Raw genomic sequence first — 56,197 nt, forward strand, 5'->3', positions numbered from 1 at the left:
CACAGTTACGGGACTAGTCATGGAAACGGATGCAAAGAGCCAAGAATCATTTTCTATATGCTCCAATTCGTAGTACGGATGCGATATTTGATTCTCTTGAGTTACGAGACTGGACGCCTTTCCATGGTTGCAATCCGAGCATGAAGGAATTAAATTTATTGGAAGCACGGAAAATGCTGGGTAACGTGCCTTGGAGAGAAAGTGATCCAAGGTAGAAACATGACCAAACCCACAATATGGGCACTTACCCAGCGGGGCAGATAGCATTATTTCATCATAGTAATTTCGCGCTGGCTTTCCCGCCTTGGCAAAGGATAAAGAGTAAAGATTGGTCATGTCACGCTTGGTGACCTGATCAAAAACCAAATCATCTTCATTCCCCCACCTACTATGTGGAAGCTTGTACAACTCATGAATCCGAGCATGTATGTCATACGCAATTGACAGTCTGTTTATACTGTCAGTGGCAGATGTCAGCCTCAAGATCGAATTTTGATCGACCAATCCACCAATGCAGCTCGAATAAACATCGGATAGATTAATGTTTGGCTTTGAAAGACGCTTCATAAACATTAAAATCAATTATCCTTGGATGCAATGAGCGCCAAAAGAATCGCTTTGGCCTCACCGCCTAGCTGATTTTTATACTGACTCATAATTCCATTATACGAGCCGCCCGCGTCAACCGCTTCCCGTAACATCTCATGGAAACCCGATTTTGAGACCTCAAGTCCAAAAACCTCCCTTGTAAGAATCCCTACATTCTCCCCAAATGTTTCTCTCTCCGGCCGATCTGAACGCCCTTCAGCCCTCATTCGAGTCAGCTTCCATACACACGACTTAGGCACCTCCTGAAGAACCACAGGAGAATGCGTCGCGACAATTGCCACTCCATTTCTATGATGAAGCAAATCTGAGAGCGCGCGTGTGAATGCAGACAAAAGAGGTGGATGTAAATGGCTTTCAGGCTCATCCAATAGAACAAGTGTTTTCTCTTCAACTTTCTCCACCAACTTTGTCATAGTTAACAACACAATGGCATGACCTGAGCTCATCGAGCCTGCCAATGCCCCTGCATTTTTTAGTGCCAATTTTTCATCAAGATCGAGGAGATCCGTCAGGTTCATCTCTGCAAAATTTGCATCTGACTCCAAACGCTTTACTGCCGCCCTCCACCGCTCCCTCTTTGCTTGCTGACTTAAGCACACTCGAAAGCTATTTATAAAATCATTAACCAACTCCGCATCACTTTTAGGCGGCAAAGTCTTGGCATCACCACCCCCATATCTTGAATTTTTCATTCCAATGTAAAAATACGACGGCCCAGATTTTTTGTCAGAACGATCAGGAGGGGGCAAGAATGGATCAAAGGCACTAAAGGAAACCGAAACCAAACCACTAAAATAATTCTTCGAAAGAGGACCAACATCCTCAAAGACACTATATTCATGAAAACCAAAGGCGGGCTGGACCCTTCTTTTGACTCCAGAAAAAGCATCCACCATATTGTTGAGCAACGTGGTTTTGCCAACACCATTGCGACCAATCAAAACATGAATATTTGTGAACGGCTTGCTTCCAGGAATGACCTTAAAGTCCAACTCCACTGCAGCATTATTACCATCACCAGCTTGCTTGTACACAAAATGGAAATCGGTTAATTCAACAAGTCCTGCAAGCACGCGTTTGAATTGACCATGAATAACAGACTGACTTACAGATCTAGTCAAAGAGTCGTCAAAAACCTTCTCTCCGTCGAGATCGTCCAGTAGGGCGTCAAGCGCCACAACATCTCTAAGCCCTCCCAAGATGGCATCCCGCTCAAATGAATCCAAACCATTGACGGCAGCTTTGTAATACTCGACATCCTGCCCCAGCGAAAACCATTCAGCAGAAAGCGCGTCAAATTTTGGCGGCAATAAATCTTTGGTCCAGCCTTTTAGCTGGCCTCTTTTTCCGATTTTGACCGTGCCAAGATCAACTCTCTCACCTTCTTTATTAAAATAAATTAATGAAAAAGATGTTTTAAAGGAGTAGTCGTCCCAATCACCTGGAGACAGCTGAACCAACCCTCTCGTTGGGGTATAGCCTTCTTTAAGCCCGAGAACTTTAAACGAAATACGCACGGACATTCCTTGAATAGTTTAAGGATGCATCAGACATTGCTATTGCAGATTGAAAGCAACGTCAACAAGAGGCAGCATAGCATTACATTAGACTTTTCGCTATTTTTCATTAAGTAATCTTTCAGTGCCTACCCACAGGGACTTCGTTTGAATCTAGCTCACGTACGTAGCAATCTCCATGCTTTATGGTGTGTTCAAGATTGACAGGCGCGGCATCACGAGTGTCATCACGCGCTAGGCCATGCGAGGACAGGTATCTAATCAAGCTGACCCAGTGAACGAACCTTCACGCACCCCATCCCCATGCATCCGGCGTGCAGACACCGGCAAGCCGCGCTGCTCCAAGTGGGCCAGCCCCAGCAAGTGCAACCCCTTCGCATGCCCTGCTCAAAGCCGAGGTGCACGTTCAAGTATTTGTCAGCGTGGGGGTATCCAAGCTGCGGGAGGCCCAGTTCAAACACCGCCACAGTCGGGCGTTCTACCGGCGCGCCAATTCCCTGCACATTCGCGAGACGCTCATCCAATGTGCATAACCATGCCTTCGTAGTGTTCTGCGGGCAGCCCAGGCGGGGCATCTAGACAAATATGCGCACCGCTATGGACCACAAGCGCAGGGGCAAGGAGCGCGACGTCAACGTGCGCTTCGCCGCCATGGTCAGCCACGTCCTGTTCGAGGCTGAGTTCTGCAACCCGACCTCCGGCTGGGAGAAGGGCCAGGTCGAGAAGAACGTGCGCGACGCCCGCCACCGGCTCTGGCAATCGGTGCCCACCTTCCCCGACCTGGCGGGCCTCAATGCGTGGTTGCAGGAGCGCTGTAAGGCCCTGTGGCACGAGATCGAGCACGGTGCGCTCCAGGCACTGTTGGGCCCAGGAACGGGCTTCCTTGATGCCTGTGTCCCGGCCCTTCGACGGGTTCGTGGAGCACACCAAGCGGGTCTCGCCCACCTGCCTGATCCACTTCGAGCGCAACCGCTACAGCGTGCCAGCATCGTTCGCCAACCGGCCCGTGAGCCTGCGGGTCTACGCCGACCGCCTGGTGGCCGCCGCCTAGGGGGCGTCGTCTGCGAGCACCAGCGCCTGATCGAGCGCAACCATCATGGCTCGGGGCAGACTGTCTACGACTGGCATCACTACCTGGCAGTGCTGCAGCGCGAGCCTGGGGCCCTGCGCAACGGTGCCCGCTTCCTGGAGCCGCCGGTGGCCTTCAAGCGCCTGCAGGCAGCGTTGCTCAAGCAGCCGGGCGACGACCGAGAGATGGTGGAGGTCTTGGCACTGGTGCTGCACTACGACGAGCAGGCGGTGCTCTCTGCGGTGGGGCTGGCCCAGGAAGCCGTGGCCCCCCAGCAAGACCCACATCCTGAACATCCTGCACCCGCTCATCGACAACAAGCCCACGCCGGCACCCGTCAGCGCACCCCAGGCGCCCAAGCTGTCTGTGGGACCCCAGGCCGACGTGCTGCGCTACGACCGACTAAGGTAGATCCGCCACGCATCATGGCCCGAATTGGGCACTATGACCCCTTCACAATAGCTCGCGTCCCACTGGTGGAGAATCAAGCCATTCGCGCACTTCCGCAGACAGTGGGCGCGACGGATCAGATGCAGCCAGCAGCTCTTCCAGGGTGTACCGGGGCTTGGGGTTCGGTTCCACGATCAAGCGCCCTTGGTCCACATAGATACCAACCATGTCGCCGACTTCCCAGCCCAACTGCACCAGCATCGAGCCGGGGATAGCCAGCATGACCACACCGTCCACGTTACTCAAACTAGTCTTATCCATAGATCGCCCTCGCTGGGAGTTGACTGAAGCTTCTGGTCGATGGCCATGCGAATAGCCGCAATGTGCGTCGCACGACTTCATCAAGGCAGACGGCCTCGACGGGTGCAGCATGACTCTCGGTCCTGGGACGAAGCCTCAGGGTAGGACACGGTTGGGAGTTCAGCCGCCAGCTCCGGGTGGTTTCCCAGGACCGAAAGCAGCTGAACCAACGGAACTGGCACAGGCCGCGCAGCACTTTCGTAGCCATAGAAAGCGCGGCGTGGCTGACCGAACAGCTCAGCCGCTTGCTCTCGGCTCAGACCTAGCTTCTCGCGCGCTGATGTGATGAAGGCTGGATCGACGACAGCGGAGTTGACCTCCTTCCGGAGTTGGAGAATCGCATTACTGTACTGCCTAGCCTCATCCGCCTTCATGGCACTTTCGCCGCAATCCGGGCAGTACCGAGCCATCAGTGCGGGGATGACCACCTCGCGGTCGCCATAGACATATCGATAGTCACGCACCTCATCGACTGCGCGATCGCCTCCACATGAACCACATTTCATTGGACTTACCTTTTGAACGTCTTTTTTTCAGATGGATTCAGCGGCCAAGAGCCCAACAGGATTAACTGCTGGCCCTATAAGGACTCTTTCCTGGCACCAGGAAAAAAACGGCAGCAAGGGCCACATGGTCAAGCACCGTTCAATAAGGGGTAGAAGGTCCAATGCAGCATCAAACCACTACATGGACCTCGTCAACTCCCGGGCTCCAGAAATCGCCAAAACCATTAGTTTGAGGCAAGTGGCTTTTTATTCGATCAGCATCGGCTAGCAGCATACTTGTTGCTTATAGAGAAAGCCTGCATTTCCCACAGAAACTACGCCCACAGCTGTCTCCTGCTTGGTAACTCAGAATAACACAGTAGATCCCCTTGATCATTCCAACGACGGCACTTGATCGATATTTGATCAGATCCGCATCAACGTAGCAACTGATAGACAAGTCTTGCGTAATTAATGATTTACTTATTCTTTTCCATCCTCACAAGAAAATAATAAGTCAGAGTTTACTTATATAAGACTCCATGTGCATCTGCTTTGTATAAGCATTGGAATGCGGGCTGGGCTACCCAGAAGGGGAGCTGAGCACCAGGCAACGCCCTTCGCACAACTAGCGAACGACGCCCCTCTCACCCCTCCACATCCCGGCGCGGAGGGGAGGATGAAGTCACACGTTATAAGGCGGCAAGGTCGGCGGACAAAAAAGCCTCAGTCAGCAATGACTTACGTTGCAACCGCTCCTGGTTCACTGCACAAATTTTTTTCCACATCTTTCGGCTGGAACCTGCGCTGCAGGTTCATCAATGCTGACCCGATCTTGGCGTGCACGGCTCGGTCGCACACCAACTTGTAGTGATCGCTGGGCAGCTGGATGCGTTCTCGGGCCCGTACAAGCTTCAGGAAGGCATCAATCGGCTCCATTCGAGGCCTAGACCCCACAGCGAACTTCGCGACCCCTGCCATGTTCCAGGCCCATTCCATGCGCCGCAGCCTGCGCGCGTACTCCGTACTGTCCAGGCCGCGAAGAAGGCGAACCTCCGGGTGACCAATGATCCTAAAGTGCCCTGCAAACTTGCGGCGAAAGGGATAGCCCAACAAATCGCTCAGATGATTGATGCCAAAACAGTAGCATCCCCACCTGCGCAAGGTGACCTCCGTTCGAATCTTCTGCTCGGGCAAACTCAGAATAACATCTTGGTCGAGCGTCTTGTGGTACAGCTTGGCCTGCATGAAGTCATGGCGACGCCCATATATGATTTCTTCTCCCAAGCGCGCGCGCCGGCGCTCCAGGGGTTGAACGGGCATTCCCCGACCTTGTACAGCACCGCGGGAGCCGTAGTCCCAGAGCGCGTGGTGCTCGGGGCGAAAACGGGACGAAAGAGCATGGTACGTCTGCTCAAGAACAGTCTGCCTACCTTCCCCAGCCAATCCGAGCCCTGGTGCAAAGTCCACCGCCACCTCAAGTGACATTACGAGTTGCTCTCCCAGCAGCGAGGACAGCTTTACTACGTCGTGGGCGGTAGGGTCGTGCACTGTGAGAAAGGATCCCCTGATCCCGTTTGAGAGCCTGTTGGACCGGAACGGCTGACCGTCCAACCGGGGCAGAGTGAGCCGGCGGGTGGGCAGGCTCACGGTGAAGTAGTCGATACTCGCAGTGACCTGCAGGAGGCTAATGGGGACTGGTGGAGGGGGTGTTCGTTCTGATGACATCGTGGCGGTCACACACAGCAACCAGCGATATGCGGGGGGGGCCCGCGTGAGGGGTCAAAATCTGCTGCACTGCCTCAGCAGCGCAGCAGAGGGCGTCACGTAGCTCGGTTAGCCGGCCACGCAGGGAATAAGATCGTTCCAGCCGATGGAGCTTTGCAGACTGCCAGCTTGCCGGTGAGGTAACACAAAGCTGACGACAAGGCTCTTCAACGCTTGCAGCCCCCTATCCGCCGTGAACGCAGTGGCACCATCTTCAACATCGGCAACAACAGACCACAAAGGCTTAAAGCCGTCTGCAAAGACACTCGCTAACCGCAAATCAAAAAGGTCACTGAGGCAGTAGATCCATTTGCTGTGGAGCGAGAAGGCGCCGATCTCGAGGAAGCCGCCTGTCACTTGGTCCAGTTCGTCATAGACAACCCTCAAGAGTTCCGCCTTGTCGAGGGGAACGCATGAGGATACCCATCCCTTGGGGTTCGTCCCGTGAAGGCTCTCCCTGACGCACCATCCACTATTAAGCTTACGGAAGTTTCCCTGCCGCGCGACCGCGATGTGAAGTTTTGAAAGCACCGCATGAGGCAGCTTCTCGCGTAAGGTCTGCAGGTCTGCAAGCGTTGGCTGGACCAACTGGACCTTCAACCCGCCCGCGCCTTTGGGAAAAACTGCCTTGCACTCAAACTGGCGGAAAGGGCTCCTACTGACCCGGCTCATGTGCCTGTGCGGCAACTCAATCTCGATGAGATCGATGCGGGCGGAAAAATGGGAGCTTGGCGACGAGATGGATCCAATGTTCATGAAGTAATGAAAAGACGTGGCACACGCGGCCACTGAAAATTCATTATTGGAAGTTGAGATCTCGGCTCATCGGTCAATGTGTATTAATTTGTATCAGCACTGTGCATGCCTTGTGAATACTCCCTCGCGGTACGACACCGTGCTACGATGCCCACAACAGTAGTGCGAAGTAGGCGCCTCCTGTTCTTTTTAAATCAATGGTTTGCGTCGGTATGCAAACTATGGGGCGGGTTCCCTTCACCCGCTCCAGTTCTCCCGGGCGTTCGCCCACCCCTCCCCGATTCCATCGCCCCGTAGCGCGCCACTAGCGTGCCGCGCTCAAGCGTGCCTGCGCCTGGGTCCGCAGGGCGGGCGCAGGGTGCGCGCTGCTGCCGCCCAGCTGGAACTGCGCCACGGCCCCGACCATCTGCTCGGCCTGGCTGCGCAGGCTGCTGGCGGCGGCCGCCATTTCCTCCACCAGGGCGGCGTTCTGCTGCGTGGCCTGGTCGAGCTGGGTGACGGCCTCGCCCACCTGGCCGACGCCGGCGGTCTGCTCGCGGCTGGCGGCGCTGATCTCGGCGACCATGGCGGCCACGCGCCCGATGGCGTCAACCACCTCCTGCATGGTGCTGCCCGCCTGGTCGGCCAGCACCGAGCCCTGCTGCACCATGGCGCTGCTGGCCCCGATCAGTTCCTTGATGGCCTTGGCCTCGGCGGCCGTGCGCTGCGCCAGGTTGCGCACCTCGGCCGCCACCACGGCAAAGCCACGGCCCTGCTCGCCGGCGCGCGCCGCCTCGACGGCAGCATTCAAGGCCAGGATGTTGGTCTGGAAGGCGATGCCGTCGATCACGCCGATGATGTCGGCGATCTTCTGGCTGCTGGTGTTGATGCCGTGCATGGTGCTGACCACCTGGGACACGACCTTGCCGCCGTCGGTAGCCACCTGGCTGGCGCGCACGGCCAGCTGGTTGGCCTGGGCGGCGCCGTCGGCGTTGTGGCGGATGGTGGCCCCCAGTTCCTCCATGCTGGCCGAGGTCTGCTCCAGCGAACTGGCCTGGTTTTCGGTGCGGGCCGACAGATCCTGGTTGCCCTGGGCGATCTCGGAGCTGGCGGCCGATACGCTCTCGGCACTGTTGCGCACCGTGCCCAGGCTTTCCAGCAGGCGCAGGCGAAAGCCTTCCATCGCCTGCGCCAGCGTGCCGATCTCGTCGCGCGACTGGATGCTGACGCCATGCGTCAGGTCGCCCTGTGCCAGGTAGCCCAGGGCCGTGCTCAGCTGCTGTACCGGAGCGCCCACCAGGCGCCGGGTGGCCGCCACCAGCACCACGGCCAGCAACGCCAGCGCCACCAGTACACCCAGCCACAGCCAGGTCAACGCAATGCGCGCCTCGCCCATGAGCTCGGCCACGGGCGCCTCGGCCACCACGGCCCAGTTCCAGGGCTTGTAGCGCTCCACGGCGACAAAACGGCGCTCGGACGCCTTGGCCGAGGGCCGCGGCGACCAGGTGCCCTCGAAGTCGCCAGCCTGCTCCGCCGCCGTGAGGGATGCGAGCCAGGCCTTGCCCTCCTCCACCTTCTCGTCCACCACCACCGGCGGCGTTCCCGAGCCGCCCAGGCCGGAGATGCGCCCCCGCGCCGGGCCCGAGGAGACATCGACGGCATAGACGGCGCCTGTGTCGAACAGCTTGCGGCTGGCCATCAGTTCGCCCAGGCTGTTCAGGATGGGCGCGATGTCGGAGCCGATGAACAGGATGCCGATGGTGCGGTTGCCCTCGCGGATGGGCTCGTAGACGGTCATGTAGTCGCGGCCGAACAGGTTGGCGCGGCCGATGTAGGGCTTGCCCTCGGCCATGAGCGCATAGGCGGGGTGCTTGCGGTCCAGCAGGGTCTTGAAGGCGCGCTCGCCGTCCTGCTTCTTGAGCGAGGTGGTCACGCGGATGAAATCATCGCCCGTGCGCGCAAAGAGGGTGGCCACGGCGCCCTGGGCATCCTTGGAGAAGCGGTCCACCAGGTCGAAATTGCCGTTGAGCGGGTTGCCGTCCAGGCTCAGCACCGCCTCGGGCTTGCCGTCGGCACCGGGCTGCTCCGCCAGGCTGAAGGCTCCGGCAAAGCGCGATTTCAGCAGGCCGAAATCGCGCCGCGCCAGCTGCTGGGCCGATTCGTCCATGGTCTTGACCAGGGTGGCGACCTGCGATGCATACTGCCGGGCCTCGCCCCGGGATGCATCGCCAAAGCTCTTCCACACCATGCTGCTGACCAGGGCCATGGTGGACAGCAGCACCACCAGCAGGCTGGCCAGGGCCACGAACGACAGTTTGAAAGCGATGGAGCGGCTGGCAAAGTTTTTCATGGAACACACTCCCTGGGGTTGATTGAGCACGCCTATCCAATCTTGACCTGGGTCAATGTAAGCCTTTGAACGCCGCCCCGCCAGGGGGCCGCGCCAGGTGAGCCTGTAGACTGGCCGCTAACGGAGCACGCCATGGAACCCCGCACCCTTCTCGCCCACTACGACAGCGGCACCCTGTGGCCCGCCCAGGCGGCCGCCGGCATCGGTGGCGACGTGGCCGTGGCCTACCAGCAGGCCCTGGCCGTGCGCAGCCTGCGCCAGGCGCGAGGCGAGGAGCCGCGCGGTTACAAAATCGGCTTCACCAACCGCAACATCTGGGCGCACTACCAGGTGTTCGGCCCGATCTGGGGCACGGTATGGTCGACTACGCTGGGCTTTTGCGAGGGTGAAGGCCGCGTGTCGCTGGACCATTGCGCCCAACCGCGGCTGGAGCCCGAGGCGGTGTTTGGTCTCAAGGCCACGCCCGCACTGGATGCGTCCCTGGACGACCTGTTCGATGCCATCGACTGGGTGGCTCCGGGGTTCGAGATCGTGCAGTCGCACCAGCCCGGCTGGAAATTCACCGCTGCCCAGACCGTCGCTGACAGCGCCCTGCATGCGCGGCTGCTGGTGGGCGTGCAGCGGCCGGTGCGGAAGTTCGCCGCTTCGGCGGCCGAACTCGACCAGCGCCTGGCCGCAGCGCACGTGGCCCTGCACTGCGATGGCGAAGCCAGGGAACAGGGCCAGGGCGCCAATGTCCTGGGTGGCCCCTTGCATGCACTGCACCATTTCCTGAAGGAACTGCGCGCCTGCCCCGGTGCGCCGGACCTGCTGCCCGGTGACGTGGTGACCACCGGCACCTGGACCGATGCCTGGCCGGTGCAGCCCGGCCAGCGCTGGAGCGCGGACTTCGACGCGCCGCTGTCGCGGTTGTCGGTCACCTTTACCTGAGCAGCTCAGCGCCTGGCGTACTGCTGCGCGCCGAACAGCACCTCGCGCGCCTGGGCGTCGTGTGCCGGCTTGCGCAGGTCGGCCAGCACGGCAATGCCGCGCTGCACGGCGGGGCGGCGGCCCACGGTGGCAAACCAGCGTTCAAGGTGCGGGTGGTCCGCCAGGGTGATGCCCTGCTTCTCCCAGTTGCGCAGCCAGGGCCAGACCGCCATGTCGGCAATCGAATAGTCCTCGCCTCCCAGCCAGGGGCTGGTCGCCAGGCGCCGCTCGATCACACCGTAGAGCCTTTTGGCCTCGTTGGTGTAGCGTTCGATGGCGTAGGGGATCTTCTCGGGCGCGTAGAGCCTGAAATGGTGGTTCTGCCCCAGCATGGGGCCTACGCCGCCCATCTGGAACATGAGCCACTGCAGCACCTCGTAGCGGCCCCGGTCGCCGGGCGGCAGAAAGCGCCCGGTCTTGCCCGCCAGGTACAGCAGGATGGCCCCCGATTCGAACAGGGTGATCGGCTGGCCATCGGGGCCTTCCGGGTCGCGGATCGCCGGGATCTTGTTGTTGGGGCTGATCGCCAGGAACTCTGGCCGGAACTGCTCGCCCGCGCCGATGTTCACCGGGTGGGCCCGGTACGGCAGACCGCACTCCTCCAGCAGGATATGGACCTTGTGGCCGTTGGGCGTGGCCCAGGAATACACGTCGATCATCGCTCACTCCACCTTCACGTTGGCGTTCTTCACGCGCTCGAGCTGCGCCTTGCCGGCTTCGGCCGCCCAGGCATGGAACGCGGCCGGCGTGGCGAAGGGCGCGGCCTCGTTGCCGGTGGACAGCAGCTTTTCCTGCACCTGCGGGTCGGCCAATACCTTGTTGGAAGCGGCGACCAGCCGGGCATGCACCTCGGGCGGCAACCTGGCCGGGCCAAACAGGCCGAACCAGAACGAGAATTCGAAGCCGGGCAGGCCCTGCGCGTCCAGCGTGGGCACGCCGGGCGCCACGGCCGAAGGCTGCTGCGTGGTCACGCCCAGCATCTTCACCACGCCCTGTCGGCCCAGGGGCAGCACCGATGCCGCGGTGCCGAAGGACAGGTCCACCTCGCCCGTGGCCACGGCCTGCAGCGCCGGTGCGCCGCCCTTGAACGGGATGTGCACCATGGCGGCATCGATGGCCTTCTCGAACGTGAGCGCCGCCAGGTGCGGCGACCCGCCGATGCCCGACGACGCATAGTTGAGCGTGCCTGGTCGCGCCCTGGCCGTGGCGATCAGGTCCCGCAGCTGTGCGATGCCACTCTTGGGGCTGACCGCCAGCACCAGGGGCGAGACGGTGAGGCGGTTGATGGGCGTGAAATCGGCCGGCGTGTAGCGCACGCCGTACAGGTGCTGGTCGATGCCGTAGAGCGTGCCGGTGGCCAGGCCGATGGTGTAGCCATCGGCCGGCGCACGCGACAGCAGGGTGGACGCCAGCGTGCTGCCGGCGCCGGGCTTGTTGTCCACGACGATGCCCTGCCCCAGCTCCTTGCCCATGGCTTCGGCCACGATGCGTGCGATGCCATCGCCCGCGCCCGAGGGCGAGTAGCCCACGATGAGGCGGATGGGCTTGGCGGGATAGCCGCTGGCCTGGGCAGCCGCAGCCAGGCCCAGCAGCAGGGCCCCTGCGATGCAATGCAACTTCATGGCGTTGGTCTCCTGTGCCATCACTCACCGGCCCGTGAACCGGGGCGCACGCTTTTGCGCCCAGGCCGCCTGTCCCTCGCGCAGGTCGGCCGACTGGTAGGCGCGCAAGGTATCGGCATTGAACGCATCCACATCCAGCGTACCCCGGGCCATGCGGTTCAGGTGGCGCTTCATACCCACCAGCGCCAGCGGTGCCATGCTGGCGCAGTCGCGCGCGAGGTCGACCACCTCCTGCTCCAGTTGCGCTGCATCCACCAACTGAGTCAGGTAGCCAATGCGCAGCATCTGCGCCGCACCGATCTTGCGCGCGGTCAGGAACAGCAGCTTGGCATTGTCCAGCCCGAGCCGGCTCACATAGCGTTCCATGCCCGAGCGGTAGTAGTGCAGGCCCAGGCGCGCGGCGGGCATGAACATGTCGATGCCCTCGGCCCCCACACGGAAGTCACAGGCCAGCGCCAGATCGGTCGCACCGCCGTAAACGCCGCCATGCAGCACGGCGATGGTCACGGGCCGTGCCATCTCCAGCGCATCGACCATGCCGGCAAAGTCGATCTTGCGCGGTGCGCCGATGCTGCCAATGTCGTAGCCGCTGCAGAAGTACTTGCCGGTGCTGCGCAGCAGCAGCACCAGAATGTCCGGGCGCTGGTTGACCTCTTCGATCAACGCAGCCAGGTGCTCCAGGTCGTCGGCCGTGAGCCGGTTGGCCTGCTCCGGCCGGCGCAGGGTGATGGTGGCCACGGGACCGTCGGTGGTGAGTTCGGGAAGTTCATTCATGGGTGCGTTCATCGGCCATGGAATTGGGGAGTGCGTTTTTCCAGAAAGGCACGGCGGCCTTCCCGGTAGTCGTCGCTGTCAAAGCAGCGCAGCACCAGGGCGGCCACGGCGTCGGCGTCAGGCGTTCCATCGGAGTAGTGCTCGAAAGCCCGCAGCGCCTGCTTGGCCGCATGGACGGTGAGCGGGGCATTGGCGGCGATCTGCGCGGCATAGGCGGCCACATGCTCCCCGAGCTGCGCACCATCGACCACGCCATTGACCAGGCCCACGCGCAGCGCCTCCTCGGCCTCCAGGAAGCGGGCGCTGAACAGAATGTCCTTGGCGACCGACGGCCCCACCAGGCGGGCCAACGCGGCCACGCCCCGGTAGTCGTAGCCCAGGCCCAGCCGCGCGGCAGGGATGGCAAAGCGTGAGGATGCCGATGCAAAGCGCACATCGGCCGCCAGCGCAATGGCCAGCCCGCCGCCCACGCAATAGCCGTCGATCATGGCGATCAGCGGCTTGCCCAGCGCGGCCAGGCCGGCATGGCCGCGCGCGGCGATGTCGTCGTAGGTCTTCTTCTGCGCCGCATCTGCTCGGTGCTGCTCGAATTCGGAGATGTCGGCCCCCGAGACGAAGGCCTTGCCGCCCGCTCCATGCATGACCACGGCGCGCACGGCCGGGTCACGCTCGAAAGCCTCGGCGGCGATGCCCAGGCCCTGCCACATGTCCAACGACATGGCATTGCGCCGCTCCGGCTGGTTGAAGGTGATCCAGCCCACGCCATCACGCACCTCGGCCAGGATGCGCGGGGTTCCCAGGTCCAGTGTGCTCATGCCACTGCCCCCTCGCCGCGCATGGCAACGATCGATGCATCGGAATAGCCCAGCTCGCGCAGCACCTCGTTGGTGTGCTCGCCCGCATCGGGGGCTGCACGCACAAAGGACTCGGGGTGGCTGCAGCCCGACAGGTTGATGGGCGAGCGCAGCAGCGCCAGCGCCCCCAGTTCGGCGTGCGGTGCCGGGCGCGTCATGCGCAGGTGTTTGGCCTGCGCATCCTCGAAAGCCTGGCCGATGTCGTACACCGGGCCGCAGGGCACGCCGGCCTGGTTCAAGCGCTCCACGAGTTCGGCCACATCGAACTGGCGCGTGATGGCGCTGATCGCTTCCTCCAGCTCGCGCCGGTGCGCCAGGCGCGAAGCCTGGTCCTTGTAGCGCTCGTCCTCGGCCAGGTGGGGGGCCTGCAGAAACTCGCACAGCTTGCCCCACATGGCGGCGCCCGGCCCGCAGATGTTGACCTGGCCATCGCGCGCCTCGAAGGTGCCCATGGGCACCAGCGTGGGGTGCGAGTTGCCCTCCTGCTGCGGCACCTTGCCATCCACCGTGTAGCGCACGCCCTGGAAGTCGAGCTTGTTGAGCATGGCCTCCAGCAGCGAGGTGTGCACCCACTGGCCTTGGCCCGTGCGCTCGCGGTGCAGCAGCGCCAACAGGATGCCCTGGCCCAGGAACATGCCGGCGGTGGTGTCCGAGATGGCGATGCCCGTGCGATAGGGGCCGCGCCCCGGCTCGCCGGTGACGGAGCTGAGCCCGCTCATGCCCTGCACGATCTGGTCGAGCCCCGGCCGCTCGGCATACGGACCGGTCTGGCCGAAGCCCGAGATGCTGGCCAGGATGATGCGCGGGTTCACCGCGCGCAGTGCCTCGTAGGTCAGGCCCAGGCGCTCCTTGACGGAGGAGCGGAAGTTCTCCACCACCACGTCGCTGCGCTCGACCAGCTGGCGCAGCACGCGCATGCCCTCGGCGGTCTTGAGGTTCACGCTCAGGCTGCGCTTGTTGCGGTGCAGGTTCTGCTCGTCGGAGCCGCGGCGCGGCCCCAGCGTGGGCTTGCGGTCGGGCGGGTCGATGCGCACCACATCGGCGCCCCAGTCGGCCAGCAGGCGCACGGCCACGGGGCCGGCGCGGGCGATGGTGAGGTCGAGCACGCGGTAGCCCGCCAGCGGCAGGGCGGAGGCGGCACTGGCGGGGGTTTGCATGGGGAGTTCGTTCATGGAAGACATCACTGCACCGCCGCCACCGCTGCGGGATCGACATAGATCACCGATTGCTGCCCCACCTCCAGCACCATGGACGGCACCGCATGGACCTTGAGCGTGCCGCCGCCCGCGCTGGGCTGTACCAGGTAGTGCCAGTATTCGCCCAGGTAGGTGCGGCCCACCACCGACACAGCACCCAGCGGCACAGCCCCGTCGGGCCCTGCACCCAGGTACAGCGACTGAGGCCGGATGGAGGCCTGCAGGCTGGAGCGGTCACCTTGCGCACCCGCCAGTGGAATGCCGTCGGGCAGGCCGTCGAGCCGCATCCGCCCGCCCTGCACGGCGCCCTGCACCAGGTTGGTCTTGCCGATGAAGCCTGCGACGAATGGCGTCTGCGGCCGGTTGTAGAGGTTCCAGGGCGTGTCGATCTGCTCCAGCCGGCCCTGGTGCAGCACGGCGATGCGGTCGGAGATGGCCATGGCCTCGGTCTGGTCGTGCGTGACGTAGACCGTGGTGAAGCGGAATTCGTCGTGCAGGCGGCGGATTTCCGCGGCCATCTCTTCGCGCAGGTTGGCGTCGAGGTTGGACAGCGGCTCGTCGAGCAGCAGCACCTCGGGCCGCACGATCATGGCGCGGGCCAGGGCCACGCGCTGCTGCTGGCCGCCCGAGAGCTCGGCCGGGTAGCGCTGCGCATAGGGGCCGAGCTTGACCACGTCGAGCATCTCCTGCACGCGCCGAGCGGTTTCGGCAGCCGGCGTCTTGCGCACCTGCAGGCCGAAACCCACGTTCTCGGCCACGGTCATGTTGGGCCAGATGGCATAGCTCTGGAAAATCATGGACATGCCGCGGTGCTCGGGCGGCACCGAGCGCGCGGGCGTGGAGACCTCGCGCCCGTCCACCAGGATGGCGCCGGCACTGGGCTCGATGAAGCCCGCGATCATGCGCAAGGTGGTGGTCTTGCCGCAGCCCGAGGGGCCCAGCAGCGTGACGAGTTCGCCGCGCTGCAGCTGCAGCGACACGCCGTCCACCACGGACGCACCGCCGTAGTTCTTGCGCAGGTCTTTGAGTTCGAGTTTGGACATGGTTTTTGACTCCTGAAATCAGCCCCGGCGCAGCATGAAGTCGCGCCCTGCGAGCTTCATGCCGATGGCCACGACCACGGTGACGATGACTACCAGCACCACCCCCATGGCGGCCAGCGTTTCGTAGTTGCCCTGCTCGCTCAGGTCCAGCGTGAGCACCGAGACCACGCGCGAGCCCGGACCGGTGAGGAACACGGCCGTGGACAGCTCCTTGGTGCAGATCACGAAGACCAGGATGAAGGCCCCCACCAGCGTCTTCTTGAGCAGCGGTGCCACCACCCGCGTGAGCACGGTGATGCGGCCACCCCCCAGGATGCGCACGGCCTCCTCCAGTTCGGGATTGAGGGCGCGCACACCCGCCGAGCTGGCAGCCACCGAGATGGGCAGAAAGCGCGTGGTGAAGGCGATCACGATCAGCACGCCCATGCCGTACAGCGAGAACGGCGGGCCGGCATACGCCGCATACAGGCCGATGGCCAGGATGAGCCCCGGCACTGCCACAGGCGCCAGCGCCAGGAACTGCACCAGCACCGGGAAGGGCGTGATGCGCCGCTGCGTGGCGTAGGCGATGCAGATGCCCATGCCCACGCAGACCAGCGCCGTGGCGCCCGAATACAGCACGGTGTTGAGGATGGCCGAGCGCACCGTGAGCTGCTCGAAGAAGATGCCGTAGAAATTGGCTAGCGTGAGGTTGTCCAGTGCCAGCCCCTTGCCCCAGGCCTTGGAGAACGAGGCCAGGATGAGGATGGCCAGCGGCATGACCACGCTGAGCAGGGCCACCAGGCCTGAGTACCCAAGCAGCAGCCATTTCCAAGCGCCGATGTCGAAGGGCCGGCGCTCCCCGCCCTTGCCCGACACCGAGACATAGCCGCGCCGCGCCAGCAGCCGGCGCTGCAGCATGAGCATGACGATGGTGAGCAGCAGGATGGGCATGGAGAAGGCCGCCGCCTGCTCCACCTGCAGCGGGTACTGGAAGAACGAGACGATCTGCGTGGTGGCCAGGTTGATGCGCGCCGGTATGGCGATCAGCGCCGGCGTGCCGTACAGGGCGATGGCCTCCAGGAAGATCAGGATGGCCGCGCCGATGATGGAGGGCAGCACCAGCGGCAAGGTCACGCGCGCCATGGTCTGGAACTTGCCGGCACCGTGGATGCTGGCGGCATCTTCCAGCTCGGTGGACACCAGGTCGAGCGCCGACTTGGTGAACACATAGATCAGCGGGTAGGTATAGAGCGCAATGACGAAGGCCAGGCCCCAGAAGCTGAAGATGTTGAATGGCCCCTTCTGCACCCCGGTGAGTTCCACCACCAGGCGGTTGAGCCAGCCGGCATTGGGGCCTGCCAGCAGGATCCAGGCGATGGCACCGAGGAAGTTGGGCATGACGAAGGCCGCCAGCACACTCAGGTGGGTGAAGCCGCGGCCCGGCATGTTGGTTCGCGAGACGGCCAGCGCCAGCGGCACACCCAGCGCCAGGGCGATGGCCGTGACTGCCGCGCCCAGGTACAGCGAATTGAGCAGCGCCTGCAGGTTGCGGCTGCGGCCCAGGGCCTGCGCATAGCTCTGCAGCGACCAGGCGCCATCGGCGGTGTGGAAGCTGTCCCACACCAGGCGCATGATGGGGTTGGCCACCAGCAGGACCAGCACGGCGATGAGCACGCCGAACAGCCAGATGGCCGGGTCGCCGAAGCGGCGCGCCACCATGCGGTCCGCAGGGGGATGGAGGGCCATGGCGTCAGACACCGAAGGCCTCCCGCCAGGCGTCGATCACCTTGGGGATCTGCGCCACCATCTGCGGTGGCGTGGGCGCCAGCAGCGGGCTGGCATCGCCCAGGCCGAGCACGCCGGGGGCCGGCTTGGCATGGGCGCGCAGGGGCACGCTGAATTCCTCGACCGAGATGCGCTCGGTGTCCTCGCTGCCCAGCAGCCATTCCATGAACAGTTTGGATGCGTTGGGCCGGCGCGTGTTGGCCATGATGCCCGAGGGCGAGAGGATCAGCACCGGCCCCTCCTTGGGTGCCAGCGTGGCCACCGGGTTGCCCTTGGCGGCCGAGCGTGCCGCCAGGCTCATGGGCCCCGCCGACACGGAGGCCTCGCCGGAGATCACCGTTGTCACCGCGTCGATGGTGGAGCGGCTCACATGCGCCTTGTTGGCGGCCAGCTTCTGGAAGAAGCCATCGCCGTGCAGCTTGCGCATCTCGATGCACCAGGCACCGGCCGCGCCGCTGTAGGCCGGGTGCGCCACCAGGGCGGCGCCGTTCCACTTGGCATCGAGCAGGTCGCTCCAGCTCTTGGGCGCTGCTGCCGCCTGCACCTTCTGGGTGTTGTAGATCAAGCCCATCATGAAGCAGCTCGACGCGTGGAAGTAGGCGTCCGGGTCCATGTTCTGCACGCGCTTGTCCTGGCGGGCCACGGCGGCCGGCAAAAACTTCAGGAGCAGGTTGCGGCCCTTGAGGTCCACGTAGTGCGCGAGGTCCGTGGAGGTGAACACGTCGCAGTTGGGCGTGCCGGCCTTGAGGTCCTGGTTCAGACGCTGGTAGGCCACCTGCGCCGTGGTGCGCACCACGTTGACCCTCACGCCGGGGTAGCGGGCCGTGAACGTGCGGCCCATCTTCTCGGCCACCTCGGAGGTCTGGGGCACGGTGTACCAGGTGAGCTCGCCCTCCTTGCGGGCGGCGTCGTGCAGGGCGCCCAGGCTTGCGGCCTGGGCTCGGACTATCGAGGGAAAGGCCAGGGCGCTGGCCGCCATCACACCGAACTCTCGTCTGCGCAAAAACATGGTTGTCTCCTGATCGTTGGGACCGATCGGTGTCGGCCTTTTTTAAGTATGCACATAGCATTTATAAAAATACACTAATGGTTTGTATGTATTTTTTAAGACCTGATCACGCACTCTAATGGCGCTGCCATGACAAAAAGCCCCTCCATCCATTTCCACCGCCACGGCGAGGCCGACGTGCTCGAAGCCGTGGACATCGACGTTCCCGCGCCCGCAGCGGGCGAAGTGCAGATACGCCAGACGGCCATCGGCCTGAACTTCGCGGACATCTACCAACGCCGCGGTGGCCACGGTCCGCATGCGGCCACGCCCTTCCCTGTCACCCCGGGTGCGCAGGGCGCCGGCGTGGTGGAGGCCGTGGGACCGGGCGTCACGGCCTTCGCGCCGGGCCAGTCGGTGGCCTATCTGCACCCGGGCGCCTACCAAGTCACGCGCAACGTGCCGGCCCACCGCGTGGTGGCGCTGCCCGGCTGGATCGGCGAGGACATTGCCGGCGCCAACCTGCTGCGCGGTCTTACGGCCGAATACCTGCTGCGGCGGCTTTACGTGGTGAAGCCCGGTGACGCGGTGCTGGTGCACGCAGCCGCGGGCGGCATGGGCTTGATCCTGTCGCAATGGGCGCGCGCGCTGGGTGCCCCGGTGATCGGCACCGTGGGCTCGGCCGTCAAGGCGGAGGTGGCGCTGGCGCACGGCTGCCACCATGTGATCGACTACCGCCGCGAAGACTTCGTGGCCCGCACGCTGGAGATCACCGATGGCGTGGGGGTGGGCGTGGTGTACGACGCGGTGGGCAAGGACGTGTTTTTGCCCTCGCTGCAGTGCCTGCGCCCGCGCGGGCTGGCCGTTAACTACGGCACGGCGTCGGGCGATGTGGAGGCGTTCGACCTGCAGGTCCTGCACGCCAGGTCGCTCAGCGTGTGCCGCCCTACCCTGCGCAGCTTCGTGGCCGACCCGGCGGAGTTGCGCGCGTCGGCCCAGGCCTTCTTCGAGGCCGTGCGCGATGGCCATGTGAAGCTGGGCATCGGCCAGCGCTACCCGCTGGCGGAGGTGCAGCGCGCGCACCGCGACCTGGAGAGCCGCGCCACCACCGGCGCGCCCGTCCTCATCCCCTGAAGCACCGGAAATTTCCCATGAGACTCTTCCATGCCTGGCTTTCCAGCGCCTCGCGCCGCGTGCGCCTGTGCCTTGCCGAGAAGAACATCGCCTACGAGAGCGTGGCCGTGGACCTGAGCAAACAGGAGCAGCACGCGCCGGAGTTCCTGGCCATGAACCCCAACGGTGTGGTGCCGGCGCTGGAGATCGCGCCCGGCTGCTTCCTGCACGAAAGCTCGACCATCTGCGAATACCTGGACGACACCGTGCCCGAGCCCCCGCTGCGGCCCGTGGACCCGTACGCGCTGGCGCAGATGCGCAACTTCGTGCGCTGGACCGACGAGAAATCGCTGCCCCACCTGCTCATCCTCAACTGGAGCCTGATGCTGCAATCCACCGCCCAGCAATGGAGCGACCAGGAGTTGCAGGACAAGCTGGCACGCATCCCCACAGCCGAGCGGCGCGAGGCCTGGGTGCGCATTGCCCGCAAGCCCTATACCGAAGAGGAGAAGGCCGAGGCTCTGCGCAAGCTGCTGCTTCTGGTGGAGCGAATGGAAGACATGCTCGGCGCTGCGCAGGCCCCGTCCACCTGGTTGATCGGCGGCGCCTACTCGCTCGCGGACATCGCGGCAGCGCCCTTCATCGCGCGCATCGCCGAAATCGCGCCCGCAGCGCTGGCAGAGACTGCCCACCCGCGCGTGCACCGCTGGTGGCAGGCCATGCAGCAGCGCCCGGCGTTCGCCGCAGCGCGCCTGCAGTTGTTCGGCGAGGTGCTCCAGGAGCGCCAGCGCGGTATCGCCACCCCGAGCTGAGCCCGAGAGCGATGCGAGCGCCCGCGCATTATCATTCGGCCACTACGAACATGGCCACCACTAGCACGACCCCAACCCGCGTCAACCTGAGCGACAAGATCCGCGAAGCCCTGGAAGAAGAGATCATCTCCGGCAAGCTGTATGCCGGCTGCAGCATCGACGAGCAGGAGCTGATGGAGCGCTTCGACGTCTCGCGCACCCCGGCGCGCGAGGCCATCCAGCAACTGGCCACGGCCGGGCTGGTGGAGATGGTGCCGCGCCACGGTGCCGTGGTCGCCACGCTCTCGCTCACCGAGTACGTGGCCATGCTGGAGATGCTGACCGAGCTCGAAGGCCTGGCCGCACGCCTGTCGGCACGGCGCATGCCCGCCGCCCTGCGGCGGGACCTGCAGGCCTCCTTCCAGGCCTGCAAAGCCGCCGCTGCCAAGGACGACTCGGTGGCCTACGAAGAGGCCAACCGCTGGTTCCACCAAACCATCTACGACGGCAGCCTCAACGAGGTGCTGTCCCGCCAGTTGCGCCAGATGCGGCTGCGCATGCGGCACCCGCAGCGCTCGCTGTTCGACCGGCCCAACCGCGTGCGCAACTCGCTGGCCGAGCACCAGGACATCATGAAGGCCATTCTCGACGGCGATGAGGACGCGGCCGACCGCCACATGTGCCGGCATATCTCGAGCGGCGGCAATGTCTATGTGGACGCCGTGGCCCGGGGCGGCCTGCCCAGAAGCTGATCAGGCCAGTGGCTGCAGTTGCAGCCGGCTCTCGAACTGCCGGGGCTCGCCCGTGAGTGGATCGGTGAACGCCAGCGAGCGCGCCAGCAGCTGCAGCGGGCGCGAGTAGTCGCCCTCGGGCGGGTCGTTGACCACCGGGTAGAAGGCATCGTTGCGCAGCGGCAGGCCCAGCGCGGCCATGTGCACGCGCAGCTGGTGGCGCTTGCCGCTGACGGGCGAGAGCCGGTAGCGCGCCCATTCGCCGTGCACCTCCAGCACCTCCATGTGGGTATGGCTGTTGGGCGTGCCCGGCACCTCGTGCATGCGAAAGAACTGCGGGCTTTCTTCCATGCGGCTCGCATGCTCGCGCGGAAAGGCCAGGTCCGCGCGCCAGGGCGCTACGGCCTCGTAGTGCTTGGTGATGCTGCGGTCGCGGAACAGGCCCTGGTAAGCGCCGCGCGTGCGCTGCTGCACCGAGAACAGCACCAGCCCGGCGGTGTCGCGGTCGATGCGGTGCAGGGGCGACAGCTCGGGCAGGTTGAGGCGCCGCTTGAGGCGCACCAGCAGCGTGTGCTGCAGGTAGCGGCCCGAGGGGGTAACGGGCATGAAGTGCGGCTTGTCGGCCACCAAAAGATGCGCGTCCTGGTGGAGCACGGTTTCGGTGAACGGGATCTCGGGCTCGTCGGCCAGGTGGCGGTAGTAGTACAGGCGCAGCCCGGGCTCGAAAAGCCGGTCCGGCGCTACCGGCGCACCGCGCTCATCCAGCACATCGCCGGCCTGCATGCGGGCCAGCCAGCCGGCGCGGTCCACGGCGGGCAGGCGTTCGGCCAGAAAGTCGAGCATGCTGCCCTGCCCGTGGGTGGGCAGTACCACGCAACTCGGCCCCACGCCGTCGCGCATGGGCGGGGCGAAGGGGTGGTGGGCGTTGTGCATGGGGGGCGATTCTAGAGGCCCCCTGGGCTACAGCCGCCAGCCCTCCCAGGCCGTCCAGGCCGAGGCCAGCAACAGCAGCAGCCCGACGGCCCGCGCCGTCCACACGCTGGCCTGCGGGTTGCCCTGCAGGCTGCGCTGCGCCCGGACGGCGCCCAGCGCCACCAGGCCATAGACCCCCGCCTGGGTGGCCGCGATGATGAGCCCCATCACCACGGCCTGGGCCAAGATGGGACCATGCTCGGGCCGCAGGAACTGCGGGAACACGGCCAGCATGAAGACATAGGCCTTGGGGTTCATGAGGCAGGTGAGCACGGCCTTGCCGAAGGTGGCAGCCAGGGGGCGCTGGTGCGTATGCACCACAGCGCCATCGAAGGCCGAGCGGCTGCGCAGCAGCGCCACGCCCATCCAGGCCACATAGACCGCGCCCGCCAGCAGCAGCGCGTTGAAGGCGGCGGGAAACAGCTTGAGCACCACGCCCACGCCCAGTGCCCCCATGGCCGTATGGCAAGCCCCGCCGGCGACGATGCCGGCCACCGCCCCCAGGCCGGCGCGGCGCCCGCCCACGAGCGCGCTGGCCATGACGAAGGCCATGTCCAGGCCCGGCAGGGCCACCACGCCCAGCAGCAGCACGAAGAACAGCCACAGGTGCGCCGTGTGCTGCAGCGCCAGGGAGTCCATTGCCCATTCCATCATTCACCCTTTCATCCGGCCCCGGATGCGGGGCCGCCTGGAGGCAATGTAGGGATGAATCAGGACACAATCGGCCCTGATTCGGGTGCATGATGGCGCCATGACCTCCCCCACCACCCGCGTGCTCAGCGTGCTGGAACTGCTGCAGGCGCGCGGCGCCATGAGCGGCACCGAGCTGGCCCAGCGGCTGGAGGTGGATGGCCGCACGCTGCGCCGCTACATCCGCAAGCTCGAAGACCTGGGCATTCCGGTGGTGGCCGAGCGCGGGCGCTATGGCGCGTACCGGCTGATGCCGGGCTTCAAGCTGCCGCCCATGGTGTTCACCGACGACGAGGCCCTGGCCCTGTCGGTGGGCCTGCTGGCCGCGCGCCGCCTGGGTCTGGCCGAGGCGGCGCCGGCCGTGGAAAGCGCCCGCGCCAAGCTCGAACGCGTGATGCCCGAGCCCCTGCAGCGCCGCACCCGCGCCCTGGGCGACACGGTGCAGCTGGACCTGGCTCACCCCGATGCGCCGGCGGACAACCGGGCCCTGTTCACGCTGAGCGCGGCCGCCCATGCGCGCCAGCGCGTGCAGTTGGCCTACCGCACGCCGCAGGGCGATGCCAGCGAGCGCGCCTTCGACACCTATGGCCTGGCCTGGCGCGGCGGGCGCTGGTATGCCGTGGGGCATTGCCACCTGCGCGGCGGGCTGCGCTCGTTCCGGCTCGACCGGGTGCTGGGCGTACAGCCCCTGCCCGCATCGTTCGGCGTGCCCGAGGATTTCGATGCCGTGCGCCACCTGGCGCTGGGCGTGGCCTCGCTGCCGCGCGCCTTCAGCGTGCAGGTGCTGCTGCACACCGACCTGGCCACGGCGCGCGAGGAGTTGTTCGATGCCATCGGCATGTTTGCCCCGCAGCAAGGCGGCGGCGTGCTGCTGCACAGCCAGGTGGACGACCTTGGCTGGTATGCGCGGCAGCTGGCGCGGCTGTCCTTCGATTTCGAGGTGCTGCACCCGCCCGCGCTGCGCGATGCACTCGTCGAATGTGCCCAGGCCCTGCTGCGCAAGGCAGGGCCGGCCAGGGCCGCGCCAGGGCTGTAGGACAAGGGCGGCAGTTGGGTGCACGCAGGCCCTGCCGGGCAGGTTGCGGGCTAGCATGGCTGCAACCGCACGCAACAGCCCTCCGATGGGCGGCATGTGCACCGATCTTCGCGCTTCTGGATGACACCTGCCCCCATGCCCGCCACGCCCTCAACCGAACTGCCCAGCCCGCCGCCGCCATCGGCGGGTCCCCACCGTGCCCGGCGCAGGCCCCTGAGCCGCGCGGTGAAGTGGCTGTTGATCGTGCTGGGCCTGGTGGTCAGCCTGGTCATCCTGATCGGTGTGTTGCTGGCAATGATGGACCTGAACCGCTACAAGCCCTGGGTCAACGAGAAGGTCAGCGAGGCCACGGGCCGACGCTTCGCAATCGAGGGCGACCTGTCTGCCGCCTGGCGCTGGCCCCAGCCGCTGGAAGAAGGCTGGCGCCGCTGGGTGCCCGGGGTGACGGTGAAGGCCGACCGCTTGGTGATGGACAACCCCGCCGGGTTCGAGCCCCCGTTCAGCGGCGATGGCGAAAAGGAGGGCAAGGGCAGCAAAAAGCCCCAAGCGGCCACGGCCGCGCGGGCCGCGGCCAGTGCGGCATCAGTGGGGTCGGCCTCCACGCCACCAACCACCGCCACCCTGCCGGGCACGGCCACCATGGCCAGCATCGGCAGTGCCAGCGCCACCATCAGCCTGCTGCCGCTGCTCTCGCGCCATCTGGCCATCGACACCGTGGCCCTGACCGACCCCGAGGTGGCCCTGGCCCGCACCAAGGACGGGGCCAACAACTGGACCTTCAAGCCACGGGACGAAGACAAGCCCAAGAGCCCCTGGACATTCGACGTGGACCGGCTGGTGGTCAACCAGGGCCTGCTGGCCTACGCCGATGCAATGAAGGACGTGGACATGCAGGCCCAGGTCAACACCACGGAACCTATCGCCCCTTCGAAGCGCTCCAACGCCAAGGCGGCCAAGCCGGTCGTCCTGCCCGCCTCGGCGGCCGGATCCTCTGCCGAAGCCGCGGCTTCGCGCGATGCGACAGCCAGCAAGCGGGGCGACCGCAGCACTCCCGTGCCCTATGGCCTGAAGTTCAAGCTGCAAGGCCGCATCGCCAAGGCCAAGGTCGAGGGCAGCGGCCTGGCAGGCCAGGTGATCAGCCTGCGCGACAAGGTGGTCAACTACCCGATCAAGATCGATGCCACGGCGGGCAGCGCGGCCCTGTCGGCCGAGGGCATTCTGGCCAACCCGGCCTCGCTGTCGGGCATGGACTTCGACGTGATGCTCAAGGCCGACAGCATGGGCGACCTGTACGAGGCGACCGGCCTGGTGCTGCCCAATACGCCGCCCTTCGAGACGCGCGGCCACCTGACCGGCAGCCTGGAACCCGAGCGCGCGGTGTGGCGCTACAGCGACTTCCATGGCAAGGTGGGCCAGAGCGACCTGCATGGCGACCTGAAATACACCTCGGGCAAGCCGCGCTCCAGGCTCACGGGCAGCATGACCTCGAACCAGCTGCGCCTGGCCGACCTGGGGCCCTCGCTGGGCACCAACAAGAGCGACAACACCCACCGCGGCAAAAGCGATGGCAAGGGCGACGGCAAGGACAAGGGCAAGGTGCTGCCGGACGCTCCATTTGCGGCCCAGCGCTGGAATGCCATGGACATGGACATTTTGTTCAAGGGCAAGAACATCATCCGCCCCGAGAGCCTGCCGCTCGAAGACCTGAGCATGCGCGCCGTGATGGACAACGCGCAGCTCCGGCTGGCGCCGCTGACCTTCGGCGTGGCCGAGGGCAAGATCGAATCTGAAGTGGCCATCGACGGACGCGCACCGCCGCTCAAGGCGCGCATCCATGGCAAGGTGGAAGGCCTCAAGCTCTCGGCCCTGTTCCCCAAGGTGGAACTCATGAAGAAGAGCTTTGGCCGCATGGACGGCGCAGTGGCGCTGCAGAGCCAAGGCAACAGCGTGGCGGGCCTCTTGGGCAAGGGCACGGGCGAGGCGCGGCTGTACGTGCGCGAAGGCACGCTGAGCAAGCAGATGCTGGACCTGGCGGCCCTCAACGTGGGCAGCATCATTGTGGGCAAACTCTTTGGCGACACCAAGGAGGTGAACCTGCGCTGTGCTGTGGCCGACTTCACCGTGGTCGACGGCCTGGCGCAAAGCCGCGTGGTGAAGATGAGCACCGACGATGCGGTGATCGAGGCCACGGGCACCATCGACCTGGGCACCGAAGCCATGAACATGCGCATCAAACCCGAGTCGCTGGAGTGGAAGTTCTTCTCGCTGCGCACGCCACTGTATGTGAGGGGTACCTTCGGCAACCCCGATGTGGGCGTGGAGCCCGGCCCCCTGCTGCTGCGCGCGGGCGCTGCAGTGGTGGCCGCCGTGGCCGCCCCTGCCGCGCTGGCCCTGGTGCCCGTGACGGTGCCTGCCGCCGATGACGACACCTACTGTAAGCCGCTGCTGGACCTGGGCAAGGCGCCGGTGAAGCCCGGCGCCGCAGGTGCGGCGGGCACAGCGACCGAGCCTGCACGGCGCGCGGCCAGCAAGCCGGCCGCCGCGCGCTGAAAGGAAGGGGGGCAAGGGTGCGGGAATAATCGCACCCGTCGCCACTCTGAGTGCGCCCCCCGCGGCGCTTCTCTCCTGTCCATGAAGTTTCTCAAGTACCTGGGCCTCGCTGCCCTGGTGGTGCTGGCCCTTGGCCTGGCCATGCCGGAACGCATCCGCATCCCCGTGGCCGGGGCGAGCACGCGCGACTGGAATGCCCGCTCCTTCTGGTTCGAGCCCTGGGGCACGTCGGGCGTGCACAAGGGTATCGACATCTTCGGCAAGCTGGGCACGCCGGTGCTCAGCACCACCGACGGCATCGTGCTCTTCACGGGCGAGATCGCCAAAGGCGGCAAGGTAGTGCTGGTGCTCGGGCCGCGCTGGCGCATCCACTACTTTGCGCACCTGGACCGCATCACCACCCACGCGCTGGCGCCGGTGGCCTCGGGCAGCGCCATCGGCACGGTGGGCGCCAGCGGCAATGCGCAGGGCAAGCCGCCGCACCTGCACTATTCCATCGTGCGGCTGCTGCCCGCGCCATGGAAGATCGACGGGGCGACCCAAGGGGTCAAAAAGGCCTTCTTCATCGACCCCAGCGCCTACCTGCAAGAGCAGTGAAACTGCGACCTGCGCTCAGTGGAAGTCCCGGCTTCCGTCCAATGCCCCCGCCATGCGCCCGAGCAACGGCGTCAGGTCCTTGAAGCGCTGGGCCACCAGGTGGCGCACCACAAAGGCTTCCCCAGGACCAGCGGCTGCCCCCTTTTCCTCATCCTCGCCATGCCGGCTGCACTGCCATAAACCCTGCACGGCCAACAGGCGCGAGCGCAGAATGGCGTCGCGCCACTGCTCCACCATGGCCGGCCAGACGATGACATTGACGGGGCCGGTCTCGTCCTCCAGCGTGACGAACATGGTGCCCTTGGCAGAGCCGGGCCGCTGGCGCACGGTGACGATGCCGCAGGCACGCACCAGCCGGCCATCGGGCACGTTGCGCAACTGCAGCGCGGTGAGCAGGCGCCAGCGCTCAAGCCGGCCGCGCAGCAGTGCCAGCGGGTGGCGGCGCAGGGTGAGGCCGGTGGCCGCATAGTCGAACAGGATTTCCTCTCCCTCGGGCGCTTCGGGCAGTTGCAGAGGCGGCTCGTTCACCGGCACGTCGCGCAGCAGGATGGGGGCTGCATGCTGGGCAGACGCATCCCACATCTGCTGGCGGCGGTGGCCCGACAGGCGGGCCAGCGCATCGGCGGCGGCCAGTGCCTGCATGTCTTGCTGGTTCAGGCGCGCGCGCAGGGCCAGGTCTTCGGTGCTGGCAAACGGGCCTGCCTGCGCACGGGCCGCCACCAGACGCTCGGCCGCGCCCTGCTCCAGGCTGCCGACCAGGCGCAGGCCCAGGCGCACTGCGGGCTGGGGCATGGGCGGCACGGGCAGACCCTTGTCGGGCCGCAGCATCTCGGGCTTGCCTTCGAGCGTGCAGTCCACGTCGCTGCGGGTGACGTCGATAGGCAGCACGCGCACACCGTGGCGGCGGGCGTCCTGCACCAATTGGGAGGCGGTGTAAAAACCCATGGGGAGCGAATTGAGCAGCGCTGTGAGAAAGCAGGCCGGCTCGTGGCATTTGAGCCAGCTGCTGCTGTAGGCCAGCAGGGCAAAGCTGTAGGCATGGCTTTCGGGGAAACCGTATTCGCCGAAGCCCAGCATCTGCTGAAAAACACGCTCGGCGAATCCACGGTCATATTTGTTTTTCACCATGCCTTCGACCAGGCGCTCTTCAAAATGGTGCACGCCACCCGTGCGTTTCCAGGCTGCCATGGAGCGGCGCAGGGCATCGGCTTCCGCTGCAGAGAATTTGGCGGCGATCATTGCGATCTGCATCACCTGTTCCTGGAAGATCGGAATACCCAAGGTGCGCTTGAGCGCCTCTTCCAGTTCCTTCTTTTCAAGTACCAAAGGTTCGCCTTTGCGTTGCCGCTCGCGCGCCTGCAGATAAGGGTGCACCATGCCGCCCTGGATAGGCCCAGGCCGCACAATGGCGACCTCCACCACCAGGTCATAGAACTTGCGCGGCCTCAAGCGCGGCAGCATGCTCATCTGGGCACGGCTTTCGATCTGGAACACGCCTACGGTGTCGGCGGCGCAGATCATGTCGTAGGTGGCAGGGTCCTTGTCCGGAATCTGGGCAAGGGCCCAACGTTCTCCGCGCAACCCTGCACGCAGATCCAGGCACCGGCGCAAGGCGCTCAGCATGCCCAGGGCCAGAACGTCCACCTTCATCAGGTGCATTTCATCCAGGTCGTCCTTGTCCCACTGGATGATGGAGCGGTCCACCATGGCCGCGTTTTCCACCGGCACGATGCGCGTGAGCAGCCCCTGGGTAAGCACAAAGCCGCCCACATGCTGGCTCAGGTGGCGTGGAAAGCCCTTGAGCTGGGCCGACAGTTGCAGCCACAGTTCTGCCGTGTGCAGGCTGAGGGTCTCGCCCATGTCGTGCGCCATCTCTTGCAGGCGATGCGCCGCGAACTCCTCATCGAACCAGTGGTGGTCCTTGGCAAAAGCGTCCACCAATTGCGCAGGCACGCCCAACGCCTTGCCCACGTCGCGCAGCACGCTGCGGGTGCGGTAGGTGGTGACCACGGCGGCAATGGCGGCGCGGTTGCGGCCGTATTTGTCGTAGACGTACTGGATCACCTCCTCGCGCCGGTTGTGCTCGAAATCCACGTCGATGTCGGGCGGCTCTTTGCGCTCCTTGCTGATGAAACGCTCAAACAGCAGGTCGCTGCGTCGAGGGTCTACCGCAGTGATACCCAGGCAGTAGCAGACAGCCGAGTTGGCCGCAGAGCCCCGGCCCTGGCACAGGATGTCCTTGCTGCGCGCATGGCGCACGATGTCATGCACGGTGAGGAAGTACATCTCGTATTCGCAATCAGCGATGAGCGCAAGTTCACGCCTGATCTGCCTTTTCACCTTTCTGGGTATCTTTTTGCGATAGCGGCCTTGGGCCCCTCTCCAGGTCAACGCAGCCAGTCCCCGTGCAGGGGTCATCCCCTCAGGCACGGCCTCCAGCGGGTACTGGTACTTGATTTCATCAAGGCTGAAGGTGCAGCGCGCCGCGATCTCCAGCGTGGCCGCCAGCAGTTCTGGCGGGTAGATGCCGGCCAGGCGCACGCGCTGGCGCAAATGGCGCTCCGCATTGGGCTGCAGCGCAAAACCGCATTCGGCTACGGTGCAGCCCTGGCGCACAGCCGTGATCACGTCCTGCAGCGGTTTGTGCGAGCGCACGTGCATATGCACATCGCCCGCAGCCACAAGGGGCACTGCCGTCTGAAGCGATACCTGCTGCAGCGTGGCAAGCCACAGGTCGTCATCGGGTCCAAGTAGCAGCTCCACCCCCAGCCAGAAACGCTGGCCGAATTGGGCTTGCGCCTCTTGCACGCAAGCCAGCAACGCGCTGGTGTCCATGGCGTGCTGAACGCTGCGGTCCGGCATGAGCAGCAGTTCGCAGTCCTGCAGTTGGGCCACATCGGACAAGGGCCCCAGCTCGTAAGTGCCTTTGGGGGCGGTACGGCGTGCAGCGCTGATGAACTCGCACAGATTGCCCCAGCCCTCGACATTGCGCGGCAATGCAACCAGCCGGAAGCCGGGGTAGGCGAACTCGCTGCCCGGTATGAACTGCAGGCCCAGTTCCTTGGCCGGACCATGTGCTCTCACCACGCCGGCCACTGAGCACTCATCGGTGAGCGCCAGGGCACGATAGCCCAACTTGGCCGCACGCGCCACCAGGTCCTGGGGCTGCGATGCCCCGCGCTGAAAGCTGAAGTTGGAGATGCAGTGCAGCTCGGCATAGTCCGGCAGCGCCAGCGATGGGGTGGGTATGACCGACGCGCGATCAGGAATGGTGTGGGTCATTGCACGGACCTCTCACGCGTACAGGCCCTGCAGGAACCAGCGGTCCCGGGACGCTCCGGCAGGCGCATGCGCCAAGCGTTCACGAAAGATCCAGACACGGCCGGCCCCAGGGCTCAGGGCCACGAAATAATCGCGCTGTACCAGGCCACTGCGCTCGCCGATCCCGTTCTCGTCGGCCTTTGGCGTACCCCCCTCCTCCCACCAGGCCGCATCGAACCGGTGCGGCCCGGCCAGCAGGCCCAACTGCCCCTGGTAGCACGGCCGGTGGCCCTGCATGGCCAGGCGCTGCGGGGTGCGCAGCAGCCAGGTGGGCCACAGCACGGCCTCGGGCGCATGCTCGCCCTGCGGCACCTTCGATGCGGGCACCGGGCCCGCACCGGCCATGGGCTGCCAGCGCTGCATGCATTCGGGCCGGTGGTCCGCCAGCAAGGTGACGGACTGCACGGCATCCGCTCCCAGGCGGGCCGACAGGCGCTCGACCAGCTGGTGCCAGGCCTCGCCCTCCTGGTCTCCGGCGGCCGACGATCCGTCGGGCGGCAGCAGGTGGGCGCTGGCATGTGGCAGGGGCGCGGTCTCCAGCGCACGCAACGTGATCTGGTTGGCGGGCGCGGCCAGGGGCGTGCGCGCCAGGTTCTCGGCCAGCAGGCGGCGCAGGTGGGCCAGTTCGTGCGTGGGCTTGGCCGTGCGCACAGGCAGCGCATGCCAGGGCGCGATGGCCACGCCATCCACCCGGCGCAGGTCGTGGCGCCAGGCCAACTCCAGCGCCAGCACGCCCTGCTGGCGCGCCTGCAGCCAGGCCTGCAGGGCCGACAGCAGGCGGCTGGCCGACCACAGCAGCGCATCGGCCGAGGTGGCCAGCGCGGGCAGCTCGGCCGTCAGCTCGAAGCGCTCGGGCAGCTCCACCCAGGTGTGGTTGTGCGCGATGTGGCCGTAGGCCCGGTCCAGCGCCAGCAGCACGGCCGCGCCCAGGCGCCGGGCCACGCCATCGCGCGGCAGCGCGCGCAAGGCCCCCCAGGTGCGGCAGCCCATGCGCGCCAGGCTGGGCAGGTGCGGGTGCAGCGCCGTCAGCGTGTGCAGCGGCAGGCCATCGGGCAGGTGCCGGGGCACGGGCTGGCCCGCCAGGCGCAGGCGCAGCAGGGCCAGGGCCTGCAGCGAGGTGGGGGCTTGGGCAAAGGGGGTGGGCTGCGCACCGGGAGCGCCTGGTTCGCCTGACTCGGGTGACGATGCCGCCGCCTCCAACGGCCACGCAGGGCCGCGTAACTGCAGTTGCGCCAGCAGGGCCTCACGGCCGCCCCACAGGCGCTCGGTGGCAGACACTTCGAGCAGCAAGGCCTCGTTCTCCAGCCGCGCTACGCGCGGCGTGAACTGCAGCGCCCACCAATGCTCGTGTGGGGCCTGCGGCAAAGGCTGGCGCTGGCCGGCAGCCAGCGCCGGCAGGGCCACACCTGGGCCAGCGGCGCCATCAATGGGGGTGGGAGGCAATGGCCATGCGATCCAGTGCATGCAGCACACCTCCTGCAGGCAGGCGATCCAGCCAGGCCGCCCCTGGCAGCACCACGGCAGGCCGCGCTGGCTGTTGCGGCTGCGGCGATGGCAGTGCACGCCGCCCCTGGCCGCGCGCTGCCGATGCGGCCAGTACCCGGGCCAGCGCCGGGTTGCTGGCCGGCAGCACCAGGGGCTGCTCCATGGGCGGCCCACGGCGCTTGAGCACCTGCACCTGCAGCTCGGCGCCGCCCGATGCGGACACGGTCTCGACCCACAGCCGCAGCGGCGCAGGCGATGCCTGCTGGCGCACCTTGGCCGGGCGGAACACCCACAGCAACTGCCCCATCTGCGCGGCCGCCAGCTGCAGCCGCCGCAGCGACTCGGGCGCGGCCTGCGGCAGCCAGGCCAGCACCGCCTGCACATCGCGGCAGCGCAGGGCCTGCTCGGCCGCCCAGAGCGCCTGTGCTGCAGACGGGGCCTGCACGCGGCACAGCCGCGCTGCATCCAGCCCGCCCGCGCGCAAGGCGGGCGCAAAGGGCTCATGGGGCGGTGCCACCAGCACCACGGCCCCCGGCCGTGCGGCCGTGGCCTGGGCCAGGGCTGGCAGCACCAGTTGCCACACATGCAGGCCCGTAGCCGGCTGGAGCACTTCCGTCATGGCCCCCAGGGGCCAGCCCCCGCCGGGCAACTGCGCATCGAGGCCGGCATGCCCCGTGGCCTGCACCCGTGCTGCGGCGGATGTGCCCAACTGGTCGGCCAGCCACACCCCTGCCAGCCGGGGCGGGGCACCAGCGGGCACGGAACGGAGGGGGACGGCGGACATGAGCGAGGCAACCCGGGATGGACATGCACAGGGTCAGACACAAAGGTGCGGCTTGCGCACCCCACCCCGGGGCGTCCAGCGCAGCAGGGCTAGGGGGGCGATGAAATACTGTATTTTCATACAGTTATCGTACCCCTATTCCGCTGCCCGCAGCTGCTTTTCAGAGCATTCCTGCGGGGCATTGGCTGCCACGCCCAAAAAGGGGCGCCGTTGGCCATGGCCAAAAGAAAAGGCCTGCGCAGTGGAGGCCCTGAAATGACAAAAGGCCTGCAGAATTGCTTCTGCAGGCCTTGCCAATAATGGTCGGAGCGGCGGGATTCGAACTCGCGACCCTCTGCTCCCAAAGCAGATGCGCTACCAGGCTGCGCTACGCTCCGACAGCTCGTATTCTAACCCGGGAAATTTCGGGTTCTGGCCAAATGCGCGCTTTTTTTGATTTTTTTGCAGCGACTGCACCGGACCAGGGTTCCATCGGCAGTGCTGTCCTGCATCCAGGGGCGATGCAGACTGCGCGACGGGGCAAACTCAACCAACTCTCTTTCTACGACAACACTGCGCAGCGCCGGGCCAGCGATCTGCGCGGGCAGCAAGCACATGTGCTGCGGCCCGATGGCATGCCCGCCTTCAGCGGCTGGTCGGGCCTGGGCCGCGGCCGGCCAGGTGGCGGAAGGTGATGCGGCCCTTGGTCAGGTCGTAGGGCGACATTTCCAGCGAGACCTTGTCGCCCGCCAGGATGCGGATGTGGTGCTTGCGCATCTTGCCGCCGGTGTAGGCAATCAGCTGGTGACCGTTGTCCAGCGTCACGCGAAAGCGCGAGTCAGGCAACACTTCGGTCACGGAGCCTTGCATTTCAATCAGTTCTTCTTTGGCCATGTTCTCTTGTCTTTTCAAAAATCAAAAAATCTGGTGATCGGCGCCTGAACGCTGGGGCATCCACCACGGCCGATGCAGCGTGGTCGGGCTCGACACACGGTGCGTTGCGGGCGGTGGGAGTCGCTGCACCCGGGGCGCAGATCAGGCAGAGGGCCGGGGAGACGGCTTCAATGGACAGGCAGAGCGCTGTGCAGAGCCTGTCGATTGTACCGCGATGTACCCGCCCTTGCCTATGGCGCAGGCGCCGCAGTGTCGCGGCGCGGCACCAGGGGGCCGTCAGGCCGCGGGATCACGGCCCTGCACGGCCACTTCCAGCGTGCGCACCAGGTCGGTCTGGGTGATGATGCCCACCAGGTGCCCGCCCTCGTCGACGATGGGGATGTGGTGGTGCCCGCCCTGCGAGAACAGCGGCACCAGGTCCATGGCGTGCTGGGCCACGCGCGCCACCTGCACAGGGTGCGACATGATCTCGCCCACGCGGGACGGCTGGCCGCCGCGGCCCTTGACGAGGGCGCGCAGGCGCTGGCCCAGGCCTTCGTGCAGGTCGAGGTTGGCCAGGCGCATGAAGTCGGCCACCGTGACGATACCCACCACCTGCCGATCCGCATCCACCACGGGCAGGGCCTTGATCTTCTCCAGGCGCATCAAGGTCCACGCCTCCTTGAGCGACACCCCCTGCTCCACCGCCATGGCCGGCCGGGACATGATGTCCACGCAGCGCACATCGCCCAGCGTGCGTTGGAAGGCGGCACGGCCTGCCAGCTCCAGCAGGCCCTCCAGGTCGGCGCGGCTCACGTCCAGCACCTGGTTGTAGTGCGCCAGCGCGGCATCCACGTCCGATGCCGCAAACGCCCCCTTGGCCACGGCCGTGCGCGCCGGCGACTGCTGCGGGTGCGGGTAGCGGCGCCCGGTCAGGCTGTTGTAGACCACCCCTGCCAGCAGCAGCACCAGCACGTTGAAGAGGACCGGAAACACCGCCAGGTGCAGGCCATCGCTGGCCGTCAGCACCACGTACAACGCCATGGAACCGCCGGGCGGGTGCAGACAGCGCAGCGGCACCATGAGTGCAATGGCCAGGCCTACGGCCAGCGCGCCCGCCACGGCCGGGTCGGGCACCAGCGCCGCACACCCGGCCCCCACCAGGGCCGACAGGGTGCTGCCGCCCAGCACCGGCCAGGGCTGGGCCAGCGGGCTCGAGGGCATGCCGAACACCAGCACGGCGCTGGCGCCCAGCGCGCCCAGCATCCAGGGCCCGTGGGCATGGCCTGTGCCCACCCACCAGCGGCTGAGCACTGCCGTCAGGAAGATGCCCAGCACCGCCCCCACGATGAAGCGCAGATGCTCGCGGCCATCGATGCCCAGCGGGGCCGGCCAGAAGTGGCGCAGCCAGCGCACGATGCGCACGCGCGCCGGCAAGCGGGGCACTGGGGCCCGCAGGGCCGGGGATGGGGTTGGATCGGACTCCGGTGCAGGAGCAGAAGGCTGGGATGGCTGGGGCGATGGGGCAGACATGGGACGGAACATTCGCACACGGGCAGGCGCGGCCCCTGCCGCACAGGACGCCGAACACATGCCATGCTGCATGCAGCCCGCCATTTTGCCGGGGACTGGCCTGCCATGCACCAAGCGGGTGCAAGCCAGCCATGGCACGATGGGCAAGAAGCAGTCCGCCCTATGCTCGAAACTACCTAGCTCCCGGGGGTAAACAGCCACCCAAGGCTGCAAAAACATGATCTATACTGCATGTACACCGATGTTAATGCAGTTTACTTCACCTATTTTTGAGCACCATCCGTGCCATGAAACAGGGCTCTCGCGGTGTCGGAAGGACCTCTGCATGCCAGCGCCGGTACGGGTAAGCCATAGGTTTTCACCACAGGGGCTTGGAGTTAAATTACTTTAAGCCTAAACAAAGGAGACACTCCCCATGACCACTCGCCGCCTTGTCATCAGCCGCAGCGCAGCCCTTGTCGGCGCCGCCTCCACGGGCCTGCTGCTGCCCTCCATCGTGCGGGCCCAGAGCGGCAAGGTACGCGTGGGCTTCATGCTGCCTTATACGGGCACCTTTGCCCAGTTGGGCGTGGCCATCGAGAACGGTGTGCGCATGGCCATCGACCAGCAGGGCGGCAAGCTCGGCGGGCGCGAGATCGAGTGGTTCAAGGTGGACGATGAGTCCGAACCCAGCAAGGGCGTGGAAAACGCCAGCAAGCTGGTGCAGCGCGACAAGGTGGACGTGCTGATCGGCACCGTGCACTCGGGCGTGCAGATGGGCATCCAGAAGGTGGCGCGCGACACCGGTGTGCTCAACCTGATTCCCAATGCCGGCGTGCATGCCGCCACGCGCGCGCTGTGCGCCCCCAACGTGTTCCGCACCTCGTTCAGCAACTCCCAGCCCACGCTGGCGCTGGGCAAGGCCATGGTCGAGAAGGGCCACAAGAAGGCCGTCTGGATCACCTGGAAGTACGCGGCCGGCGACGAAGCCTTCGAAGGCTTCAAGCAAAGCTACACGGCCGCGGGCGGCACCATCGTCAAGGAACTGGGCCTGCCCTTCCCGAACGTCGAGTTCCAGGCACTGCTGACCGAGATCGCGGCGCTCAAGCCCGATGCCGTGGCCTGCTTCTTCGCCGGTGGCGGCGCGGCCAAGTTCATCAAGGACTATGCGGCCGCCGGCCTCAAGGACAAGATCCCGCTGTACGGCTCGGGCTTCCTGACCGAAGGCGTGCTGGACGCTGCCGGCCCGGCGGCCGACGGCATCATCACCACCATGCACTACAGCGACTCGCTGGAGACGCCGCGCAACAAGCAGTTCCGCCTGGAATACGCCAAGACCTTCCGCAGCCAGCCCGACGTGTATGCCGTGCAGGGCTACGACACCGGCCTGCTGCTGGTGCAGGGCGCCAATGCCGTCAAGGGCGACATGGCCGCCAAGCCCGCGCTGTACAAGGCGCTGGAGAGCGCCGTGATCGACAGCCCGCGCGGCAAGTGGACCATGAGCAAGGCCCACAACCCCGTGCAGGACATCTACCTGCGCGTGGTCGAGAACAAGGAAAACAAGGTGGTCGGCGTGGCGGCGAAAGCCCTGTCCGACAGCGGAGCAGGCTGCCGCATGGCGTAACGCGCCGGTGGCCGCTGGCGGCAGGCACCTGCCTGCGCCGCCTTGGCCCTGCGGGATTTGACACAATGGAATTGCCTGCCGGCATGGCAGGCCAGTCCTTCGTGCGCCCGGACTTTGCGGCCACCCTCTGGATTCATCCCTCCATGACCCTCAGTACCTACCTGCTCTACCTGGCCGCCGTGGCCCTGCTCGTGCTCTCGCCCGGCCCGACCATGCTGATGTGCATGACCACCTCGCTGCAGCACGGCCCGCGCAAGGCCATGGCCGCCGCCGCGGGCAGCGTCAGCGCGGTGCTGGGCACCATGCTGCTGTCGGCCCTGGGGCTGGGTGCGCTGCTGGCTGCGTCCGAGACCGCGTTCTGGATCCTCAAGGCCGCAGGCGCGGCCTACCTGATCTGGCTGGGCATCAAGACCTTCCGCAGCCAGGGCACCGTGTTCGACCAGATGCCCGAGGGCGCCACGGCGGCGCCCGCCGTACCCGCCCACCGGCTGTTCGTGCAGGGGCTGATCGTGGGCGGCAGCAACCCCAAGGCCATCCTGTTCTTCACGGCCTTCTTCCCGCAGTTCCTGAACCCTGCGCTCTCCTTTGCGCCGCAGTTCGCCGTACTGGCCGCGACCTTCGTGGCCTTCGAATTCACGGTGCTCACGCTGTGCGCCCTGGGCGTGGCCCGGCTGGCCCCGGCCCTGCGCGCAGGCAACCGCATGCGCTGGTTCAACCGCATCTCGGGCGGGCTGTTCACCCTGATGGGCTCGCTGCTGCTGGTCACGCGCCGGGCGGCCTGAAACCCACCATCGCCATTCTTTGCACGCCACCATGGACTTCGCCACCTTTTTGATCCAGTTGCTCAACGGCGTGCAGTACGGCCTGTTGCTGTTCATGCTGGCGGCCGGCCTCACGCTGATCTTCGGGATCATGGGCGTGGTGAACCTGGCGCACGGCAGCTTCTACATGCTGGGCGCCTACCTGGCGTATTCGCTCTCGGGGCACTTCGGCAGCCTCACTCTGGCCATCCTGGGCGGGGCGGTGCTGGCCGTGGCCTTCGGCCTGGCGCTCGAATGGCTGCTGTTTCGCCACTTCTACCACCGCGACCACCTGGACCAGGTGCTGCTGACCTTCGGGCTGATCTACATCTTCGAGGAACTGCGCTCCATCCTCTGGGGCGACGACGTGCACGGCGTGGCCATCCCCAAGCTGCTGGACTGGTCCATCCCGCTCACCGACACCCTGTCCTACCCGGTCTACCGCCTGTTCATCTCGGGCGTGTGCATCGTGCTGGCGGTGGCGCTGTACCTGCTGATCTCCAAGACCCGGCTGGGCATGAAGATCCGCGCGGGCGCCTTCAACCGCGACATGGCCGAGTCGCTGGGCGTGAACATCAAGCTCATCCACGCCATCGTGTTCGCGCTGGGCGTGGGCCTGGCGGCCATGGCCGGCATGGTGGCCGCGCCGGTCTCCAGTGTCTACCCCAACATGGGCTCCTCGGTGCTCATCATGTGCTTCGTGGTGGTGGTCATCGGCGGCATCGGCTCGGTGCGCGGGGCCCTCATCGCGGCACTGCTGGTGGGCCTGGTGGACACCTTCGGCAAGGTGCTGCTGCCCTCCGTGGCCGGCATGCTGGTCTACATGCTGATGGCCGCCGTGCTGCTGTGGAAACCCGAAGGCCTGTTCAAACAATGATGACGACCCATCCAATGAAGCGATTCGCGGCATCCCTGTGGAAGGGAAATGCAGCATGAGCGCACCCCGTACCAATATGGAGGTGCTGCCGCGCAGCGTGCAGTTCGTCCTCGTGCTCGGCCTGGTGGCCCTGCTGGCCTTTCCCTTCGTGGGCAGCGATTTCTATGTGCAGATGGTCACGCGCATGATGATCATGGCCATCTTCGCGATGAGCCTGGACCTGCTGCAGGGCGTGACCGGCCTGGTTTCGCTGGGCCATGCGGCCTACTTCGGCGTGGCCGGCTATGCGCTGGCCTTCCTCACCCCGGCCGATGCACCCGTGAGCCTGTGGTGGACGCTGCCAGTCGCCGTGGCGGGCTCAGCCCTGGTGGCGCTGGTCATCGGCTTCTTCGTGGTGCGCACGCACGGCATCTACTTCATCATGGTCACCATGGCGTTCGCGCAGATGCTGTTCTACCTGTTCTTCGACAACAAGGTGCTGGGCGGATCGGACGGCATCTACATCAACTTCCGCCCCGATACCTCGGTCTTCGGCTGGCTGCCGTTCGACCTGGAAGGGCGCCGCACCTTCTACTACTTCACGCTGGCCATGGTGGTGCTGGTCTATGCGGGGCTGCGCCGCCTGCTGTGGAGCCCCCTGGGCCGGGCCCTGTCGGGCATCCGCGTCAACGAGCACCGCATGCGCGCCATGGGCTTTTCCACCTTCGGCTACAAGCTCACGGCCTTCACGGTGGCCGGCGCCCTGGCAGGGCTGGCGGGCTACCTGTGGGGTGCGCAGACGGGCTACGTGAACCCCGAGCTCATGGGCTTTCACATGAGCGCGCACGCCATCATGATGGTCATCCTGGGCGGCATGGGCAATTTCGCGGGTGCCATCGTCGGTGCCTTCGCGTTCGAGTACCTGCTGCATGTGTTCAAGGACATCACCAAGCACTGGCAGCTGCTCATGGGCAGCTTCATCGTGCTGGTGGTGCTGGTGGCGCCGCGCGGCCTGCTGGGCCTGCTGGTGCGCCTGCGCGCCGCCAAGGGAGGTGTTAACCATGGCTGATACCCCCCACGAAGTCCTGCTGTCGGCCCGCAAGATCACCAAGCGCTTCGGCGGCCTGGCCGCCGTCAACGGCGTCTCGGTGGACCTGTGGCGCGGCCGCATCCACGCGGTGATCGGGCCCAACGGCGCGGGCAAGTCCACGCTGACCAACCTGCTCTCGGGCGACCTGCCGCCCTCCGATGGCGCGATCCACCTGGGCAGCACCGACGTGACGGGCTGGGCGTCCGAGCGCATCTCGCGCCAGGGCCTGGGCCGCAGCTACCAGAAGACCAATATCTTCCTGCCCTTCAGCGTGCACGAGAACGTGCGCCTAGCCGCCCAGTCGCGCGATGCGCAGCAGCCCTGGAACCCGCTGCGCTGGTGGGGCGACACGCGCCGCACCGGCGCGCACAACCTGGCCAGCAGCGAGCGCGTGGACCGGGCCATCGAACTGGCGGGCCTGCAGGCGCGGCGCGATGCCATCGCCGGCACCATGAGCCATGGCGAGCAACGCCAGCTCGAGATCGCCATGACCCTGGCGACCGAGCCCCAGGTGCTGCTGCTCGACGAGCCCCTGGCCGGCATGGGCGTGGCCGAAGCCGAGCGCATGGTGCAGCTCTTGCTGCGCATCAAGCCTGGCCACGCGATGATGCTGGTGGAGCACGACATGGACGCCGTGTTCGCGCTGGCCGACCACCTGACGGTGATGGTCAACGGCGAGGCCATCGCCAGCGGCACACCGCCCGAAGTGCGCGCCGACGCGAAAGTGCAATCGGCCTACCTCGGCGAGGAACACTGACATGGCACAGCAGCAGCACCCTCCCCTCATCGAGGCCCGCGGCCTCAACACCTTCTACGGCGCCAGCCACATCCTGCACGGCGTGGACTTCACCGTGGGCCGGGCCGAGACCATCGGCCTCATGGGCCGCAACGGCATGGGCAAGAGCACGCTGCTCAAGTCCGTGATGGGCCTCGTGAAGCCGCGCTCGGGCAGCGTGAGCGTGGCCGGGCGCGAAACCACGGGCCGCCCGCCCTACGAAGTGGCGCGCCTGGGCATCGCCTACGTGCCCGAGGGGCGCGGCATCTTCGGCAACCTGAGCGTGGTCGAGAACCTGCAGATGGCCGCACGCGCCGGCACGCGCGGCCAGCGCGACTGGACCTACGAGCGGGTGCTGGAGACCTTCCCACGCCTCAAGGAACGCCTGGGCCACGGCGGCCAGCAACTGAGTGGCGGCGAGCAGCAGATGCTGACCATCGGCCGTGCGCTGATGACGAATCCCGACGTGCTCATCCTCGACGAGGCGACCGAGGGCCTGGCCCCGCTGATCGCGCGCGAGATCTGGCGCATCTGCAGCCTCATCAAGGCCAGCGGCATCAGCAGCGTGATCGTGGACAAGAACTGGAAGCACGTCACACAGATCACCGACCGCAACGTCATCCTCGTCAAGGGCCAGGTGGTGTTCGAAGGCAGCTCGCAGACCTTGCAGAACCAGCCCGAACTGCTGGAGCAGTACCTGGGCGTGTAAGAACGTTCCAGGCACCCACGATCCCGCGGGAAATCGTGAACAGTTTCTCGCCCCAGGCGGCCGCATCCACCGCCTGGCGCCAGGATGGGCCGGCCTTGCCTTAGCATGCGGCCACCATGCCCCCTGCCCTCGCCATCTTCCTCTTTATTCTCGCCGCACTGTTGCTGCTCAACACCTGGGCCACACGGCGTGTACTGCGCAGCGCGGAGTTCGGCAACCGCAAGGCCCTGATGGTGATGGGCATCTGGATCCTGCCCTTTCTGGGGGCCTTCATGGCGCGCTACCAGTTCGCACCGCCGGTGGACTCCGCCCCCGAGCCAGACTCCCTGCCCGACCACGGCGGCGAGCAGCCCCCCGCGCCCGAGGTACTGCGCATCGCGGGCCTGGCCCCCTTCGAGGTGCAGGACCACCTGAGTGCCCCCGCCGACCTGCCGCGCATGGACTGGCAGGCACTCGCCGAATGGGCCGGCCAGGCCGAGAGCCCCGAGACGACCACCGAGGCCATCGAACAAGGGCGCCGCGCCTGGCTGCTGCACCTGCGCGATGCCATCGGCCCGCACATGCACCTGCACGAGGGCCAGAACGTGTCCATCCTCTCGCCGCTGGAGCCATCGGTCGTGCAGGCCATGGCCGGCTATGTGGGCAAGACGCGCCAGCGCATCGCCCACGTGCTCGACGGCGTGGCGCGCTTTCACCCCGGCGAGAAAAGCGTGCTGCTGGTGCTGGAGAGCGAAGAGCTCTACTACCACTACGTGGGCCAGTTCTACCCCGACGGCGGCGAGTTCGCCTTCAGCGGCGGCATGTTCATCCACGATGGCTGCCCGCATTTCGTGGTAGTGCAGGCCGACCTGTCTGCCATCGAGCCCGTGATCGCGCACGAGCTCACGCACAGCGCGCTGTCGTACCTGCGCCTGCCCACCTGGCTCGACGAAGGCCTGGCCGTGAACACCGAGCACCGCATCGCCGGTGCCGGGCGCCCCGCCCAATCCGCCCAGGCCATGCACCAGCGCCACCAGGCGTTCTGGAATGCCGAGCGCATGCAGGAGTTCTGGTCGGGCGACTCGTTCCAGCGCACGGACGAGGGCAACCAGCTGTCCTACGACCTGGCCCGCATCGCTGTGGCGCAGCTGGCGCGCGACTGGCCCGCCTTCAGCCGCTTTGCCACCAGCGCCCACCGCAGCGATGCCGGCGCCGAGGCGGCCTCCAACGCCCTGGGCATCGACCTGGGTGCCTATGTCGGCACGCTGGTGCAGTCCTCCGAGGACTGGACACCCCGCCCCGCCACCTGGCGCATGCAGCCCGAAGCACCACAACAAGCTACCCACCTACAGGTTTCAGGGGTCCGCCATCAGTAGAATGGCCCGCACCCTTTTCGCAGGATCCTCCACCCGTGTCTGACCGCCTTGCCGTTCTCCCCCAGTACCTGATGCCCAAGCAGGCGATGACCACCCTTGCGGGCAAATTCGCCTCGGCCCAGCTCGGAGGGCTGACCACGTCGGTGATCCGCGGCTTCGTGTCCCACTACAAGGTGAACATGGCGGAGGCGGCCAATCCGGACATCGCGGCCTATGCCTCGTTCAACGACTTCTTCACCCGGGCCCTGCAGCCCGGCGCCCGCCCGCTGGCCGAGGCCGACCTGGTCTGCCCCGTGGACGGCGCCATCAGCCAGTTCGGCCCGATCGAGAAGGACCAGATCTTCCAGGCCAAGGGCCACTCCTACTCGACCACGGCGCTGGTGGGTGGCGATTCGACCCTGGCCGCGCGCTTCGATGACGGCTACTTCGCCACCATCTACCTGAGCCCGCGCGACTACCACCGCATCCACATGCCGTGCGCGGGCCAGCTCACGCGCATGGTGCACGTGCCGGGCGATCTGTTCTCGGTGAACCCGACCACGGCGCGCGGCGTGCCCGGCCTGTTCGCGCGCAATGAGCGCGTGGTGTGCTTCTTCGATTCGGCCAAGGGCCCCTTCGTGCTGGTGCTGGTGGGTGCCACCATCGTGGGCAGCATGGCCACGGTGTGGCATGGCCAGGTGAACCCGCCGCGCACCGGCGTGCTGCGCCATTGGGACTACGCACCCGGCCAGGTGTCGCTGCAAAAGGGCGAGGAGATGGGCCGCTTCCTGCTCGGCTCCACCGTAGTGTTGCTGTTCCCCAAGGGCCCGTTCCAATTCAACACCGAATGGGCGCCCGCGCGCCCCGTGCGCCTGGGCGAGACCATGGCGCAGTACCAGGCGGCTTGAGCCAGCCCAGCGCGGCCGGCCCGCGTCAGCTGCGGTCGGGCACCCGCGTGAGGTGAAAGGCCGTGGGCGCCACCGTGAGCGTGTCGGGGTGCACCGGGGATTCATGCCCCACCAGGTAGACCATCAGGGCATTGCGGCGCACGACCACATGGCTGACGGTCTCGCGGCTCCCCCCCAGGTGCACGAAGGCACCCGGTTTGAACAGGGGCATGTAGTAGTAGGCCGCAGTTTCCATGGGGAATGCGGCTCCTTCCGCACGGGTGGCCAAGGTGGCGCACCCTGCTGCCCCGCAGGGCGGCGTGGACCCATACTAGCACCGATGAAGGCGCGCCGCGGCCCGCAAGGCCCTGCGGGCCCAACCTTTCAGGCCTTGGCCCGCGCCCGGGCAAACGCCAGCGCCGCCTCCAGCAGACGCTCCAGGTGCGGCTGCACACCGGCCGCCACCTCGGGCAGGTAGTCGAACGGCAGCGCTTCCTGCATGTAGCTGCACTGCGTCATCTCCAGCTGCACGGCATGCAAGTTCTGCGCAGGCTGGCCGTAGTGGCGCGTGATGTGCCCGCCCTTGAAGCGGCCGTTGAGCACCGCGGTGTAGCCCGGCGCGGCCTGCGCAATCGCCAGCAGTTGCTGCGCGAGCGCCGGGTCGCAGCTCTCGCCGTTGGCCGTGCCCAGGTTCAGGTCGGGCAGCTTGCCTTCGAAGAAGCGCGGCAGCACCGAGCGGATCGAATGCGCATCCCACAGCACGGCCACGCCATGGGCGGCGCGGATGCGGTCGAGTTCGGTGCGCAGCTGGGCGTGGTAAGGCGCCCAGATGGCATCGCGGCGCGCCGCCACCTCGGTGTCGTCGGGCCCATCGCCGCGCGTGTAGATCGGTGTGTCATCGAAGGTGTCCACGGGGCACAGGCCGGTCACGCTCTGGCCGGGGTAGAGGCTGGCGCCGTCGGGCGGGCGGTTCAGGTCCACCACATAGCGCGAATGCGTCGCTGCGAGGATGGAAGCGCCCATGCCCTTGGCAAAGTCGTACAGGCGCTCCAGGTGCCAGTCGGTATCGGGCACCTGACGGCACTCGTCGGTGAAACGCGCGGCGATGGCCGGCGGCACATACGTGCCGACATGGGGCATGGACACCAGCAGCGGCGCAGTGCCCTGGTGGAAGGTGAAGGCGGGTTGGGTGGTGATGCTCATGGCGTGGCTCTCGAAGGGGACGCTTGTCAAAGTGCGTTCATTGTGGCGCGATGGTCGCCGCACGGGCCTGGGCAAAGGCGGCGGCCGCGCTGTCATGCAGGGCATGGCGGCCGGTGGCCACGCGCTGCACGCCGCCCACCCACAGGTCCCGCAGCGCACTGGTGCGGTGGCTGCCGAACACATGGGCCGACAGCAGCGACTCCACCGGCAGGCCGGCCAGCGCGATGTGCGACGGGTCCAGCGCCGCGAAATCGGCCTGCTGGCCCACTGACAGGCCGCCGATCGGCCGGCCCGAGGCCTGCGCCCCGCCCTGCACGGCCGCAAGCCACAGGGCGGAGCCCACCTGGGGCTGCGCGGCGCTGGCCAGCACGTTGCGCTGGCGCAGCGACAGGCGCTGGCTGTATTCCAGCGCCAGCAGTTCCTCGGCCGCATTCACGCAGGCATGGCTGTCCGAGCCCACGCCCCAGGCGCCGCCATGGCCCAACCAGCGCGGCATGTCGAAGATGCCGTCGCCCAGGTTGGCCTCGGTGGTGGGGCAGATGCCGGCCACGGCACCGGTGCGCGCGGCATCGGCATACTCCTGCGGCGTCATGTGCGTGGCATGCACCAGGCACCAGCGGGCGTCCACGGGCGCATTTTCCAAGAGCCACTGCACGGGGCGCTGGCCGCTCCAGGCCAGGCAGTCGTCCACCTCCTGGGTCTGCTCGGCAATGTGGATATGGATGGGCGCGCGCGCATCGATGGCGGTGAGCCCCTGCACGGCCGCGGCCAGGCTGTCAGGAGGAACTGCGCGCAGAGAATGCGGAGCCAATCCCAGGCCTGCACCCTGGGCCTTGGCCAGGGGCGACAGGCGCTCCAGCAGGGCCAGCATGTTGTCGGTGCTGCGGATGAAGCGCGCCTGGTCGGCACGCGGGGGCTTGGCACCAAAGCCGCTGGTCTGGTAGAGCACGGGCAGCAAGGTGATGCCAATGCCCGCATTGCGCGCCGCGCGCAGCAGCGCCAGCGACAGCGTGGCATCGTCGGCATAGGGCTGGCCATCGCGGTCGTGGTGCACGTAGTGGAATTCGCAGACCGAGGTGTAGCCCGCTTCGAGCATCTCCACATAGAGCCAGGTGGCGATGGCCTCCAGCGACTCGGGCGTGATCTGCGCCGCAAAGCGGTACATCAGGTTGCGCCAGCTCCAGAAGCTGTCCTGGCTTTCGCCGCGGTACTCGGTGAGCCCCGCGAAGGCGCGCTGGAAGGCGTGCGAATGCAGGTTGGGCATGCCCGGGATCACGGGGCCTGCGGCGCGGGGTGCGCTGCCGGCCACACTGCCCGGAGCCACCGAGAGCAGCTGGCCCGTGGCGTCCCATTGCAGCAGCACATCACGCGCCCAGCCACCGGGCAGCAGGGCGTGTTCGGCAAACAGCATGGTGTTCCCGCTCATGCGGCCACCTCCAGAATCACGGCCAGTGCGTCGGCGAAACGCGCGTTCTCCGCCTCCGTGCCGATGGAGACGCGGATAAAGGTTTCGAAGCCCGGCTCCTTCCAGGGCTTGGTGATGAGGCCCTGGGCCAGCAGGGCCTCGTTCACCGGGCCATTGGTCCGGCCGATGTCCAGGAACAGGAAGTTGGTGGCCGAGGGCGCGATGCGCACGCCCTGCAGGGCCTGCAGGCGCTGCACCAGCACGCCGCGCAGGCGCACCGTCTCGGCCACACCTTGGCGCATGAAGGCCTCGTCACCCCAGGCGGCCAGTGCCGCAGCCTGGGCCGCATGGTTCACGTTGAAGGGCGTGCGCACGCGGTCGAGCAACTGCACCAACGCCGCATCGCTGGCGAGGCCGTAGCCCACGCGCAAGCCCGCCAGGCCCCAGGCCTTGGAGAAGGTGCGCAGCACGATCCAGGGCATGGCACGGCCCTGCAGCTGGGCCAGCACGTCGGGGTAATCGGCCGCGTGGCAGGCGTACTCGTAGTAGGCCTCGTCCACCACCAGCAGCGTGTGCGCGGGCGTGGCCGCGAGCAGGCGCTCGAACTCCTGCGCCGTGAACATGCAGCCGACGGGGTTGGAGGGGTTGGCCAGCATGGCGATCTTGGGGCCGCGCGCCAGCGCTTCGCACCAGGCGTCCACGTCGAAGCCGAGTTCAGGCGTGAGCGCCAGCAGTTCGACCTGCGCGCCCATCATGCGCGGGTAGATCTCGTGCAGGCCGAAGGCCGGGCGCTGCGTGAGCACGCGGTCGCCTGGCGACAGGAAGGCCTGGCACAGCATCTGCAGGATGTCTTCGGAGCCATTGCCGACGACGGTGCATTCCGGTGCCACGCCCGTGCGTGCAGCGATGGCGGCGCGCAGCGCGGTGCAGTTGGCGTCGGGGTAGGTACCCACGCGCGCCGCCAGGTCCACCAGGGCACGGGCCACGGCGGGGCTGGCACCATAGGGATTCTCGTTGCTGGCCAGGCGCGCGATCTCGGTCACGCCGTAGCGCTGGCGCACGGCCTCGGACGACAGGCCGGCGTTGTAGGCGGGCAGCGGCGCCACTTCGGGGCGGGCCAGGGCCAGGGCGGCGGAAACAACAGCAGCGTTCATAGGTCGAATACCTTGCCGGGGTTCATGAGGTGAAGGGGATCGAGCGCCGCCTTGATGGCGCGCATGGCGGCCAGCTCGGCCGGGGTGCGGCTGGCGCCCAGATAGGGCTTCTTGTGCAGGCCGATGCCATGCTCGGCCGAGACGCTGCCGCCAAAGGCCGCCACCAGCGCATACACCAGTTCCTCGACCGCGCCCTCCTCCCCGTTCACGGTGGAGGCATCGGTGGACAGGTGCAGGTTGCCGTCGCCGATATGGCCGAAGAACACCGACAGGTGCCCGGGCCAGCGGGCAGTCAGCGCAGCACGGCACTCCTGCGCAAACCGGCCGATGTCGGCCTGCGGCAGGCTCACGTCGAAATTGATGGGCGGGTGCATGTTGGCGGGCAGCTCGGCCGTGGCCTCGCGGATCTTCCACAGCGCGCGGGCCTGGGCCTCGGACTGGGCTATGGCGGCGTCCACGGCTTCGCTGGCCTCCATGGCTTCGCCCAACACCTCTTCCAGCGCATCGCGCAGGCCGGCTTCGTCCTGCCCACCCACGTCGATGAGCGCGGCAAACGGGTACGGCGCCTCGAAAGGCTCTCGCAGCGTCTGCCAGCGCAGCGAGGCCTCGATGAAATCGCGCCACATGAGTTCGAAGGCCGACAGCGCGCCGGGAAAGCGCCCCTGCAGCCGGGCCAGCAGCGCCAGCGCCGCGTCGAAATCGGGCAGCGCCACCAGCGCTGTGGCCCGGGCGCGCGGCAAGGGCCGCAGGCGCAGCAGCGCGCGCGTGACCACGCCCAGCGTGCCCTCGGCGCCGATGAACCACTGCTTGAGGTCGTAGCCCGTGTTGTTCTTAAGCATGGGCCGCAGCATGGGCAGCACCGAGCCATCGGCCAGCACCACCTCCAGGCCCAGGACCTGTTCGCGCACCATGCCGTACTGCAGCACGCCGTTGCCGCCGGCATTGGTGGAGACGGCCCCGCCCACCTGGGCCGAACCGCGCGCACCGAAGTCCACACCGAACTGCAGGCCCACGGCGAGCGCGGCCTCCTGCACGGCCTGCACGGTGGCACCGGCCTGCACCGTGAGCATGGCCGAGCGTGCGTCCACCGCCTCGATGGCGTTCATGCGCTCCAGCGACAGGGCCACGCCGCTCGCACAGGGCACGGCCGCCCCGGCCAGCCCGGTCAGGCCACCCTGCGGTACCACGGGCACCCGGTGCGCATGGCACAGGCGCAGCAGGGCCGAGACTTCCTCGGTGCTGCGCGGGCGCACCAACGCCAGCGGGGGCACGGGGGCCGAGCCACTCCAGTCGGTGTGGTGGCGCTCTGGCACGGCATCGCCCACCTGCACGCGGTCGGCACCGAGTGCATCGACCAGCGCTGCCAGGAATTCGCTGTGGTTGGCCATGGCGTCAGCCCTGCTTCACGATGAGCCCCTGGCGCACGATGGTGCGCGCGGGCTTGTGGCCGAACCAGTAGGCCAGCTCCGCTGCCTCGGCAAACGGCCAGAGCACGAAATTGGCCGGCCGGCCCGATGCGATGAGGCCATGCGTGTCCTGCAGCCCCAGCGCACGCGCGGCATGCACGGTGATGCCGGCCAGCGCCTCGGGCACGGTCAGGCGGAACAAGGTGCAGGCCATGTTGGCCATGAGCAGCAGGCTCAAGGCAGGCGAGGTGCCGGGGTTGTGGTCGGTGGACACGGCCATGGGCACGCCGGCCTCGCGCAGCGCGGCGATGGGCGGCAGATGGGTGTCGCGCAGCGTGTAGTAGGCGCCGGGCAGCAGCACGGCCACGGTGCCCGCCTGCTTCATGGCATCGATGCCCTCTTGCGAGAGGTGCTCGATGTGGTCGCACGAGAGCGCGCCATAGCGTGCGGCCAGTGCAGAGCCCCCCATGTCCGACAGCTGCTCGGCATGCAGCTTGACGGGAATGCCCAGCCGCTGCGCGGCCTGGAACACCTGCTCCGTCTCGGCCAGCGTGAAGGCGATGCGTTCGCAGAACACATCCACCGCATCCACCAGGCCCTCGGCGGCCAGCGCGGGCAGCATCTCATTGCACACCAGATCGATGTAGTCCTGGCTGCGGCCCGCATACTCGGGCGGCAGCGCATGCGCGCCCAGGAAGGTGGTGCACACCGTTACGCCCAGCGCCTCGCCCAGGCGGCGCGCCACGCGCAGTTGCTTGCGTTCATGCTCCAGCGCCAGGCCGTAGCCCGACTTGATCTCGATGGCGCATACACCCTCGTCCAGCAGCGCCTGCAGGCGCGGCAGGGCCAGGGTAAAAAGTTCATCCTCGCTGGCTTCGCGCGTGGCGCGCACCGACGAGACGATGCCACCACCCGCCTTGGCCACCTCTTCGTAGGTAGCACCTGCCAGGCGCATGGCGAACTCGTTGGCACGCTGGCCGCCATAGACCAGGTGCGTATGGCAGTCCACCAGGCCGGGGGTGGCCAGGGCGCTCCGCGCGTTGAAGCGCGGCAGGGCATTCCAGGCCGCGGGCCAGGCCCCTTCCGGCCCCACCCATTGCACAGTGCCGCCCTGCACCACCACGCAGGTGGCCACGCCTTCGGGCACGGGCACATCGGGCACGCACAGGCCAGGGGCCGGGCGCAGGCCAATCCAGATGCCATCGGCAGAGGGATGGCTTTGAGGGGAGGGAATGGTGGTGGTTGTCATGGGCAAGCAGGTCAGTCGGAGGGTTCCATGTCCAGGTCGATCCAGGCCAGTGCGGGATCGGCATCCAAAGGTTCCAGCGCATTTTCGGCGGTGCCATCGCTCCACCACAGGCCCTGGCCAGGCTCCAGCACTTCCTCACCGCAGCGCCAGCGGCCGCGCAGCACCATGCACAGGCCGGCACGCGCGCGGCCGGCCACGCGCGCATGGCCGGTCACCTGCAGGCCGCCGTGCCAGCGGCCCCGGCGCACCATGAGGTTGAAGTCGGTCGAGGTGCCGCCCAGCATGGAGCAGTCCACCCGCACGTCGCCCTTGAAGGCCAGCGGCTGCCAAGGCTGGTCGAGGTCGTGGTCAAGCTGCCCATCGTCCGAGCGCAGGTGCACGCCATCGCCGTCGAGCAGCATGATCTGCCGGTCCACGCCCGGAAAGGCCGAGAACGGCCCCGGCGCGGCAATCGTGGCCACGCTCACGCGCCACTCGAAGCCATCCATGCCCGCGCCCTGCGGCCAGCAGGCCAGCTCGCGCGTGCTGCCGCCACCGTTCTTCCAGGGCACGCTGGGGGTGGAGGCCAGGTCAAAGAATTGCACCATGTTCAATACCCCCTTGCCGGAACAGCCAGCACAGAAACCATCGCTCTCATCGAAAAATCGCTCTCAGTCAATGCAATACCAATTGGCGCGAAATGCGCGCCGCGGCCACCACGGCCATGCGGATCAGGGCCTCTTCCTGGCCGCTGGCACGCACGATCGGTGCCATCAGCGTGATGGCACCCACGGACTGGCGCGAGGCACCGAACAGGGGCACGCTGCAGCCCCAGACGCCCGCGTCCACCTCGCCCGCACTCGTGGCAAAGCCGGCCTTGCGGATGGCATCGGTCTCCTGCTGCGCGGCCTGGCGCTCGGGCGTGCCCGCGCCCCACAACCCGTCGAGCACGGCGGAGCGCACGCCCTCGGGCAGGTGGGCCAGCACGCACTTGGCCGAAGCGCCCGCGCGCAGGGGCACGCTGCGCCCCTTCTCGAACGAGCAGCGCAGCGAATGCTGGCTTTCCACCATGTCCAGGCAGATGGCCTGGTCGTTCACGGCCACGATCAGGCCCACGCTTTCCTGCGACTGCTGGGCCAGGTCCACCATGTCGGGCCGGGCCTGGCGCACCAGGTGCGAGGCCAGATCGAAGCCCAGCGCGAGCTGCAGGCTCAGCGGCCCGGGCGCGTAGAAGCCATCGCTCTCCAGCACGAAGCCCCAGCGCTTGAGGCGCGCCAGCTGGCGGTACAGCGTGCTGCGCGCCAGGCCCGTGCGCTCCATGAGCTCGGCGGCAGACAGGGCCTTGCCCTGCTGGGCCAGCACGGCCAGCACCTGCAGCACGCGGTCGGCCGTGGGCACGGCCGCGGTGTTCGGTGGCGCACTGTGGGGCATGGTGTCGTCGCTCTTCGAGGGATCGATCAGCGCACCATGGGCAGCTTCAGGCCCTGCTTCTTGGCGGTAGCCACGGCCAGGTCGTAGCCGGCGTCGGCATGGCGCATCACGCCGCTGCCGCTGTCGTTGACCAGCACGCGCGCCAGGCGCTCGGCCGCGGCATCGGTGCCGTCGGCCACGATGACCATGCCCGAATGCTGCGAGTAGCCCATGCCCACGCCGCCGCCATGGTGCAGGCTGACCCAGGTGGCGCCGCCCGAGGTGTTGAGCAGCGCGTTGAGCAGCGGCCAGTCGCTCACGGCGTCGGTACCGTCCTTCATGCTTTCGGTTTCGCGGTTGGGGCTGGCCACGGAGCCCGTGTCCAGGTGGTCGCGGCCGATCACGATGGGGGCCTTGAGCTCGCCGTTTTTCACCATCTCGTTGAAGGCCAGGCCCGCCAGATGGCGCTCGCCCAGGCCCAGCCAGCAGATGCGCGCGGGCAGGCCCTGGAAGCTGATGCGCTCGCGCGCCATGTCCAGCCAGCGGTGCGTGTGCTTGTTGTTGGGGAACAGCTCCTTGATCTTGGCGTCGGTCTTGTAGATGTCTTCCGGATCACCCGAGAGCGCCACCCAGCGGAACGGGCCCTTGCCTTCGCAGAACAGGGGGCGGATGTAGGCCGGCACAAAGCCGGGGAAGTCGAAGGCGTTCTTCACGCCTTCGTCGAAGGCCACCTGGCGGATGTTGTTGCCGTAGTCCACCGTGGGAATGCCCATGGCCTGGAAGTCGAGCATGGCCTGCACGTGCACGGCGCAGCTCTTGGCGGCGGCGGCCTTCAAGGCAGCGTGGCGCGCCGGGTCCTTCATGGCGGCCTGCCACTCGGGCACGGTCCAGCCGCTGGGCAGGTAGCCGTTGACCAGGTCATGGGCCGAGGTCTGGTCGGTCACCAGGTCGGGCTTGATGCCGCCGGCCTTGGCACGGCGCACCAGCTCGGGCAGCACATCGGCCGCATTGCCCAGCAGGGCGATGGAGACGGCTTCCTTGCGCTCGGTGTGGTGCTGGATCAGGGCGATGGCGTCATCGATGTCCTTGGCCTGCTTGTCCACATAGCGCGTGCGCAGGCGGAAGTCGATGCTGCTTTGCTGGCACTCGATGTTGAGCGACACGGCGCCAGCCAGCGTAGCGGCCAGGGGCTGGGCGCCGCCCATGCCGCCCAGGCCGGCGGTCAGGATCCACTTGCCCGACAGGTCGTTGCCGTAGTGCTGGCGGCCGGCTTCGACAAAGGTCTCGAAGGTGCCCTGCACGATGCCCTGGCTGCCGATGTAGATCCAGCTGCCGGCCGTCATCTGGCCGTACATGAACAGGCCCTTCTGGTCCAGTTCGTTGAAATGCTCCCAGTTGGCCCACTTGGGGACCAGGTTGGAGTTGGCCAGCAGCACGCGCGGTGCGTTGGCGTGGGTCTTGAACACGCCCACGGGCTTGCCCGACTGCACGAGCAGGGTCTCGTCCTCGTTGAGGTCCTTGAGCGAGGCCAGGATCTGGTCGAAGCACTCCCAGTTGCGCGCAGCGCGGCCGATGCCGCCGTAGACCACCAGGTCCTGCGGGCGCTCGGCCACCTCGGGGTCCAGGTTGTTCTGGATCATGCGGTAGGCGGCTTCGGAGAGCCAGTTCTTGCAGGTGAGTTCGGCGCCGCGCGGCGCGCGGATCACGCGCGAGGCGTCGTGGCGGGGGTCGGCGGCAGAGGCAGCGGAGGCGGCAGCGATGATGGCGTCGTTGGCGTTCATGGTGATCTCCTGGTCAATGGGTGCGAAGAAAACGGAGGGATAGGGAAAAACTCAGATATGGCTGGGCAGGCACTGGGTCAGCGCCGTGGGCCAGGCCGATTCCAGCGCCCACAGGCGCATGGCTTCGATGTCGGGGGCCAGGTAGCGGTCCTGCTCCAGGAAGGCCACGCGCTGGCGGATGGCGGCGAGCTGCGCCTCGACCAGCGCCGAACTCTTGAGCCACGGGGTGGATGCAGCGCCCGGCGCGGGCACGCGCTCGAAGTCGATGCCCTGGGCCGCAGCCATGGCCTCGATGCCCACGATGACTGCGGTGTTGCGCACCATGTCGGCCAGGCGGCGCGCGCCGTAGGTGGCCATGGAGACATGGTCTTCCTGGTTGGCCGAGGTGGGCAGGCTGGTCACGCTGCTCGGGTGGGCCAGGCACTGGTTCTCGGCGGCGAGCGCGGCGGCCGTGACCTGGGCGATCATGAAGCCCGAGTTCACGCCGCTGTCGCGGATCAAAAAGGCCGGCAGGCCCGACAGGCCCGTATCGAGCAGCAGCGCCAGGCGGCGCTCGGAGATCGCGCCGATCTCGGACACCGCCAGCGCGATGATGTCGGCGGCAAAGGCCACCGGTTCGGCATGGAAGTTGCCGCCCGAGATCACCTCGCCCGTGTCGGTGAAGACCAGCGGGTTGTCCGACGCGGCATTGGCCTCGATGCGCAGCACGCGCGCGGCATGCGTGAGGTTGTCCAGGCAGGCGCCCATGACCTGGGGCACGCAGCGGATGGAATACGTGTCCTGCACGCGGCCGCAGTGGGGGTGCGAGGGGTCGATCTCGCTGCCTTCGAGCAGCGCGCGCACGGCGGCCGCCACGGCGATCTGCCCGGCCTGGCCACGCGCCTCATGGATGCGCGCGTCGAAAGGCTTGACCGAGCCCTTGATGGCTTCGAGCGACAGCGCGCCCGAGGTCAGGCCGGCGGCCAGCACGCTTTCGGCACCGAACAAACCGGCCAGCGCCAGCGCGGTGGAGACCTGGGTGCCGTTGAGCAGCGCCAGCCCTTCCTTGGGGCCCAGCACGAAGGGCGCCAGGCCCACGGCGGCCATGGCCTCACGGCCCGAGACCACCTTGCCATCGACCTTGGCCTGGCCCTCGCCGATCAGCACGCAGGCCAGGTGGGCCAGCGGCGCCAGGTCGCCCGAGGCGCCGACCGAGCCCTTGGCCGGGATCACGGGCAGCACGTCGGCATTGGCCAGGGCCAGCAGTGCATCGACCAGCGCGGGGCGCACGCCCGAGTGGCCGCGCGCCAGGCTCACGGCCTTGGTGGCCAGCACCATGCGCACCACCGGGTCGGGCAGCGCCTCGCCCGTGCCCACGCTGTGCGAGAGCACCAGGTTGCGCTGCAGCTCGGCCAGGCGGTCATGGGCGATTTTGGTGCTGGCCAGCTTGCCGAAACCGGTGTTGATGCCGTAGACCACCTGGTCCTCGTCGACGATGCGCTGCACCGTGGCTTCGGATTCCTGCATGCCGGCCAGGGCCGCAGGGTCGAGCGACAGGCGCAGGCCGCCGGCGCTCACGCGCCGCAGTTCGGCCAGGCTCACGTGGCCGGGGCGCAGCACCAGGGTGTTGGAGTTTGCAGTGGTCATTGGTTAGTCCTGTATATACAAGTTGGCACAAGCGAAAAAATGGAAGGCTGCCAGGGCAGACCTCACTCGAAAACGGGGTTGCCGTCCGCTCGGAAGCGGCTGCCCAATCGGTAGCGCGACGAGGGGTGCAGGCAGCGCACCATGGTCACGGGCACACCGCGGCTCCAGGTGCGCCGCGTGAGCAGCAGGCAGGGCTGGGCCGGGTCCATCTCCAGCAGCTGGGCCTGGTCGATGGTGGGCAGCACGGCGTCCACCACATGCTCGACCTGGTCGAAGGGCACGTTGCGCACCAGGAACTCGGAGGGCTGCAGCAGCGTGAAATCCTGCTGCGCGAACTGCGGCACGACACGCGGGTTCACATAGCGGTCTTCGAGCTGCACGGGCAGCCCGTCCTCCAGGTGCACGCAGACAGCGTGGAACACCGACTCGCCGGTGCGCATGTCCAGTGCTGCAGCCACTTCCATGGTGGCCGAGACGCGCTCCACCGTGAGCACCTTGCAGCGGTAGTCGTGCCCGCGCTGGCGGATCTCGCTGGCCAGGTTGGCGATCTGCAGCAGCGTGGACTGGGGCTTGTCCTCGGCCACGAAGCTGCCCACGCCGGCCACGCGCACGATGCGGCCCTGCTCGGCCAGCTCGCGCAGCGCGCGGTTCACGGTCATGCGCGACATGCCGAACTGGGTCACCAGGTCGTTCTCGGACGGCAGGCGGTCGCCGGCCTTCCAGGAGCCGTCCTGGATCTTGCGCGCGATGTGGTCCTTGATCTGCTGGTACAGCGCCAGCGCAGACGTTTCGGGCTGCACCGCGGGGGGCGGCGAAGCCTTGGAACGGGGTGCGCGGGCGGGGGAGGCAGCGGGCATGGTGAACGGTCGAATGGGCCGGCTCAGTGGGCGTCCGCGGCCATGGATTCGGCGCGGATCTCTTCCGTGAGGCGCGCCTTGAGGTCCATGAACTCGGGCGAGGTCTTGATCGTGTAGTGGCGCGGGTGCGGCAGGTCCACGGCCAGCTCGGTCTTGATGCGGCCCGGGCGCGCGCTGAACACGGCGACGCGGTTGGCCATGAAGATGGCTTCGTCGATGTCGTGGGTCACGAACATCACGGTCTTGCGCTCGGCCTCCCAAATGCCCAAGAGCAGCTCCTGCATGAGCACGCGGGTCTGGTTGTCCAGCGCACCGAAGGGCTCGTCCATGAGCAAAATCTTGGGGTCGTTGGCCAGCGCGCGGGCAATCGCCGTGCGCTGCTGCATGCCGCCCGACAGCTGCTTGGGAAAGTGCTGCTCGAAACCGCGCAGCCCCACCTTGGCGATGAAGTAGGCAGCGCGCTCCTTTTGCTGCGCCTCGGGCATGCCGCGCTCGCGCAGGCCGAAGCGGATGTTCTGCTCGATGGTGAGCCAGGGGAACAGCGTGTAGCTCTGGAACACCATGCCGCGGTCGGCGCCCGGCCCTTCCACGGGGCGGCCGCCCAGCAGCACGCGGCCCGAGGTGGGATGGTCGAGCCCGGCCACGATGCGCAGCATGGTCGACTTGCCGCAGCCCGAGGGGCCCAGGATGGTCACGAAGTCGTTCTCGGCGACATCGAAGTCCACGGGCAGCAGGGCCTGGGTGGTCTGCCCCTTGGGGCTGACGAAGGTGCGCGAGACACCTTGGATGGACAGCAGCGGGCTCATCGCAGGGCACTCCAGGCAAACAGACGGCGGTTGACGAATTTGAAGACGGTGTCCGACACCAGCCCGATGAGGCCGATGATGATGATGCCGAAGATGATCTGGCCGGTGTTGAGCAGCGCCTGGCTGTCGGTGATCATGTGGCCGATGCCCGAGGACGAGCCGATCAGCTCGGCCACGATCACGTAGGTCCAGGCCCAGCCCAGCACCAGGCGCAGGGTCTCGGCGATGTCGGGCGCGGCACCGGGGATCAGCACGCGGCGCACGATGCCCGTGGGGCTGGAGCCCAGCGTGTAGGCGGCCTCCACCAGGTCCTTGCG

At 66.7% G+C, this 56,197-nt stretch carries 50 protein-coding genes, 1 tRNA gene and 1 pseudogene (2 of these 52 running past the window's edge); 16 read left to right on the top strand and 36 right to left on the bottom strand.

Annotated features, from left to right (window positions below; all coding sequences use genetic code 11):
• Together AC3WOH_RS23715 and AC3WOH_RS23720 are read right to left on the bottom strand one after the other, a co-directional pair.
• Positions 1-336 carry the 5' portion of an HNH endonuclease gene (locus AC3WOH_RS23715; protein ID WP_492231781.1) on the bottom strand. It extends 288 nt beyond the left edge of the window, so the window shows 336 of its 624 coding nt (coding positions 1-336); its start codon is at positions 334-336; its stop codon lies beyond the left edge, outside the window.
• Between the two features lie 242 nt (positions 337-578).
• Positions 579-2,126 (bottom strand): AAA family ATPase, encoded by a 1,548-nt coding sequence (locus tag AC3WOH_RS23720; RefSeq protein ID WP_492231783.1) that lies wholly within the window; start codon positions 2,124-2,126, stop codon positions 579-581.
• A 431-nt stretch (positions 2,127-2,557) separates the two neighbouring features.
• Between AC3WOH_RS23720 and AC3WOH_RS23725 the strand changes: the two are divergent.
• Positions 2,558-3,606 (top strand): annotated as a pseudogene (locus AC3WOH_RS23725) (Mu transposase domain-containing protein); the annotation flags it as partial.
• Between the two features lie 42 nt (positions 3,607-3,648).
• Here the strand turns inward: AC3WOH_RS23725 and AC3WOH_RS23730 are convergent.
• The 5 genes from AC3WOH_RS23730 to AC3WOH_RS23750 form a co-directional block, all read right to left on the bottom strand.
• Positions 3,649-3,882 (bottom strand): AbrB/MazE/SpoVT family DNA-binding domain-containing protein, encoded by a 234-nt coding sequence (locus tag AC3WOH_RS23730; RefSeq protein WP_492231841.1) that lies wholly within the window; start codon positions 3,880-3,882, stop codon positions 3,649-3,651.
• Between the two features lie 104 nt (positions 3,883-3,986).
• Positions 3,987-4,451, bottom strand: coding sequence for a type II TA system antitoxin MqsA family protein (locus tag AC3WOH_RS23735; RefSeq protein WP_492231785.1), 465 nt, complete (start codon positions 4,449-4,451; stop codon positions 3,987-3,989).
• A 720-nt stretch (positions 4,452-5,171) separates the two neighbouring features.
• Positions 5,172-5,753, bottom strand: a complete 582-nt coding sequence (locus tag AC3WOH_RS23740; protein WP_492231787.1) for a hypothetical protein — start codon at positions 5,751-5,753, stop codon at positions 5,172-5,174.
• Between the two features lie 513 nt (positions 5,754-6,266).
• Positions 6,267-6,953 carry a hypothetical protein gene (locus AC3WOH_RS23745; protein WP_492231789.1) on the bottom strand — a complete coding sequence of 229 codons (687 nt, stop codon included), beginning with the start codon at positions 6,951-6,953 and terminating at the stop codon, positions 6,267-6,269.
• 304 nt (positions 6,954-7,257) lie between these two features.
• Positions 7,258-9,282 carry a Cache 3/Cache 2 fusion domain-containing protein gene (locus AC3WOH_RS23750; protein ID WP_492231791.1) on the bottom strand — a complete coding sequence of 675 codons (2,025 nt, stop codon included), beginning with the start codon at positions 9,280-9,282 and terminating at the stop codon, positions 7,258-7,260.
• Between the two features lie 132 nt (positions 9,283-9,414).
• On the opposite strand from AC3WOH_RS23750, the gene AC3WOH_RS23755 reads away from it, so the two are divergent.
• Positions 9,415-10,212, top strand: coding sequence for a 2-keto-4-pentenoate hydratase (locus AC3WOH_RS23755; RefSeq protein ID WP_492231793.1), 798 nt, complete (start codon positions 9,415-9,417; stop codon positions 10,210-10,212).
• Positions 10,213-10,217: 5 nt separating this feature from the next.
• Here AC3WOH_RS23755 and AC3WOH_RS23760 read toward each other — a convergent pair whose 3' ends face one another.
• The 8 genes from AC3WOH_RS23760 to AC3WOH_RS23795 are packed head-to-tail and all read right to left on the bottom strand — an operon-like array spanning position 10,218 to position 18,516.
• Entirely contained in the window at positions 10,218-10,910 is a 693-nt protein-coding gene (locus tag AC3WOH_RS23760) for a glutathione S-transferase N-terminal domain-containing protein (protein WP_492231795.1), read from the bottom strand.
• Between the two features lie 3 nt (positions 10,911-10,913).
• Entirely contained in the window at positions 10,914-11,873 is a 960-nt protein-coding gene (locus tag AC3WOH_RS23765; protein WP_492231797.1) for a Bug family tripartite tricarboxylate transporter substrate binding protein, read from the bottom strand.
• A gap of 24 nt (positions 11,874-11,897) precedes the next feature.
• Complete coding sequence (locus AC3WOH_RS23770; RefSeq protein ID WP_492231798.1) at positions 11,898-12,647, bottom strand: enoyl-CoA hydratase/isomerase family protein; 750 nt, start codon at positions 12,645-12,647, stop codon at positions 11,898-11,900.
• A gap of 8 nt (positions 12,648-12,655) precedes the next feature.
• Positions 12,656-13,462 (bottom strand): enoyl-CoA hydratase, encoded by an 807-nt coding sequence (locus AC3WOH_RS23775; protein ID WP_492231799.1) that lies wholly within the window; start codon positions 13,460-13,462, stop codon positions 12,656-12,658.
• Positions 13,459-14,682 (bottom strand): CaiB/BaiF CoA transferase family protein, encoded by a 1,224-nt coding sequence (locus AC3WOH_RS23780; protein WP_492231800.1) that lies wholly within the window; start codon positions 14,680-14,682, stop codon positions 13,459-13,461. The genes AC3WOH_RS23775 and AC3WOH_RS23780 overlap by 4 nt, the downstream gene beginning before the upstream one ends.
• Positions 14,682-15,740, bottom strand: a complete 1,059-nt coding sequence (locus tag AC3WOH_RS23785; RefSeq protein WP_492231801.1) for an ABC transporter ATP-binding protein — start codon at positions 15,738-15,740, stop codon at positions 14,682-14,684. Before AC3WOH_RS23785 ends, AC3WOH_RS23780 begins: the two co-directional genes overlap by 1 nt.
• Before the next feature lie 18 nt (positions 15,741-15,758).
• Positions 15,759-17,468 (bottom strand): ABC transporter permease, encoded by a 1,710-nt coding sequence (locus tag AC3WOH_RS23790; protein ID WP_492231802.1) that lies wholly within the window; start codon positions 17,466-17,468, stop codon positions 15,759-15,761.
• Between the two features lie 4 nt (positions 17,469-17,472).
• Positions 17,473-18,516 (bottom strand): extracellular solute-binding protein, encoded by a 1,044-nt coding sequence (locus AC3WOH_RS23795; RefSeq protein WP_492231803.1) that lies wholly within the window; start codon positions 18,514-18,516, stop codon positions 17,473-17,475.
• A 129-nt stretch (positions 18,517-18,645) separates the two neighbouring features.
• Here AC3WOH_RS23795 and AC3WOH_RS23800 point away from each other — a divergent pair, with 129 nt between their 5' ends.
• The 3 genes from AC3WOH_RS23800 to AC3WOH_RS23810 are packed head-to-tail and all read left to right on the top strand — an operon-like array spanning position 18,646 to position 21,151.
• Entirely contained in the window at positions 18,646-19,629 is a 984-nt protein-coding gene (locus AC3WOH_RS23800) for a quinone oxidoreductase family protein (protein WP_492231804.1), read from the top strand.
• Between the two features lie 17 nt (positions 19,630-19,646).
• The gene (locus AC3WOH_RS23805; protein WP_492231805.1) at positions 19,647-20,420 is read left to right on the top strand and encodes a glutathione S-transferase family protein; all 774 of its coding nucleotides are present in this window, start codon (positions 19,647-19,649) and stop codon (positions 20,418-20,420) included.
• Positions 20,421-20,470: 50 nt separating this feature from the next.
• Positions 20,471-21,151 (top strand): GntR family transcriptional regulator, encoded by a 681-nt coding sequence (locus tag AC3WOH_RS23810; RefSeq protein WP_492231806.1) that lies wholly within the window; start codon positions 20,471-20,473, stop codon positions 21,149-21,151.
• On the opposite strand, the gene AC3WOH_RS23815 is transcribed toward AC3WOH_RS23810, so the two are convergent.
• Positions 21,152-22,063, bottom strand: coding sequence for a pseudouridine synthase (locus AC3WOH_RS23815; protein ID WP_492231807.1), 912 nt, complete (start codon positions 22,061-22,063; stop codon positions 21,152-21,154).
• Positions 22,064-22,090: 27 nt separating this feature from the next.
• The gene (locus tag AC3WOH_RS23820; protein WP_492231808.1) at positions 22,091-22,741 is read right to left on the bottom strand and encodes a LysE family translocator; all 651 of its coding nucleotides are present in this window, start codon (positions 22,739-22,741) and stop codon (positions 22,091-22,093) included.
• Between the two features lie 112 nt (positions 22,742-22,853).
• Between AC3WOH_RS23820 and AC3WOH_RS23825 the strand changes: the two genes are divergently transcribed.
• The 3 genes from AC3WOH_RS23825 to AC3WOH_RS23835 all read left to right on the top strand — a co-directional run bounded on the left by AC3WOH_RS23825 (position 22,854) and on the right by AC3WOH_RS23835 (position 26,975).
• The gene (locus AC3WOH_RS23825; protein ID WP_492231809.1) at positions 22,854-23,828 is read left to right on the top strand and encodes a helix-turn-helix transcriptional regulator; all 975 of its coding nucleotides are present in this window, start codon (positions 22,854-22,856) and stop codon (positions 23,826-23,828) included.
• A gap of 135 nt (positions 23,829-23,963) precedes the next feature.
• Positions 23,964-26,378, top strand: coding sequence for an AsmA family protein (locus AC3WOH_RS23830; RefSeq protein WP_492231810.1), 2,415 nt, complete (start codon positions 23,964-23,966; stop codon positions 26,376-26,378).
• A gap of 81 nt (positions 26,379-26,459) precedes the next feature.
• Positions 26,460-26,975: a M23 family metallopeptidase gene (locus AC3WOH_RS23835; protein ID WP_492231811.1), complete on the top strand. Its 516-nt coding sequence runs from the start codon at positions 26,460-26,462 to the stop codon at positions 26,973-26,975.
• Positions 26,976-26,990: 15 nt separating this feature from the next.
• Here the strand turns inward: AC3WOH_RS23835 and AC3WOH_RS23840 are convergent, their stop codons facing one another.
• The 6 genes from AC3WOH_RS23840 to AC3WOH_RS23865 all read right to left on the bottom strand — a co-directional run bounded on the left by AC3WOH_RS23840 (position 26,991) and on the right by AC3WOH_RS23865 (position 34,950).
• Entirely contained in the window at positions 26,991-30,257 is a 3,267-nt protein-coding gene (locus AC3WOH_RS23840; protein WP_492231812.1) for an error-prone DNA polymerase, read from the bottom strand.
• Between the two features lie 12 nt (positions 30,258-30,269).
• Positions 30,270-31,760: a Y-family DNA polymerase gene (locus AC3WOH_RS23845; RefSeq protein WP_492231813.1), complete on the bottom strand. Its 1,491-nt coding sequence runs from the start codon at positions 31,758-31,760 to the stop codon at positions 30,270-30,272.
• Positions 31,720-32,565 (bottom strand): translesion DNA synthesis-associated protein ImuA, encoded by an 846-nt coding sequence (gene imuA, locus AC3WOH_RS23850; RefSeq protein WP_492231814.1) that lies wholly within the window; start codon positions 32,563-32,565, stop codon positions 31,720-31,722. The genes AC3WOH_RS23845 and imuA overlap by 41 nt, the downstream gene beginning before the upstream one ends.
• A 300-nt stretch (positions 32,566-32,865) precedes the next feature.
• A tRNA-Pro gene (locus AC3WOH_RS23855) sits at positions 32,866-32,942 on the bottom strand.
• A 247-nt stretch (positions 32,943-33,189) separates the two neighbouring features.
• Positions 33,190-33,438 carry a translation initiation factor IF-1 gene (gene infA, locus AC3WOH_RS23860; protein WP_184863794.1) on the bottom strand — a complete coding sequence of 83 codons (249 nt, stop codon included), beginning with the start codon at positions 33,436-33,438 and terminating at the stop codon, positions 33,190-33,192.
• Between the two features lie 276 nt (positions 33,439-33,714).
• Positions 33,715-34,950 carry an HPP family protein gene (locus tag AC3WOH_RS23865; protein WP_492231815.1) on the bottom strand — a complete coding sequence of 412 codons (1,236 nt, stop codon included), beginning with the start codon at positions 34,948-34,950 and terminating at the stop codon, positions 33,715-33,717.
• A gap of 415 nt (positions 34,951-35,365) precedes the next feature.
• On the opposite strand from AC3WOH_RS23865, the gene AC3WOH_RS23870 reads away from it, so the two are divergent.
• The 8 genes from AC3WOH_RS23870 (at position 35,366) to asd (ending at position 43,025) form a co-directional block, all read left to right on the top strand.
• Positions 35,366-36,553 (top strand): ABC transporter substrate-binding protein, encoded by a 1,188-nt coding sequence (locus tag AC3WOH_RS23870; protein WP_184863798.1) that lies wholly within the window; start codon positions 35,366-35,368, stop codon positions 36,551-36,553.
• Positions 36,554-36,618: 65 nt separating this feature from the next.
• Complete coding sequence (locus AC3WOH_RS23875) at positions 36,619-37,335, top strand: LysE family translocator (RefSeq protein WP_492231816.1); 717 nt, start codon at positions 36,619-36,621, stop codon at positions 37,333-37,335.
• Positions 37,336-37,366: 31 nt separating this feature from the next.
• Positions 37,367-38,230: a branched-chain amino acid ABC transporter permease gene (locus tag AC3WOH_RS23880; protein WP_184863802.1), complete on the top strand. Its 864-nt coding sequence runs from the start codon at positions 37,367-37,369 to the stop codon at positions 38,228-38,230.
• A 55-nt stretch (positions 38,231-38,285) separates the two neighbouring features.
• A complete protein-coding gene (locus AC3WOH_RS23885; RefSeq protein ID WP_492231817.1) occupies positions 38,286-39,278 on the top strand; it encodes a branched-chain amino acid ABC transporter permease in 993 nt (330 codons plus the stop codon).
• The gene (locus AC3WOH_RS23890; protein WP_492231818.1) at positions 39,271-40,056 is read left to right on the top strand and encodes an ABC transporter ATP-binding protein; all 786 of its coding nucleotides are present in this window, start codon (positions 39,271-39,273) and stop codon (positions 40,054-40,056) included. The genes AC3WOH_RS23885 and AC3WOH_RS23890 overlap by 8 nt, the downstream gene beginning before the upstream one ends.
• 1 nt (position 40,057) lies before the next feature.
• Complete coding sequence (locus AC3WOH_RS23895; RefSeq protein ID WP_492231819.1) at positions 40,058-40,783, top strand: ABC transporter ATP-binding protein; 726 nt, start codon at positions 40,058-40,060, stop codon at positions 40,781-40,783.
• A gap of 116 nt (positions 40,784-40,899) precedes the next feature.
• Positions 40,900-42,138 (top strand): hypothetical protein, encoded by a 1,239-nt coding sequence (locus AC3WOH_RS23900; RefSeq protein WP_492231820.1) that lies wholly within the window; start codon positions 40,900-40,902, stop codon positions 42,136-42,138.
• Positions 42,139-42,173: 35 nt separating this feature from the next.
• Entirely contained in the window at positions 42,174-43,025 is an 852-nt protein-coding gene (gene asd, locus AC3WOH_RS23905) for an archaetidylserine decarboxylase (protein ID WP_492231821.1), read from the top strand.
• A 25-nt stretch (positions 43,026-43,050) separates the two neighbouring features.
• Here asd and AC3WOH_RS23910 read toward each other — a convergent pair whose 3' ends face one another.
• The 13 genes from AC3WOH_RS23910 to AC3WOH_RS23970 all read right to left on the bottom strand — a co-directional run.
• Entirely contained in the window at positions 43,051-43,260 is a 210-nt protein-coding gene (locus AC3WOH_RS23910; RefSeq protein WP_492231822.1) for a hypothetical protein, read from the bottom strand.
• Positions 43,261-43,388: 128 nt separating this feature from the next.
• Positions 43,389-44,207, bottom strand: coding sequence for an N-formylglutamate deformylase (gene hutG / locus AC3WOH_RS23915; protein WP_492231823.1), 819 nt, complete (start codon positions 44,205-44,207; stop codon positions 43,389-43,391).
• 37 nt (positions 44,208-44,244) lie between these two features.
• Positions 44,245-45,633, bottom strand: a complete 1,389-nt coding sequence (locus AC3WOH_RS23920; protein WP_492231824.1) for a formimidoylglutamate deiminase — start codon at positions 45,631-45,633, stop codon at positions 44,245-44,247.
• Complete coding sequence (locus tag AC3WOH_RS23925) at positions 45,630-46,766, bottom strand: histidinol-phosphate transaminase (protein WP_492231825.1); 1,137 nt, start codon at positions 46,764-46,766, stop codon at positions 45,630-45,632. The genes AC3WOH_RS23920 and AC3WOH_RS23925 overlap by 4 nt, the downstream gene beginning before the upstream one ends.
• Complete coding sequence (locus AC3WOH_RS23930; RefSeq protein WP_492231826.1) at positions 46,763-48,154, bottom strand: FAD-binding oxidoreductase; 1,392 nt, start codon at positions 48,152-48,154, stop codon at positions 46,763-46,765. Before AC3WOH_RS23930 ends, AC3WOH_RS23925 begins: the two co-directional genes overlap by 4 nt.
• 4 nt (positions 48,155-48,158) lie before the next feature.
• Positions 48,159-49,421, bottom strand: coding sequence for an imidazolonepropionase (hutI, locus tag AC3WOH_RS23935; protein ID WP_492231827.1), 1,263 nt, complete (start codon positions 49,419-49,421; stop codon positions 48,159-48,161).
• A gap of 11 nt (positions 49,422-49,432) precedes the next feature.
• Positions 49,433-50,008 (bottom strand): HutD/Ves family protein, encoded by a 576-nt coding sequence (locus AC3WOH_RS23940; RefSeq protein WP_492231828.1) that lies wholly within the window; start codon positions 50,006-50,008, stop codon positions 49,433-49,435.
• A gap of 67 nt (positions 50,009-50,075) precedes the next feature.
• Positions 50,076-50,831, bottom strand: coding sequence for an IclR family transcriptional regulator (locus AC3WOH_RS23945; protein ID WP_492231829.1), 756 nt, complete (start codon positions 50,829-50,831; stop codon positions 50,076-50,078).
• A gap of 26 nt (positions 50,832-50,857) precedes the next feature.
• Positions 50,858-52,591, bottom strand: coding sequence for a urocanate hydratase (hutU, locus tag AC3WOH_RS23950; protein ID WP_492231830.1), 1,734 nt, complete (start codon positions 52,589-52,591; stop codon positions 50,858-50,860).
• A 51-nt stretch (positions 52,592-52,642) separates the two neighbouring features.
• Positions 52,643-54,217, bottom strand: coding sequence for a histidine ammonia-lyase (hutH, locus tag AC3WOH_RS23955; protein WP_492231831.1), 1,575 nt, complete (start codon positions 54,215-54,217; stop codon positions 52,643-52,645).
• 62 nt (positions 54,218-54,279) lie between these two features.
• Positions 54,280-55,074 carry a histidine utilization transcriptional repressor HutC gene (gene hutC / locus AC3WOH_RS23960; protein ID WP_492231832.1) on the bottom strand — a complete coding sequence of 265 codons (795 nt, stop codon included), beginning with the start codon at positions 55,072-55,074 and terminating at the stop codon, positions 54,280-54,282.
• A 23-nt stretch (positions 55,075-55,097) separates the two neighbouring features.
• Positions 55,098-55,880, bottom strand: coding sequence for an ABC transporter ATP-binding protein (locus tag AC3WOH_RS23965; protein WP_184863833.1), 783 nt, complete (start codon positions 55,878-55,880; stop codon positions 55,098-55,100).
• Positions 55,877-56,197: the 3' portion of an ABC transporter permease gene (locus AC3WOH_RS23970; protein WP_184863835.1), read on the bottom strand. 516 nt of this gene lie beyond the right edge of the window; 321 of the gene's 837 nt are visible here — the last part of the coding sequence; the start codon falls outside the window, past its right edge; it ends in the stop codon at positions 55,877-55,879. Before AC3WOH_RS23970 ends, AC3WOH_RS23965 begins: the two co-directional genes overlap by 4 nt.

This window comes from Acidovorax sp. FW305-C-20-28, from assembly GCF_058783375.1.

Coding starts and splice junctions, on each gene's coding strand:
- AC3WOH_RS23735 (WP_492231785.1), bottom strand. CDS start 4,451: ATGAAATGTGGTTCATGTGGAGGCGATCGCGCAGTCGATGAGGTGCGT.
- AC3WOH_RS23740 (WP_492231787.1), bottom strand. CDS start 5,753: ATGCCCGTTCAACCCCTGGAGCGCCGGCGCGCGCGCTTGGGAGAAGAA.
- AC3WOH_RS23745 (WP_492231789.1), bottom strand. CDS start 6,953: ATGAACATTGGATCCATCTCGTCGCCAAGCTCCCATTTTTCCGCCCGC.
- AC3WOH_RS23750 (WP_492231791.1), bottom strand. CDS start 9,282: ATGAAAAACTTTGCCAGCCGCTCCATCGCTTTCAAACTGTCGTTCGTG.
- AC3WOH_RS23755 (WP_492231793.1), top strand. CDS start 9,415: ATGGAACCCCGCACCCTTCTCGCCCACTACGACAGCGGCACCCTGTGG.
- AC3WOH_RS23760 (WP_492231795.1), bottom strand. CDS start 10,910: ATGATCGACGTGTATTCCTGGGCCACGCCCAACGGCCACAAGGTCCAT.
- AC3WOH_RS23765 (WP_492231797.1), bottom strand. CDS start 11,873: ATGAAGTTGCATTGCATCGCAGGGGCCCTGCTGCTGGGCCTGGCTGCG.
- AC3WOH_RS23770 (WP_492231798.1), bottom strand. CDS start 12,647: ATGAATGAACTTCCCGAACTCACCACCGACGGTCCCGTGGCCACCATC.
- AC3WOH_RS23775 (WP_492231799.1), bottom strand. CDS start 13,462: ATGAGCACACTGGACCTGGGAACCCCGCGCATCCTGGCCGAGGTGCGT.
- AC3WOH_RS23780 (WP_492231800.1), bottom strand. CDS start 14,682: ATGTCTTCCATGAACGAACTCCCCATGCAAACCCCCGCCAGTGCCGCC.
- AC3WOH_RS23785 (WP_492231801.1), bottom strand. CDS start 15,740: ATGTCCAAACTCGAACTCAAAGACCTGCGCAAGAACTACGGCGGTGCG.
- AC3WOH_RS23790 (WP_492231802.1), bottom strand. CDS start 17,468: ATGGCCCTCCATCCCCCTGCGGACCGCATGGTGGCGCGCCGCTTCGGC.
- AC3WOH_RS23795 (WP_492231803.1), bottom strand. CDS start 18,516: ATGTTTTTGCGCAGACGAGAGTTCGGTGTGATGGCGGCCAGCGCCCTG.
- AC3WOH_RS23800 (WP_492231804.1), top strand. CDS start 18,646: ATGACAAAAAGCCCCTCCATCCATTTCCACCGCCACGGCGAGGCCGAC.
- AC3WOH_RS23805 (WP_492231805.1), top strand. CDS start 19,647: ATGAGACTCTTCCATGCCTGGCTTTCCAGCGCCTCGCGCCGCGTGCGC.
- AC3WOH_RS23810 (WP_492231806.1), top strand. CDS start 20,471: ATGGCCACCACTAGCACGACCCCAACCCGCGTCAACCTGAGCGACAAG.
- AC3WOH_RS23815 (WP_492231807.1), bottom strand. CDS start 22,063: ATGCACAACGCCCACCACCCCTTCGCCCCGCCCATGCGCGACGGCGTG.
- AC3WOH_RS23820 (WP_492231808.1), bottom strand. CDS start 22,741: ATGGACTCCCTGGCGCTGCAGCACACGGCGCACCTGTGGCTGTTCTTC.
- AC3WOH_RS23825 (WP_492231809.1), top strand. CDS start 22,854: ATGACCTCCCCCACCACCCGCGTGCTCAGCGTGCTGGAACTGCTGCAG.
- AC3WOH_RS23830 (WP_492231810.1), top strand. CDS start 23,964: ATGCCCGCCACGCCCTCAACCGAACTGCCCAGCCCGCCGCCGCCATCG.
- AC3WOH_RS23835 (WP_492231811.1), top strand. CDS start 26,460: ATGAAGTTTCTCAAGTACCTGGGCCTCGCTGCCCTGGTGGTGCTGGCC.
- AC3WOH_RS23840 (WP_492231812.1), bottom strand. CDS start 30,257: ATGACCCACACCATTCCTGATCGCGCGTCGGTCATACCCACCCCATCG.
- AC3WOH_RS23845 (WP_492231813.1), bottom strand. CDS start 31,760: ATGCACTGGATCGCATGGCCATTGCCTCCCACCCCCATTGATGGCGCC.
- imuA (WP_492231814.1), bottom strand. CDS start 32,565: ATGTCCGCCGTCCCCCTCCGTTCCGTGCCCGCTGGTGCCCCGCCCCGG.
- infA (WP_184863794.1), bottom strand. CDS start 33,438: ATGGCCAAAGAAGAACTGATTGAAATGCAAGGCTCCGTGACCGAAGTG.
- AC3WOH_RS23865 (WP_492231815.1), bottom strand. CDS start 34,950: ATGTCTGCCCCATCGCCCCAGCCATCCCAGCCTTCTGCTCCTGCACCG.
- AC3WOH_RS23870 (WP_184863798.1), top strand. CDS start 35,366: ATGACCACTCGCCGCCTTGTCATCAGCCGCAGCGCAGCCCTTGTCGGC.
- AC3WOH_RS23875 (WP_492231816.1), top strand. CDS start 36,619: ATGGAATTGCCTGCCGGCATGGCAGGCCAGTCCTTCGTGCGCCCGGAC.
- AC3WOH_RS23880 (WP_184863802.1), top strand. CDS start 37,367: ATGGACTTCGCCACCTTTTTGATCCAGTTGCTCAACGGCGTGCAGTAC.
- AC3WOH_RS23885 (WP_492231817.1), top strand. CDS start 38,286: ATGAGCGCACCCCGTACCAATATGGAGGTGCTGCCGCGCAGCGTGCAG.
- AC3WOH_RS23890 (WP_492231818.1), top strand. CDS start 39,271: ATGGCTGATACCCCCCACGAAGTCCTGCTGTCGGCCCGCAAGATCACC.
- AC3WOH_RS23895 (WP_492231819.1), top strand. CDS start 40,058: ATGGCACAGCAGCAGCACCCTCCCCTCATCGAGGCCCGCGGCCTCAAC.
- AC3WOH_RS23900 (WP_492231820.1), top strand. CDS start 40,900: ATGCCCCCTGCCCTCGCCATCTTCCTCTTTATTCTCGCCGCACTGTTG.
- AC3WOH_RS23910 (WP_492231822.1), bottom strand. CDS start 43,260: ATGGAAACTGCGGCCTACTACTACATGCCCCTGTTCAAACCGGGTGCC.
- hutG (WP_492231823.1), bottom strand. CDS start 44,207: ATGAGCATCACCACCCAACCCGCCTTCACCTTCCACCAGGGCACTGCG.
- AC3WOH_RS23920 (WP_492231824.1), bottom strand. CDS start 45,633: ATGAGCGGGAACACCATGCTGTTTGCCGAACACGCCCTGCTGCCCGGT.
- AC3WOH_RS23925 (WP_492231825.1), bottom strand. CDS start 46,766: ATGAACGCTGCTGTTGTTTCCGCCGCCCTGGCCCTGGCCCGCCCCGAA.
- AC3WOH_RS23930 (WP_492231826.1), bottom strand. CDS start 48,154: ATGGCCAACCACAGCGAATTCCTGGCAGCGCTGGTCGATGCACTCGGT.
- hutI (WP_492231827.1), bottom strand. CDS start 49,421: ATGACAACCACCACCATTCCCTCCCCTCAAAGCCATCCCTCTGCCGAT.
- AC3WOH_RS23940 (WP_492231828.1), bottom strand. CDS start 50,008: ATGGTGCAATTCTTTGACCTGGCCTCCACCCCCAGCGTGCCCTGGAAG.
- AC3WOH_RS23945 (WP_492231829.1), bottom strand. CDS start 50,831: ATGCCCCACAGTGCGCCACCGAACACCGCGGCCGTGCCCACGGCCGAC.
- hutU (WP_492231830.1), bottom strand. CDS start 52,591: ATGAACGCCAACGACGCCATCATCGCTGCCGCCTCCGCTGCCTCTGCC.
- hutH (WP_492231831.1), bottom strand. CDS start 54,217: ATGACCACTGCAAACTCCAACACCCTGGTGCTGCGCCCCGGCCACGTG.
- hutC (WP_492231832.1), bottom strand. CDS start 55,074: ATGCCCGCTGCCTCCCCCGCCCGCGCACCCCGTTCCAAGGCTTCGCCG.
- AC3WOH_RS23965 (WP_184863833.1), bottom strand. CDS start 55,880: ATGAGCCCGCTGCTGTCCATCCAAGGTGTCTCGCGCACCTTCGTCAGC.